The sequence below is a fragment of the Pseudoalteromonas sp. Ps84H-4 genome (genome assembly GCF_024124645.1).
GTDB classification, from domain to species: Bacteria; Pseudomonadota; Gammaproteobacteria; order Enterobacterales; family Alteromonadaceae; genus Pseudoalteromonas; species Pseudoalteromonas lipolytica_C.
The window spans coordinates 1-57,671 of record NZ_JAMXSK010000006.1; the positions used below are offsets into that span (position 1 = coordinate 1).

Consider the following 57,671-nt stretch of genomic DNA (forward strand, 5'->3'; position numbering starts at 1 on the left):
TCGATCAACTGCTTGTAACTCATGGTATCTACTCTTGTTTTTTGGCGATTACAGAGTACCACCAACAGGCAGTTGATCTCTTCTCACCGTTTAACCATGAGTGGTGCACTTATTATCTGAATTCGGGTTTTCTTTTGCCTATTACATGTAATTCTTCATCTATAGAGACAGTAACAGTTGATGTAACTATGGGCTATAACAATGGCTATTATGGGGACTCGATAGATGATTCAGAAAGCCTTTTTGATGATATGCTTGTTTTCATTAATGGTGATTTTGTCGGTGAAATGGTTGATACGGTTAATATCACACTCAATGTTGACCCAACTATAGAAAATAGAATTTCGTTAATTGGCAGGGTGTCTTCATTTGGCGAGGTGACTTTAACTGAAGAGAACTACCAAACTAATTCAGTGTATATTCCCCTTAATGAAAATCATGGTTATGCTGAGTGGGCAAATATGTCTGTCTCCAGTATTACAGAAAATACGATAGATAAAAACTTCTCGAGTTTTGACATTTCGTTCTCACATAATAAATTACCGATAGATATAGATGAAAATCCCTCTTTTATCATTAATTTAGCCAGAGTTGACGGTAGAGAAATAAATCTAGAAAAACAATCATCTGTTGATATATCACATTATTTCCATGTTGAGGATGGCATACTTACACCTAAGTCTTTCGAGGAGTTTAAATCATTTTTTAGTTCAAGGGCTATATTTGGCGAACTCACTTTAATGGTTTCTGCTAGAGGTAAAAAAGTGGACGTTGATTATTTTGGAGAAGTTAATTTCTATTTGGATACTTATAGGTTAGATGGAAAACTGACCGCTCCAACTTCAAATAGTAATGTTGCAGTTGGTAATGTTGAAATCACCTTCTCTTATTTTTTAAATAGAAAAAAGCTGTTTAAAAAAGTAGTTACCGATGAATATGGCTTTTTTAGTATAAAATTACCCCACGCTAATTTGTCATTTTTAGCTAAGAATTTTTATGAAAATACAGAGTATATTTTAAAAGGAGAAATCTCCGCTGAGCAGTCACGCAGTAACATTAATTTTAACCTTATGACCGCGGGCGATAAAAATGTCAAGGCTTCAAATTACCCGAAGGGTAAGATAGTTATTAAAAAACTTTCTATATATGAACCAAGCTATTACCATTTGCTTAATAGTAATCGAAGAAGTCATTTTATAGATGCTTGTAGAATGAAGAATCATGATCATGGATATATTTTTAAGTGTGTGGATATCATCCAGCCTTAACTCTATGCTAACGGCCGCCAAACTCAGAGATTAAGTGAGCTTGTTATCAGCTTATATGCATTCTTCATAGAGTAACAATTTTTGGAATATTAATTGTGATACCTAATTCTAAAATACTAATAAAAAATGTTTCGGAGATTGAAACTTATGATGTTATTGCATCGGAATAGAGCCTAAATATAGCCCTTTACGAACAAGTTCTAAAAGATTATTGGCATGAGGTTATAGCAGATGCGCAAAGCGCAGGTACTGATATTTGGGATGGGCAGTATTATCGATTAGAAAATATCGATGAAATACAACAAGGTTCATTGCAATTAAAGCTGAGCACTATCTCATATTCTACAATTCGCTCTTTAATGAAATTAAGCAAACAGCAGAGCCTAGCGAGTTGTTACTTTCCATACCATATAAATACAGGATCGTTAATTTCGACAAGTGATGACTTTTTTGTGTTTGGTAAAAAATCAACAAAGTCAGACACTTATTTTCTTGGCCTTATTGGCGGTGGCCTTCAAAGGGATGAGTTAGAAGTAATGCAGGCCGATGATATTAAAAAGAACATACTAAAAGAAGCATTTGAAGAAGCGAATATATCCAGTTCAATGATTGATTGGGTAGACCTTAATTCATTTCTTCTAACTAATACGATGAGTGTCGTTATAGTTTTTAATATCAAACTAAATGTAGATAAAGGCCAGTTGTTAAAATCATTCGAAGGCCGAGTTGAGAATGAGCTTTCGGGCTTACAATTTTTTGATCAACAAAGTGTGAATGAATTTAGCCACAAAGAAAATATCCTTTCTTATTTGAGCTTAATACCGAAGCTTGTGAGTAATTTTTAGCTAGATAATATTATTTATGAATAGTAATAATGCCAGTCAATTGACTGGCATTATTGTTTTTGCTTACCACGTATAAGTAGCGCTAAGAGTATATTGCTCGCCGCGACCGGGGGTACCCGGTACTTCTTCGAATGATTCATCCCAAATATTGTCAGCTGCAAAGGTAACAAACACATTATCAAGCTGGGCAGGTGTGAATTTTATCGTTAACTGTGTAAAGAAGGCTTCATCATCAGAGCTACGTAGGCGGTTACTGTGTTGTTTACGCCATTCGTTATCGATACGTAGCTCAAGCACATCCATCGGTTGCCATACTGCGCCCAGTGTTACACGGTGATCAGGGTAGTTCAGCGCATAAAAGCTCGCATCAATATCTGCCGTACCATAGTCTTCTGACTTCTCTAAATAGGTGTAGCTGGCAATCAACTCAGTGCTTTCAAACGATTTATTCGCTAAAAACTCAACACCGAAGGTGTCTATATCAACCGGGTTTGCAAAACGAGCTGAGGTTGCATCAAAGCGATATGTCCAATCGGTAAGGTTTTTATCTTTGCGGTAGAAAATAGCTGAATCTAAACGCCACGAAGACTGTTCAATCAGTAAACCTAGTTCAAGGTTATCGGTGGTTTCGCGCTCAAGGCTGTAGTTACTTCTGAATAATCCGCCCGTTTCACTGCCGCCAATTGCTGTATAACCAGGAACTTGTGTTGCTTCGGCGTATGATGCATACCAGGTATGTTCACTGCCATTTTGATGAGCTACTTTCAGACTTGCATCGGCAATAAATGAGGTAGCTGAGCTATCACGGTTTGTATCATCAAATGCAGCACCAATACGAATAGTAAGCTCTTTGTTAGCTGCAAGGGCCGCCTTGTACTCAGGTAAGATACTGAGCTTAGTGTAATTGCGTGACGTAAAGTTGTTTTCAAGAGACGTTGATTCAATTTCATCAGCAATAAATTGGCCAGCATAATTAATAGCATAGCGGTTATTTAAGCGGTGACGCCCAGAGAGTGCCAATGACTTAACCGTGGTTTCGTGAAACGCTTCAAAAATAGCTGGGTTTTCACGAGATAATACATAATGGTCGTTATGTTTGCGATAATAACCAGTCACTTCAAGGCTATTGCCCTTACCATAAATTTGCTTGTGATTGAGCATGAAAAGCTTGGTTTCAAGATCTTCGGTTTCGTTAAAATTAAATGGTGTGTAAAGGTTTGGCCAACCAAAAAACTTCTCTTGGCGTCCAAACATAAAATCGGTTTGCGAGGTAGAGCTTGCAAGTTGAATACGCGCTGAGGCACGTTCAAAGTCGTGGTCGCCATTCTCAATTGAGCCATCGCTTTTTGAGTGTGAGTATTCACCCTCAAAACCTAATCGCCAATCTGGTTTACTATCCAGCTTTTGGCTATGGGCAGCATGAATGCTTTGTAAATTAAAGCCATTCGTACCTGTGCCAAGTGAAACGCTGCCAGTGCTTGTGATAGGGCGCCAGCCAAATGAAACTGTGCCAACCGAGCTATTCATACCATAAAGGGCATTATCAGCACCTGTAAGTACTGAAGGGCCTGTTAGCATCTGTGGGGCAATTGGAATTTCAGCAAAGTAGTGGCCAGATTGAGGGTCAAATAACGTACTGCTACCAACACGAAAGCCGGTATTTTCAAAGATACCACCACGAATGGTTACATCAGCTTGTGCTTCAGCCATATTGCGCGATTGCAAATCGACACGTGGGTCATATTCTAAATTTGATACCGGCGCATCAAAAGTACCTACAGGTTCTTTATTTGCGGTTGCTGAAACTTCAACGGTGATTTGTTCAATGTTGTTGGTGTCTTCTGCTAGCACTGAGCAAGTGACGAATAAAGCGGGAAGTGTAAGCTGTACTGCGCGTACCATCTAAAACTCTCTTGATTTTGTTTAATCTGGGGTAGTGGGCTAGTTAGGCGCACTGAAAATTGCGGGTATTGTATCTGAATCACTGAGTTATACCACTCCAACCAGATTTCAGCAGGCAATAAAAAACCGCGCTAATTATTGCGCGGTCTTTTTACTAAAACGGTGTTTAGTTTTGATTAATAGATTGCGGTGGGAAGTTACTTAGAATGTTAGCAACGGTTTCATTGATAACTTCAGTGCGCTTTTCAGGTGATTGATTCTTTTGCAAACGACCTTCTTTAGCGCCACGCCAAACTAACTGGTTAGAAGCGCGGTCAACTACGTCTAAAATTAATGTACCCACTTCGTATTCGCGAGTCGTTGTTTGCGTGTTATAACCCATGCCCCAGTAATTCCAGCGTGCACCGTAACCTACGTTGAAGGTATCTACATCAATTTTTGTATCAACTGACGCATGATAGTTAATCAGTACATCTGCTTGTGCCATATCAACAAGCTTCATACCGCTTTTTTCAAGTTCAGCATTAACGGCTTCACGCACACGTTTTTCCATTAAAGGACTAATTTGGTAGTTCGCTACGTTTTTAGTTAAGCTCGCATTAGGTACCCAAGAGAAGGTTTTATAATTACTAAAATCTGCTGATTTGTCGTAATCCCAGTCAGGCGTTTTAGCACAGGCCGCTAAAAATAATACAGCCGTCGCGATTAATAAGTTCTTCATATTGTTTGCTCCTTGGCAAATTTCCACTACTTGATTGATAACATAACATAAAAATAATTCAACGGAATGATTATTTAAAAACTATGGCACATTTACAAAAAAGTACTGTAATAGTTTGTAATAAATACCCAAACAACCTCAAGATGCGAGTTTCAGTTGGAATTAAAAGCGATTTAGGCAAGGCATTGATTGCAAGTAATAGTGGTTCTATTGTTAAAATCAATAACGCAGTATAAATCGTTTTTAAACCAACCCTTTGGGCGCTTCACAGGCACTTACTCTCATCGTTGTTACTTCTTAAAAGGGATTGCCATTGTTGCAAAGTAACGCCTTGATATTAAGCACCTGTGAAACGCTGAATTCTGCATCTTGAGGTGGCTTGGGTATAATTATCCTTGACTGAATCAATGATTAATTTTCGGATTGAATGCTGTGTTTGAGCTCTATCTAACTCATTCGTCCAGAAAGTATTGCGAATTATTTATAGTTATTTTGACTTATAAAGCACGATGTAGGAGAAAAAGGTGAACTTTTCAAACGACAATAAAAAACCGTGCTAGGCGCACGGTTTTTCAACTAAAACAGAATTTAGATGTTATCAGTTTTTTGTGGTGGGAAGCTACTAAGAATATCTGCAACTGTATCTACGATTGCATCAGTGCGCTCTTGTGGTGACTGTTTCTTTTTTAAACGACCTTCTTTAGCTCCACGCCAAACAAGTTGATTTGATGATTTGTCAACAACATCTAAAATCAATGTGCCAACATCATATTCATTCGTAACAGTATACGTGTTGTGGCCAACACCCCAATAGTTATACCCCATGTTCATTGTTTGAACATTAATTTTGGTATCAACTGAGGCATGGTAGTTTAAAAGTACATCAGCTTGTGCCATATCAACTAACTTCATGCCATTTTTTTCAAGCTGAGCATTTACGGCCTCACGCACACGTTTTTCCGTTAAAGGGCTAATTTGATAGTTTATTACGTTTTCAGTTAGGCTCGCATTAGGTACCCATGAGAAGGTTTTATAATTACTAAAATCTGCTGATTTGTCGTAATCCAAACTAGGTGTCTTAGCACAGGCCGCTAAAAGTAAAACTGTTGATGCGATTAATAAGTTTTTCATCTTTATTGCTCCTTGGCAAAATTTCCATCATTTAAATTAATAACATAAAACAGTAATAATTCAACTAAATGATTTACGGTAAATTTACAAAAGAGTCAGTAATAGTTTGTAATAAATACCCAAACCACCTCAAAGTGCGAGTTTCAGTTGGGATTAAAAGCGATTTAGGCAAGGCATTGATTGCAAGTAATAGTAAAATCAATAACGCAGTTATAAATCGCTTTTAAAGCAACCCTTTGGGCGCTTCTCAGGCACTTACTCTCATCGTTGTTACTTCTTAAAAGGGACTGCCATTGTTGCAAAGTAACGCCTTGATATTAAGCACCTGTGAAACGCTGAATGCTGCATCTTAAGGTGGCTTGGGTATAACCATCCTTGACTACAGCAATGATTAATTTTTGCAATTAAGCACTGTGTTCAACTTCTATCCAGTCTTTTTCATCAACCCAGTTTTGCGCACCATCTTTCACTGTACGAATTGGGACGATGTAATCACAGCTGACTTGTGGTTTAACTGAGGCAAAAATCGGCACAAAGCCAAAGCTAAGAGCGGTTTCGATAATTGCTTTTTGGTTTTGTGGGTCGATATCAGCTGCTTCATCGATATAAATCGGAATACGATACAGGTTTTGCTCTTGATCACTTAATAAATAACGAATAAACAGCATGCCACAAAGTAGCTTAATGGTGATACGAGTACCGTTAGAGCCGGCTGAGTCTATTTTTTCGAAGTGTTCAGTTTCGCCAGCACGATTTACTACTTCAAAACGAATATCAAATAAGTCGGTCAGTGTTAAACCTGCTTTTTCTGAGGCAAGTTTAATTAAATGATCTTTCGCTTCGTTTACCGCAGACTCGCTATAAGGCTCTTGACTTAATAGGTCTAGAGTATCGCCTTGCTCAAACTGGTTTGAGGTACTGATAATGGTATCAATGCTATCAACTAACATCTTGCGCGGAATAACATTAATTTTGAATGCTTGAAGGTTAGAGATCCGATGCTGACTGATGCCTTTATTAAAGCTGTTCATTTCGCGGCGTAGGCGGTCTAAGTCTTCACGCAATCCTTTAATGGTGGCGGCTACTTCGGTTAACGCAACTCGGCCTTGACGCTCAACAGCATCGCGCTCGTTATCAATGTTATGAAACGCGCTAATAAGCTTTTCGTATTTAGTAAACTCATCGTTTTCGTTATCAAACTTAGTAATACCCGCATTATAAATATGCATGTAGGTGTTACGTACGTTGATATCAAAGTTGCGTAGTTCTTGGCAGTCTTTGTTAAAGTGATGAATAAGATCACTTAAATTATCAAAATCAATACTGATTTCAATCATGTATGGCGTCACTTTGCCTGAATAAAAATCAAGCGTGTGATCAATACGTTCTGATTTAACTTGGCGTAAACGGTCAGCTTGACGCGCAAGCAGATCTTTTTTCGATTTAATAATTGAGCGACGGTCGCTGATTGAACCACTGTTCTTTTGAATGTCTTGCAGGTAGTCGTCAACTTGTTCGCGCTCTGCATTTAATTGCTCTTTTAGTAGAGTTTGTGCATCGACAGATTGCTGCATCACTTCAAATTGTTCAAAGCGTTTTAATGCTTCTTCAGAGGCCATTAGCTCATCATATAGGGCATCTTTTTCTTTTTGCTTTTCGGCGACATTCGCAGCGACTTCACGCTGCTGTTTAAACTCTTTCAGTGAGTTTTCAAGAGCAGCGAGTTGCGCGGTTAATTGCTCTTTATTTTCGCCCGTTTGCATCTGCACAGGACTTAGCTTTTTAAGTTTAATCGTCGCGCCAGGAAGAGTCAGTACACCGCCTTTAACATTGGCCGATAACTGCTCTAAAAACTCACCAAAGGCATCTTCGTCTGTGATCTCAACATCACCATTGCTGGTGGTGGCAAACGATAAGATATCTGGGTTTAGAATACGCGAAATCTCTTCAACTTCTTTCAAAGATAAATCTTCACGCATACGAGTGAATAAATTGAACTCGAGATTCTTTAACTGCAGTTTTAAGCTCTTAATTTGCTTTTGTGTTTCGCTAATGCGGTAATCAAGGGTGTGTAAGCTTTGACCTTGGGCACTGCTTAATGAATGCGATAGCGATTCATAATCTTGCTTAAGTTGCGTAAGGCTTACTTTTAAAGTGGCTTTATTCACCAATTCAAACTCAGATTTAAGCGCTCGATAGTCTAAAAACCATTGTTCAATTTGTGTTTGCTTACGTTCAATATCACGTGATTGCTGAATATACAGCTGCTGCTTTTGTTCGAACTCATGCTTTTCGTGTTCGATATCTTCAAGGGCAATATTTAGCTCAGATAGTTGCTCTTGTTGATAGGTTTCAAAGTCAATCAGTGCTTGGTCAATTTTTGGCGCATAGGCAGCAAGCTTACCTTTTAAAACTGTTTGGTTTTCAAGCATAGACTCAAGAGCTGCGATAGGCTCTTGCATTGACTCAAGGGCTTTTAATTCACGTTTAGCGCGATTCACTTTATCGAATGAACGTCGCCACACTTCATAAAAGTCGACCCGTGAGTTTGACATATGACGCTCAAATACGCGTAACATAAAGCGTTTAACATCGCTGGCACCTAACTTATGCAAGTTAAGGATACGGCGGAAAATTTCTTTGTAAATTGCTGAATCTTGCACGTTATTGAGGGGGATCATCTTTAAGTTGATATCGCCATCAAATGGGGTTGCGCCGCCAGTGAGTAGGGCGTTTAGCTCCTGCGCTTTTAATTCAATTGGATTGAAGCCTTGCTCTTTTAAGTGATTAAAAAGCTTGGTGAATTTTACAATGGTTTTGCCTTGAGTGTAGTGTTCAAGGTTCAACTTACCTTGGTAGCAAAAAAACTGATGCGCGTAACCAGCAATTTTACCAAGGCCGGCAACACCAATCACCACAGGGCCATTAGGTAGGTCAGCTTCGAGTAAAATATAGGATTGGTCTGACGAAAAGTAGAATTTTCGGGTTTCGTCTAAATCGTGGCCATCCCATTCTGTTAAACGTAAATCATTGATCAGTGGAAATTGCAGGGCATTAATTACCGAGCTTTTACCGGTATTATTAGGTGCACAGATTGAACTACTTTTATCCAGCGGGATCACGCATTTTGCATAGCCAGCGGTATTTAAAAGCGCAAGTTTGCTGAGTCCGTATAGGCTTTGGCTTTGCATTATTCGTCATCTCCTAGGTAGGTTTCTTCGTTTACTTCCATTAATGCATCGATATAACGATAAATAGGTGCTTGCAGCATAAAGCCATTTTCTACTTCGCGAGCAAGACCTAAACGTACCATACGAAGGTAAACGTCTTTGCGTAAATCTGAGCCTGAAAAGATTTCTAATTGATCAAACAGGTGCTTGTTGATTTGCACTAAGGTTTGCATTAGTTCAAGGTCGTTTACTTCGTCAAACAAGGCCCGCATTGGATCTTTACCAGTATTGGCATAGTGCTCAATCAAGATGTAGATAGTCAGTGCGATGGCACGCGAAATTTTACCCATATTTGGGGTGCTTTCGTCGCTGCCAAAATAGTAAAAGCCACGGCTATCATGTTGTAAGTCATGGCCAAGGGTGTTAAATAACGCGCGATAAGCATCAATGTGTTGATCAAGCTCTTGCCACATCAGCGTGTCTTGTTCGCTAATGTGGTAGCCTGATGTGAGCTTTTTATTAATAGCTTGCAGATGCGTTAAATCATCTAAATTAATATCTGTCATGGTTATTGCTCTGTTGCTTTTTTATCGTCAGCAATCGATGAGTTAAATGGGTAAAGAGAGAAGTGTTGCTGGGCAATTTTTATTTTTACTTTCTCTTGGCTTTGGCTAATCTCAAGGTCGCCATCGCTAATTAGTTTTTGATACAAGAACAGCATTTCGTCAGCCTCAAGATCTGGGTAGCTTTCATCTAAAAAACTAAGGAGTGGCTGAGCTTTTTTGCTGGCTTTTTTAAAGCGTCTTCTAAATTGGGTTTTAACATCGTTGTAATCAGGAATATGCGGACTTTGATACGCAGGTACATCATCCTGTTCAGGAAGCTGATATTCATCGTGCTCAAAGTCAACTAAGCCTGCCATATAGGCCACGATATGACGTTGCTGACCAAGTGAAAAACGTTGCGCGTCTGAAACAAAGTTAGGCTGTACTGCACTTAACATGTTATCGACGCCATTTTTACGCACTAAACCAAGCACTTTAGCTGCTTGGCGAGTAATTAGGTTATTGCGGCGTAATTCTTCACGCAGCGGCATCAGCATATCGGCGCTTTTACGTAAGCTTTCACGACCAATTAAATGCATTTCTAAAATACGGGTACGTAATTGTTCAAGCATGCGCTTGTCTTGATATGACTTACCTAGGCGGTCAATTTGCTCTATTTGCGTGCTAATTTGCAATTCGATGGTATGAAAGCAAGCATGAAAGTCACCACGAATATCCACCATTTCCAGCATAGGCTCGATGTATTCATCGAACGCTTCAATGACTGCTTGATAGCGCTTTTGCAAAGATTGCACTGCGTTGTTAGCTTTGGCTTGTTCAACAATATTTAAAATTGCGTTTTCATTATGGGCAAACAATTTCATTATTTTGCGAACCCGATCATCCATAATGCGGCTAAAGCGGCGTAGCTCGTCGTAATCTTCAATTTCACCCGCTTTAGCAAGGCGGTTACCAAGGCGAGCAAGGTCATCAACGAGCACACTAATTTCTTGGGCAAGACCTAGGTGCTCTTCTTGTAGCAAGAAAGTTGCAAAATCGGCGATCGCGCGGTTGATTTCTAACTGCGATGACTTAGCCAGTGGAATAATGATGTCTTGATTCAATAAACGATTTGTTTCTTTATAAATGCGTTCATTTGACCAAGTAGGTTGTTTTTGTTTTATCGCATTTTGTACGTCTTTCAAGCTGAAATCAGCCATTTTAAAACGTTTAAATAATAGTTCTAACACCCCCCAATGCTCTGTAAGGGTATTTAATAACTTTTTAGCTGGGATCATAAGGCTCCAGTAAATTCAGACTTTGGTGTTAGCGATTAGTAGTAAATTATGTAATTGAGAATAGTTTTATGCTGTCGATGCTGCTAGAATCCGCGCCGAAACACTCGTCTTACAATTTTTACATTATTATAAAGGTTGTTCAAACACCATGGTAACCCCACTTATCCTAACCCTGATAGCGGTGGCATTTTTGCTTATCGTTATAGAGGATATTATCCATGTAAACAAGGCCAAAACGACGCTTTTTTTTGGCACTTTATGCTGGATTATCTTATTTATCTCTCCGATTCATGGGCAAAGCCCAGAAACCATGCAACATCAACTGGATCACAATATATTAGAAATCGCGACTTTGTGGCTATTTTTAATGGCTGCGATGACCTTTGTAGCGTATTTAAACTCTAAAGGCTTTATCCAGAATATTGTGCATAAAATTATGCCAAATCAAATCAGTGAACGAAAGCTGATGTTTTTGATTGGTGGTTTTGCGTTTTTATTTTCATCGATATCAGACAACATAACGGCAACTTTAATCTCGCTTGCGGTAGTGATGTCACTGAAGTTAGATCCTAAAAAATTAATAAAATACGCAACCTTAATTGTATTCAGTGTTAACTCGGGTGGGGTGTCGCTGATCACCGGTGATGTTACAACACTGATGATTTTCTTAGACGATAAAGTCACCATTGCTAACTTGTTATTATTAATTGTACCTGCACTTGCAAGTGTTGCATTGTTAGCGGCAATGTTATCGGTGGGTATGTCGGGTAATGTGGTATTTGAAAAGCAAACAGCTCGTCGTATTGAAAAAACCGATATTACCATTGCGGTTATCTTCTTCTCGACCATCATAGCCACGTTAACTTTAAGCGTACTTTATAGTGTGCCACCGCTATTAACCTTTTTATTTGGTTTATCACTGATGTTTTTGGTTGCGCAATTTTTAATGCGCAAAAAAGATGTGAACAAAAAAATCATCGATTATATTCGTGAAATTGAGTACGACACCTTATTGTTCTTCGTGGGTGTGTTATTGCTGGTTGGCGCATTAAAAGAAGTTGGCATGCTTGCTAAATTTACTCACCTTTATGAATTGATGGCGCCTGAATATGCCAATTACTTAATGGGGCTATTATCGGCGGCGGTAGATAACGTACCTTTAACTGCAGCACTCTTAAAAGCAGATATTGTGATGAGTCCACAGCAATGGCTATCATTTACTTACGCAACAGGGGTAGGTGGCTCAATGCTTATTATCGGCTCTGCGGCAGGTATTATTGCCATGAGTAAGGTCAAAGCACTGACCTTTATGAGCTATCTTAAAATGTCGGTTTATTTATTAATTGCTTATACCGTTGGTTATTACGGTTCGCACTTAGCGGGCAGTTTAATTTCATAAAACAACTTGACAGCTAGACGTCTAAACGTTAACTTTCGAAGCCTGCTTTTAACAGCAGGCTTTGTTATTTTAACCAGGTGTTAACTTAACATTCAGAAGAGGTGCGATACTTAGGTAGTTAATGTGAGGTGACGAACGCCGATGACCATTAATGAGGGAAGTACTCGCCGAGAAAATTATCCGGACGTCACGGTTATTTTTCGGTTTATGGGGCTGAATCCTCAAAACTGTCACCAAACTAGGTGGAGAGCTTCTGGCATGGACTACTCTTTATTTTCAAAGCACCCCCTTGCCGAGTTCTTCTTGATTTACTGTGGATAGTTTTCCACAAAAGGAGACGACATGAATACCCAATTAGCCGCCAATACAAAATCAGATTACGTTGTTGCAAAATTTGGCGGTACCAGTGTAGCTAACTTTGATGCTATGAGCCGCTGCGCAGAAATCGTTTGTGCTGATAACCAAGTACGTATTGTTGCTGTGAGTGCCAGTGCTGGCGTGACCAATCATTTAGTTGCATTGTGTAAACGTGATTTGAGCGCGGTTGAGCGTGATGAGCACATTACCGGCGTAGTCGCCATTCAAGAAGCAATTTTGGCAGAGTTGTCGCTCGATGCTGATTTAGCACATGGCTTTAATGAAACGCTTAAGGCTTTTCAAACTTTGGCATCAGAAGGGGTTAAGTCAGTAGCTGAGCAAGATGAGCTACTGAGCTTTGGTGAGCGTTTATCATCGTATTTGTTCACTCAAGTATTACGTGGTCAAGGTCTTGATGCGGTGCGTTTTGATGTACGTAAAGTGCTAAAAACAGATAGCCAATTTGCTAAAGCAACACCTAATGTTGCAGCAACCGCTGCGGCTGCTAAAGAGCATTTAGTGCTGCTACTTGATGAGCAAGTTGTTGTAACTCAAGGCTTTATTGGTAGCAATGAACATAATCAAACAACGACTTTAGGGCGTGGTGGTTCAGATTACAGTGCTGCATTACTCGCTGAAGCAATTAACGCAAAAAGCGTGCATATTTGGACCGATGTTGTGGGTATTTTCAGTACTGATCCGCGTTTATGCGCCAAAGCAAGCCCAATTGCTCGCTTAAGCTTTGATGAAGCGGCAGAAATGGCCACGTTTGGAGCAAAAGTGCTGCATCCTGCAACTATCTTACCAGCGAGCCGTAGCCATATTAGTGTGTTTGTTGGTTCAAGCCGTGAGCCGCAATTAGGCGGTACATGGATTGAAAAAGAAAAGTCTCAGCAACCGGGTATTCGTGCAGTAACGCAGCGTAAAAACCAAATTCTATTAACCGTTAAAAGCCCAGAAATGCTTCTTGCGAGTGGTTTCTTAGCGCGTGTATTCACCATTTTAAGTGAGTTTAATATTTCGGTTGATTTGGTTACTACCTCAGAGATCAGTGTTGCAATTACTTTAGATAATGCGCCAAATGCATCACGTCCTGAGCTTGATCAAGCCTGTTTAGATAAGCTTTCTGAGTTTTGTCATGTGTCGGTTGAGAACAACTTGACGCTGGTGGCTTTAATTGGTTCTGAGATTCAATTACGTCAGCAAGAAATGAACTTAATGCAGGTATTGAGTGATTTTAATATTCGTTTAATTTGCCACGGTGCAAGTAAACATAACCTGTGCTTCTTAGTTGAGCAAAGTGAGTCAGATGAAGTCGTGCAGGCTATTCACAGCCGACTATTAGAAAGCCAAGTCGCGGCGTAGGTCGTTAAAATTAATAAAAGAGCACTGCCAGTCAGTGCTTTTTTGTGCCACAACACTTATATCAAACCCTTCAATAGAGTTACTACTCGCGCTGAAATTATGTTTGCTCAATTCTTCGAATACATTAGGAGCAAGTAGTTTCGCAATCGGCTGAGCACTTGCTTTGGCAAGCGCCTCTTTTAATGTCCAAATTCTAAAAAAGCACTGTGCTTGTTCATCGGGAGCATCAAAACGGCTAATTAAGTCAACTTCATCTTGATGATAAAAGTGCTTTGCGAGTTTGAGAAAAGGGCGAGGTTTACTGCTTTGTTCAATATCAAAACCAAATAGCTGCTGTTCTGGGTTAAGAGCAGCGCCAATTAAACCATTTGAATGTGATAAACAGGCCCACACAGGTTCTCTGCGTTTTGTATATAATTTGAGCTTACTGTCTTTGTCATCAAACTGGCTCGATATTTCATTAAGGGCTAAATCGTCATTAGGGTAAGCGTGTTGATACAAATACTTTAACGTTAGGCGAGTCGCTAAGTACTCTTGCTTGGCGCTAGGAACTTTGCGTTTTTCAAGTACGCTCAATTCAAACCCACTGAGTAATTTATCAACGGGTAAACTTGCAACATCAATACGTGCTGCATCCATCAGCATAATTTTTTTGGCCGTTGTTTGGCTTTGCTGCTCGATGATAAGAGTATTCGAAAAGTAGTGGCTGCTCATGGTTTGACGCTTACACGAAGGCTCGTATTTAGTTTTGTTTATTTTTACAGCAGATGCACATTTATAGGCACGAACAAACGTAAATAGTTTACGCAGTTGACTGTAATTATGGTTTAATGAGGAAAAATAATAACAGATTTGTAGATGTATGGCACAAGTTCGTGACGGCTTTCAAAGTCGATTAGGTTTCGTTTTAGCAGCTTCTGGTGCGGCGGTAGGTTTAGGTAATATTTGGGGCTTTCCAACACAAGCGGCAAACCATGGCGGCGGTGCATTCTTACTTGTTTATTTTATTGTTATTTTCTTATTAGCGCTTCCGGCTCTTTATACTGAGCTATATTTAGGTCATCAAGCACAAGCTAATCCGGTAAAAGCATTATCAAATGCATGGCAAGACACAGCACCTAAAGTGGGGGCCGCAGCTGGCTATATTGGCCTCTTTGGTGCGATTGTAATGCTAAGCTTTTATTCGATTGTCGCAGGCTGGATGCTCGCTTATGCGCTTGAGCCAATCGCAAACTTCTTTGGTTTTACTGAGTTAAGTAACTTTTTACACAGCGACTCCATGGCACGCAACTTTGTGTTTACACCGCTGATGCTTATTCTCACTGCGAGTATTATTTTAAAAGGCGTTAAATCAGGTATCGAAACTTGGTCACGCCGCTTAATGCCATTATTGCTAGTGTTATTAGTGGCTTTAATTGCTTATATCGCTACACTTGATGGTGCGATGGATGGTTTTGCAGCCTACTTAGTACCAGATTTTAGTCAAATTCTTGATGCAAACTTAATTATTGCGGCAATGGGGCAAGCGTTCTTTTCATTGTCGTTAGGTGTAGGATGTATGATGGTTTATGGCTCTTATTTAAAACCAGATGCGAACCTACCTAGATTAACTGGCACTGTGGCACTGCTTGATACCGGTGTGGCCTTTTTAGCGGGTTTATTGATTATTCCGGCTATTTTTGTTGCTCAACATAACGGTGTAGAGGTATTTAGCGGCGGTAAATTGGTTGGTGAAGGGCAGTTAATATTTGCGATTTTACCTGAGCTGTTTAGCACTATGGGCCAAGTGGGTTTACTCGTTGGCTTATTATTCTTTGTATTAATGTCGATTGCCTCAGTGACATCAACTATTTCATCGACTGAAATTCCAGTGGCATTTTTAGTTGAGAATCACAGTATTGAGCGAAAAAAAGCGACCTTATTTGTGACGCTAATCGTCTTTATCGCTTCATCACTAATCATCTTAAACTTTGACTGGTTATTTGGCTTAGTGATTATGGTGCTTACACAGTACCAATTACCTTTAATGGGACTGTTCTACTTCATTACTGTTGGCTGGTTATGGCAGCGTGGTAATAAATTGCATCAAGTATCGAGTGGCCCCCATTATTGGTTTGCCCAGTACATTCGCTTTGTCTGTCCGTTATTAATGACGGCGGTATTTGTGAACGTGGCGTTGTTGAAATAGAAACTTGAGTTACAAGTCTCTAGTTTCAAGGGAAAAGACAAAAGTAAAAGGCGTGGGATTTAAACCTCACGCCTTTTTTAATTTAAGGTTTACCATTAAATAACCTCGTTAGTTAATGGTAAACCTTGGCTTATTTCATTGGCGCTTTGCAATGTAGTGCAGGCTATTTCGCTAAGTGCTTCTTGGGTGAAGAAGCCTTGGTGGCCTGTGACTAACACATTCGGAAAGCTAATAAGGCGTGAAAAAATATCGTCTTGCATGATTTCTTCACGGTGATCTTTAAAGAATAACTCTGACTCTTGCTCATACACATCAAGCCCTAAGTGTCCGAGCTTTTTAGACTTAAGCGCTTGAATACAGGCTTGAGTATCGAGAAGTGCACCACGAGAGGTGTTAATCAGCATGACACCGTCTTTCATCTTCTTAAATGCGCTAGCATCAATTAAATGATGGGTATGCTCGTTGAGCGGGCAGTGCAATGAGATGACATCACTTTGGGTAAGCAATGTGTCTAAATCACATAGGGTGTAAGGGCCTTCACCAGCCATTGGGTCACAAACGAGTACTTTCGCCCCAAAGCCATTTAAGATATTTACCAGTGCTAGGCCGATTTTGCCACAGCCTATAATCCCGATGGTTTTTTTGAATAAGTTAAAGCCTAGCAAGCCGTTTAAATCAAAGTTACCTTCACGTACTCGGTTAAAGGCTTTATGGGTTTTTCGATTGAGCGTTAGCATAAGGGCAATACAATGCTCTGCCACGGCTTCTGGACTATAAGCGGGCACACGGCAAACCTTGATGTTATGCTCTTTGGCAGCATCAAGATCAACATTATTAAAGCCTGCACAGCGTAATAAGATTGCCTTTATGCCTAGGGCAGCCATATCGGCAATGACGTGTTTGTCGACTGTATCGTTAACAAACACGCACACAGCATCAAAGCCTTGGCAAAGGGGGGTGGTATTGCTGTTTAAGGATTGCTCAAAATAACTGAGCGAAACAGACTCAGCGTATTCAGTTAGATTCCTTTCAAAAAACGGTTGCTCATACTTTTGCGCACTGAATAAGGCCAGTTTCATCATTTAAATTACTCTCTATCACCATTTTGAGGGTTTCGGGTTTGGTGCGCGGGGCATATCGCGCAACGAGTTGACCCTCTGAGTTTATAAGAAATTTGGTGAAATTCCATTTAATTGCGCGGTTTTGTGCTATTCCACGGGTATGACATTTTAAATAATTAAATAAAGGATGGGCCTCTGGGCCGTTCACTAACACTTTGTTAAAAATGGGAAAGCTAACATCAAAGTGTTGCTGATAAAAGGCTTGTAGCTCATTGCCATCAAGCGGTTCATTGTGGCCAAATTGATTACAGGCAAAACCGAGTACGGTAAATCCTTGCTGTTTATAGTCTTGATAAAGCTTTTCAAGGCTTGCCATTTGCACTGAAAAATTACATTTGCTGGCAATATTGACAATAAGCGCTGTTTTTCCTTGTAGCGATTCAAGGCTGAAGTTTTCACCAGATGCAAGCTGGGCATTGAAACGATATATACTATCCATGTTTTACCTGTGTGTTTTTAAACGGTTTAAATGAACTTTTTTTCATTCGCTTTTTAGTTATTCGGTTGAGATAATGAAATTGTTACTAATTTATCACTCAAATAGGTCAGTTTTATGTCAATGAAAGTCGCCTTCATCGGATTAGGTGTAATGGGTTACCCAATGGCGGGTCACCTTGCCAACGCAGGTCACACCGTGACAGTTTATAATCGCACAACGGCTAAAGCGCAAAAGTGGGTTTCAGAGTATCAAGGTGAATACGCTGAAACGCCAAGTGAAGCAGCAAAAGGGGCTGATATCGTTTTCATGTGTGTAGGCAATGATGATGATTTACGTTCAGTTGTTTATGGTGAACATGGTGAACATGGTGAACATGGTGTACTGGCAAGCATGCATGAGGGCAGCTATTTAGTTGACCACACTACAACATCAGCTGAAGTGGCACGTGAAGTGGGTGCTCAAGCGAAACTACAAGGTATCGCATTTTTAGATGCGCCGGTTTCTGGCGGTCAAGCTGGGGCAGAAAATGGTGTATTAACCGTGATGGTTGGTGGCGACGAAGCTGATTTTAATGTTGTTCAACCTGTAATGGCTGCGTTTAGCCGTTTTAGCCAATTATTAGGTGAAGTAGGCTCTGGTCAACTTTGTAAAATGGTAAATCAAATTTGTATTGCTGGTGTGGTGCAGGGCTTAGCTGAGGGGTTACACTTTGCAAAACAAGCGGGCCTTGATGGTGAAAAAGTGATTGAAACCATCTCGAAAGGTGCAGCTGGCTCATGGCAGATGGAAAACCGCTACAAGACAATGTGGGCTGGTGAATACGAATTTGGTTTTGCTGTTGATTGGATGCGTAAAGATTTAGGCATCGCTTTGGATGAGGCAAAGGCAAACGGCGCAACTTTGCCGATGACGGCAACAGTTGATCAATATTACGCCGATGTACAAGCTTTAGGTGGCGGCCGCTACGACACCTCAAGTTTATTAGCGCGTATTGAAGCGCTACATAAAAAGTAATATCAATAAAAAACGCGACAATTATTGTCGCGTTTTTTATTACATGCTTTGTGCATAATTGTATAACGCTTTTAAAATATGCAGATTTTTTTCGTTATCATCATTTTCATGAGCCAGATTCTCAAGGGTGATCATGAAATCTTGGCCACTGATTGAAGGGTTATCTTCGCCATGCATTAGCTTGTTTTGGCAATACTGGCGCCATTTTGCTAGCTCGTCTTGGCTAAGTGTGTGTGGCCAGTTTCGAGCTCGGTATCTGAATAACAAAGTAGCAAACTTTTTATCATCAAAATCAAGCTGCATTGAGGCTAATTGCTCAGGGCTTGCATCTCGTATTATGGCAAATTTAGCTTTATCAGCATGACTGGTAAAACCATCATAAAGTTGATAGTCAGGGTTGTTAGTTTCGCCGTAATCACGCTGTTCGTTAAATACTTCGGTTACTTTATAGCGAAGTTCTGTGTTGGCTTTTAAAATAGTGAGATTTTGTAAGCACTTTTCGCGGTCAATACCTAATCGCGCCGCGTTCTCTGGTAACAAGGTTTTTGCTGGCGCAAGAATAGGGCACTTATTTAAATGCACTAGTTTAAGGCCTACTGGTGCTTCGTCTTCGCCAAGATCGCTGTGTTTTGTATAAAGGCGCGTGCGTAGCTCTTCAACAGATAAATCTAATAAGACTTGCGGATCTTCAGTTAAATTAAAGCAAATAATGGCGTTTTTATTAACTGGATGAAAGCTCATTGGTGCAATCCAGCTGGTGCAGCCTTGATTTGCTGGAATTCGTGATGAAGTGTGCACTAGTGGTGTCATGTTAAACACATCAACTAAATCTGCCAGTGCTTTTTTAGAACGTAAGCTAAAGAAAAACTGATACAACTTTGGTTGTTTTTCTTTAATTAATTTAGCCAGTGCTATAGTTGCCGTTACATCACTTAAAGCATCGTGAGCGGCAGCATGTTCAATGCCATTGGCAACGGTTAAGTGTTCGAGTTTAAAGCTTGGTGTACCGTCTTCTTTAAGCGGCCACTCAATGCCTTCTGGGCGCAGTGCATAACAGGCGCGCACTAAATCAATAATATCCCAGCGGCTATTATTGTTTTTGTATTCACGTTCGTATGGGTCATAAAAGTTACGGTATAAGCTGTAACGTGTGACTTCATCATCAAAACGGATGCTGTTATAGCCCGCAACACAGGTGTTAGGTTGGCTAAATTCAGCATGGATTTTTGCCATAAACTCAGCTTCAACTAAGCCTTTTTGCATCGCAATTTGCGGGGTAATACCTGTTATTAAACATGCTTCGGGGTGGGGTAAGTAATCAGCCGCCGGCTTGCAATACTCAATTAACGGTTCACCAATAATATTTAAATCAAGATCGGTACGAATGCCAGCAAACTGACTTGGACGATCTTTTTGCGGACTTGCGCCAAATGTTTCGTAGTCGTGCCAGTAAATTGTTGGTTGTTGTTGTTCTGGATAAGCCATGCATTAAACCTTGCTAAGCGTCGAGCCGTTTTGAGTTATTTTCTGAATTGTCAGAATTATGGCATAGAGCCTAGCTAGTTTATAGAGTAAAACGTAATGTGGCTGTTTAGTGTAACTTTTATAAACACGAGCTGTATAAAAAATGGCCTTGCGGTTAATTTTTATGCTTATATAGTGAGGTGTCGTTAGTTTTTGAGCTGTTTTGTATTCTGTGGCTCGGTATTTGCTAACGAAAACTATCTTTAACAATGAAGGAACAAAAAAATGACTTTATCAGCTTTATTACTATCTACTTTAGCATTCGACGCAACTCCAGCTTCAAATTATTCTGTTGAAAAACTTGGCAATTCTGGAGGTATAATCATTCTTAACCCAAAGAAGAAACAAGAAAACTTAAAGAACTCGGGTGGAATTATTATTCTTAATCCAAAAAAGAAAGAAAATTAATAGATAAAACCAGCATATAGCTGGTTTTTTTGTACCTAACACTCTAATATGAAAGAAAAAAGAGTTTCGTCTGTGGACTTCCTGCAAGAGCTTTATAATAAATGGTTAGTAATTAAGCCATATACGGATACATTTTCATTTCAAGCTGTAATAGCAACAAGTTATTTGATTGCTCTGTTAAACTCTTTGAGAAAGGCCTTAAAAGAGAGGGAGTACTTTAGTAACTTTATTACTATAACAAGTGTTTGTGTAAATTATTTATTAACAGCGCTGATGATGGAATATGCTTTAGAGTATGTAAAAAATCATAATTCAGCAGCAGGAGCGCAAAATGTATATGTTGGCTTTGTAATCGCAAATTCAATTATGTTGTTAGCAATGTATAGAATTCACATAGTTTTTAGTTATAGATTTAATGAATTATTCTTTAAGGTTTCAAAGCTTTTCCTCATTTTAACGTTTTCCCATTTAATAATTTGGATTAAATTTGTTGTATTAGATTTGCAGCAAGAATTTGCCCATATACATTATCTTTACAGTTTTATTGTGTTGTATATCAGCCTTGTACTTTCATTTATCATGCTTTTTCCTGATGTTTTGCGCACTAAGTTTGGGTGTATAGTAACATTTAGTTTACCGAGGGATCGTCATGCTTGAACTAATTTACATAGCCATTGTTGTATTAGCAGTTTTGCTAGCTGTAAGCACGTGGCTAATAGCACGCAAAAATATTTTTGAAGAACAAATCAGAAGCAAATCTGTTGAGGTGGTGTGGTGTACGCTACAGGCAGAGCAAGAAACGGATATCAACAAAGCCATAAAACTGTTTAATAGAGCGGAGGCTCTGAAAAACGAAATATGTAGCCTGATGGATAACAGTACAAGCCCTCAAAAGTTTCAGTGGGTAGAAGCAACTGATCTTAAAAACCAGCAATTAAAAGAGCTATCTTTAGGTGAGTTGCAGAAGTATTACGATGAACAAAATAATATTTCTGAGATCTACAACAAGCTCTATAAAGGAAAAAATTAAAAGCCAGATTATTTTATCTGGCTTTGTAGTTTTAGTTCATTTTTTATCTGTTTAACTTGAATATCAGCTAGCTGTTTGAGTGCATCTTGAGTTTGGTTTTCACCCTTGATTAACCCCGCTATTGACATTTTTTTGATACTTTTTAAAAGCCCATTATTAATTGCCTGTAACAATGGGCCTTCTAGTTTAATTAAATTATCTTTCTTACCACTTAGTAGATAATCAAAACTAACCTGAGCGTGTTTACTCGCTTTATCAATCACTTCATATGGGACAATAGCGCTTTGAATGCATTCTTTGCTATAGCCTTGATTGAGAGCTAAAGCTTGCTCAAGCTCAGTGTTATTGGTTACTTGGTATACTTCGCATAAGCGTTGAAAAATTGCACTTATATGTTGCTGCTCAGAATTTAACTCTTGATCGAACATGGCATATCCTTGCACATTATTTTCTACCAATAGTAAACGACTTTTTCTGAAACCGCATTCATAAAGTGCACGTTTATCAAATATTTAATGCCATATGGTGATACAAGCCAATACCAACTAATACATTAAATGGGAAAGTTATGCCCAAGGAGCAGAGCATAGCCAACCCAATGTCAGCCTCTGGGATGGCTGCTTTGATGGCTGCTGGTGCGGCAATATATGATGCACTTGCTACTAAGCTTGCCAAAATAACAACTGAACCAAGTTCCAGCTGTAAAAGGGTTCCGACACCGACTCCAATCGCGCCAAGAATACTAGGAGTAATAAGAGCAAAAAGTGCTAAGCGCCAGTGATGCCATGGGATAGGGCGTAGTGTTTGAGCTGCCATTAAGCCCATTTCAAGTAAAAACAAGGCCAGTACGACTTTGAAACTGTTGGTTAATAAACTGGTTACTTGACTACCTTGTTGAGTCCCATACATCATGCCGATTATTACGCCACCGACTAACAATATGACGCTTTTGTTTGTTAATGTTTCATGCCACAGTGCTTTAAGTGATAAATGTTTACTTGAGCCATTACCAAGGCTGCGAAATAGCAGCAGACCGACAATAATTGCTGGCAGTTCTAACATGACTAGATACAGTGTTACTTCAGCGCCAACATCTAAAGCATTTGACTCAGCATAAGCCAAAGCAACAGCAAATGTACCGGCACTTACTGAACCATAGTGTGCTGCAATACTTGAACTATTTGCTACTGATAAACCAAGCAATTTATTTAATATAGGATAAACAAGAAGAGGAATACCTGCACCGAGAAGCATCACCGCGCCCATTTCAGGCAGTAATTTCCAATGCAAGCTGCCGTGCAGCACCATGCCACCTTTTAAACCAATTGTTAGCATAAGCAGTAGGCTCAGCGTTTCGTAAGTTGCTTGTGGAATTTTAAGATCTGAGCGCAATAACCCTGCAGCTAGACCCAAAATAAAAAACATTACAACAATATCAGGCACTTTATTCTCCTTTGAATTTAAAATGTCGTCATTTTAAACAAAAAGAAGCATAGTAAATAATTAAATAAATGCTAGTATCTTATAGGTTTTTATCTATGGGTGGTGGTTATGGATCTAAGACATATTTCTTTTCGGCTATTAGAAGTGTTTATGCAAGTTGTTAAAACTCGTTCGATCAGTGAAACAGCAAGGCAGTTACATTTAACACAGCCGACGGTTTCTCAACAAATTAAGCGCTTACAAGAAAGTATTAGTGAACCTTTAATTATTGTTAATCAGCAAAAAATTCATATTACTGAAGCGGGTTTCGCGCTTTATCAAACGTGCCTACAAGTATTTGGACAATTTGATGATTATCAAGATTATTTAGTTGAGCTTAGAGGAGGAGAGCGAGGGCGTTGCAAAATAGCCATTGTAAACACTGCACAATATATTTTACCTAAGTTACTGGGCCCATACAGTAATTTACATCCTCACGTAGAATTACCGCTGGAAATTGGTAATAGGGCAGAAGTACTTGCTCGATTTGAAAGAGGAGAAGATGACATTTATGTATTTAGTCACCCGCCGTCACTAGAACATGCAAAGGCTGGGCGATTTTTGCAAAATCCACTTGTCTTTATTGCTCCTATGCACCATCCACTTGCTCAGCAACAGCAAGTGACTTTAAAAGAGTTAATGAAGGAGCGTTTTTTATTACGTGAGCCTGGTTCTGCAACTAGAATGCTATTTGAGAGTGAGCTGCAAAGTCGTGGCTTAGTATTGAGTAATACAGTGCAAATGGCTAGTAACGAAGCGATTAGAGTCGCTGTAGGCTCTGGCATGGGGCTTGGTGTGGTATCGCGCCATGTATTGCCAACAAACGATAGCTCTTTTTGCATCCTTGATGTAGTTGATGTTCAGCTTGCTAGTCACTGGTACTTCGTGGTGCGCACTGATCGTCATCTTTCTCATGCTGCTCGTAGCTTCTTAAAGTTCGCAGAGCTTAACCTTGAGCAATGTTTAGACAAAAACTGGGTCAATAATGAATTAAGTACATTGAATACAAGCTTAGCGTAAAGTATTTTTAAAAAGCCATAGTAACGACTTGATTTCTACCGTTTACTTTTGCTTTGTAAAGTCCTTTATCTGCTTGGGCAAGTAACTCGTTTATATTATTGCTTCCTGACTGATGGGTGATTATGCCCACGCTGATGGTTAATTTTATGCGTTGATCATTGAAAGTAAAATAGTCGTTATTGATGGCTAAGCGAATTCGCTCTGATAAGTTTTCACCCTGTAATTGGTTAGTGCTTGGAAGTATAACTGCAAATTCTTCTCCACCAATTCGAGCTACTAAGTCGTGTTCTCTAAGTTGTGATTTTATTTTATTTGCGACCCACTTTAATGCCTCATCCCCAGTTTCGTGGCCATACTTGTCGTTTACTCTTTTGAAAAAATCTATATCAATCATGACTGCGCATAATTCACTGAGGCTATTGTTTGCTTGTTCCAAATAGTTATTGCTAATAGTTATAAAAGCTCGTCTATTGAGTAATCCAGTTAATGAATCTCGATTAGCAAGATCACTGAGTACTTGTTCTGATTCTAAAAACATGAGTAATGGCCAGATCATTGCTGTAAGTGTAGTGATGATGATATGGCTAATTAGAATAATGGCAAACACTTGTGATATGTCTGCCTTTATGTAGTTAAAGTGCTCCATCACTAAAAGACCAAATTGAACAAACATGATGGCGCTGTGAATGAAAAAGCATAGCTGCAAGAGCACCAAGTGGATAATTCGCTCAACATTTAGTCTACGTAAAGCATTTGCTGCGTAGAGAAAACTAAAGGCAAGAATTGCAGTCGTGACGAATTGATCAAAACCAAGTTGAAACATGGGAAATAATAGCATTGCAGTAGCTAGTAGAAGATATAAGCAACGTTTTAAGTAGTATTTTTCTCTATTGTTATAGGCATGAATACCTAAGACTGCAGCTAGTGGAGCGGCTATTATAAGTAAATTGGCTATAAAGTGTGTCAAAATTGGAAGGTCAATAAACACTCGTGAGGTGGCTGTAATTTGGGCTAATACAAAAATCAGGCACGAACTTCCCCAATACAAATAGCTTTGTTGCTGTCTCAAAAAATACAGAGACAATAAGAAGGCACCAATAACCACATTCAGTAATACCGAAATGCTGATTATGGTGGGTAAGTCCACCATGAATATCCCTAATTCCACTTTACGACATAATTAATTATTATGTACCACGCTGATTAAATCAACTAATGATTTTTACTTAAAGCCTTAAACTCTCTAATGCTGGTTTAAGTTCTGGATAATGAAAACGATAATTATGTTTTAAAAGTTTATCAGGGATCACGAATTGTCCATGAAGTAATAAATCAGACATTTCGCCCATCATTAGCTTTAAAACCCAAGCAGGCATTCTTAGCATTGCTGGTCTTGAAATAACGGAACCCAAGGTTTGACTAAACTCATTATTATCAACAGGGTTAGGCGCTGTTGCATTGATAGGGCCACAGATGTCTTGATGAGACAGTACAAATAAAATGAGCTGGATCATATCATCTATATGTATCCAAGACATGCCTTGCTTACCATGACCTATAGGGCCGCCAAGACCAAATTTGAATGCGGGTAACATTTTATCGAGCGCACCGCCATGTTTTGATAACACCACACCAGTTCTGAGTAGACACACGCGCGTTTTTTCCGATTCAGCTTTGGTTGCTGCGTGCTCCCAATCTCGGCATAGTACGTGGCTAAACTCGGGGTAAATGTCATTAAAGCTTTCATCTATTTTGCAGTCGCCTTGTCGACCATAAAAGCCAATCGCACTGCCAGAAATAAAAGTGTGCGGTGGTGAATTGCAGCGGTTGATTTTTTTTGTGATTTGTTGTGTCAGCTTAATACGACTATCTAATAATTCTCGTTTTTGTGAATCACTCCAGCGCTTATTAACAATAGGCTCACCTGCTAGATTAATGATTGCGTCTATCTGTTCAAAATCGACCTCGTCTAATGACTTAACAGCCACAACTTGGTGAGTAAGCAAGACGGCCGCTTGGATAGGGTTACGAGTAAGAACAGTCACTTTATGATGGTTTAAAAGAAATGGGCACAAATGCTTGCCTATAAGACCTGTTCCACCCGTTAATAATATATGCATTGTGACACCTTAGAAGACAGTTGGTCTATTTTTTATACATAGTGATGATGATATTTGCAAACTATACGTAAAAAGTAGCTGAATCGATTAGTTTTTCATTCAAGCTTGACCATGAATACAATATGAGGCGTTGTGGCTTAATTTTGCGTTATACATTGCTTTATCTGCTAGGTTGATTAACGTTTTCCAATCGTCACTATGATCAGGAGCGAGAGCAACACCAATACTTAAATCGATGTCAAAAGTATGTTGTTCTATTTCAAAACAGACTTCAAAACTCTTTAATAAATGATTAAGCATAGGTTCTATATATTCAATCTTTGAGATGTTTTCTACGATGATGATAAATTCATCTCCACCATAACGGTAGATGGCGTCATCGGCTCGAAAAGTAGAGCTGATACGTTTTGCTGTTTCAATTAACACCTTGTCACCAATACTATGACCATAATTATCGTTTAATTGTTTGAATTTATTTATATCAATAAAAATTAGTGCCAGTTTGTTGTCTACTGAACAAGTATTAATGGCCTGGCGTAAATGGGGTTCTAGGTCTGAGCGGTTAAGAGCACCTGTTAAATGGTCGTGTTTTGCTTGAAAATTTAATCTTTTAGTTCGTTTATGGATGATATTGCTCATACGTTGAAATCGTTTAAGGAGGTGACCTATTTCATCATGCCTGTAAACAATACTTACGTTAGGTTTATCTCCTTTTTCTAATTGTTCAGTAATATGCAGTAATTGCTTTAACGGAATGAAGAGTTTTTTATTAATAAAAACTGCTGAAAAAACGCATAATAAAATAAGCAGTGGAATTTGAATTGAAATTAGATACGTTAACAACAAACTGTGTTGTTGAAAATCTGACATCTCTATATCTAACTTTTCACGTTGTATATTTTGAAATTCAGAAATTAATTTGCGAATTTGCTCCATGTACTCTTTCCCTTCGTTGCTTTGTACAACCTCCATTGCTGCTTGGATTGCAGAGGGACTGTTTTGCATCACTAAATTAATAGTTAAATCTAACTCGTCAAACTTTTTATTTATTAAAACATCAAGTTGAGATAGTTTTTCTTGCTGCTCTCGCTGATGTATTGTAATTTTAGTCAGGGTTAAAAAGTGTGTTTTTGCTTTTTTTATACCGTCGTAGTAGGGCGTTAAATAAGATGTATTTTGTGTAAGAAGATAACCACGCTGGCCTGTTTCGGCATGAACTATTTGGGTGTAAAGTTTTTCTGATTCGTCAATTATTTCGTGTGTATGATCAACTGCCTCGTGCTTTTGCCTGCCTTCTTTATCTAAAAGCATAACTAAAACAGTGTTAGTGGTAACCAATAAAAGCAATAGTATTAGTAAAGCTAAAAACTGGGTTCTAAGCGACATAGAAAAACCAACGACAAGAAAGTTATATTTTTTAAGTATAAAGTATTGTTTAAGATGCGGGCTTTTACCAATTTATAATAAAAACAAAGGCTACTAATAATGTTTTTGGGTTGCTAAATGTTATTATCTTAGTTCTATATTCTAAGTTTTAAAGTGTGTAATAGCTATTTTACTGGTATGCTAAAAACTTAAAAATCGCAGCTTAAAAATGACAAGGAGTGACTGTGAACTTTCTGCGCCAATTTCACGATATTGTATCGAATCAGCAAACTAATTTTGATGATAAAGTGGCGCAATTGCTGCATTTTGGCTTAGCGATATTCAATCTTGATTTTGCAATTGTGAGTCGTGTTGAAGAACAAGTATATACAGTTATTCACGTGGTTTCTCCAAACGATGCGATCCCTGTTGGGTCTCAGTTTGATGTAGCAGGAACCTATTGTTCACATACATTAGCTGCAGATAAAGCATTATCATTTAACCATGCATCACAGAGCTACATAGCTGAACACCCTTGCTACAAGAACTTCCAATTAGAATCTTATATTGGTGCGCCTATCCACATTGGTAAAAGCGTGTTTGGTACGGTTAACTTTTCAGCGGCACAATCTACAGCACCATTCACAGAAGAGGCGCATGATTATGTTGAACTTTTTGCTCAATGGTTGGGCAATGAGTTTGCTCGTAATTTATCATCAGAAAAATTAATTAAAAAGAACTCTATGCTTGCACAAGTTGAAGAGGTGGCAAAAATTGGCTCTTGGGAGCTAGATTTAATCACCAATCATCTTTACTGGAGTAAGCAAACTAAAGTTATTCATGAAGTCCCTGAAGATTTCAAGCCCGATCTCGAGAATGCTATTCAATTTTACAAACAAGGCGAAAGCCGCCAAGCCATTGAAAAAGTTGTCAAAGAAGCTATTGAGCAAGGTAAAGATTGGAATATTGAAATTGAATTGATAACAGCTAAAGGCAACCCTATATGGGTATCAACAGTCGGAAAAGCTGAATTTAAAGAGGGGGCGTGTGTTCGGATAATTGGTACTTTTCAAGATGTTACTAAGTCGGTACTGCTACGTGAAGAGCTTAAAAAACAAAAAGCTGATGCAGAACGTACACTTGAAGATAGAAGCATTTTGCTTGCCAAAATAAGCCATGAACTTCGTACTCCGCTCAATGGTATTACAGGCATGTTAACGACTTTGTTGTATGAAAAATCAGAGCAAAAGCGTGAAGAGAAACTCAAAATAGCGTTGCGTAGTGCAGATATTTTGCTGAATATTATTAATGAAGTGTTGGATTTTTCAAAAATTAATCACGGCGAACTTAAGCTTGAACCTAGTCACTTCTTATTGAAAACCATTTTTGTTGATATTGTTTCTTTGTATTCTCCTTTGTATCAACAAAGTAACCTTAGCTTTGATGCGACGATTGATATCAGTGATGAGTGTTGGACATTCAGTGACAATACTCGCATTACACAAATAGTCTCGAACTTGTTGAGTAATGCACTTAAGTTTACTGAGCAAGGTGAGGTAACGTTAACTGCCAGTGCTAAAGAGCTCAATGATAAAGTGCTTCTGTCTTTTAAAGTCACTGATTCAGGGATTGGAATGACTGAAAACTTTATGAAGTCGCTATTTTCACCCTTTACACAAGAGATAAGTAAAGATCGAAAAAAAGGCGGTACAGGGCTTGGCCTAGCAATAGTTAAAGAGCTAATTGATTATATGGGTGGCACAGTTGAGGTGAAGAGCGAACATAGAAAAGGCAGTTGTTTTGAAATTAAACTTCCTCTAGAAAAAGGTCAACCTCAAAGCCATCAACAACAAGATGTAAGTAATATTGATTTTACAACTCTTCCTCTCGCTATTTTGGTCGTTGATGATAATCAGATTAACCGGTTAGTCTTGAAAGCCCATTTAGAAAAATTAGGCTTAACTGCAGACTTTGCATGTGATGGCGTCGATGCGATCAATAAATGCAAACAAAATAACTACAATTTGATATTTATGGATTGCGTAATGCCTGAACTTGACGGTTTAGAAGCAACACGTTATCTGAGAGCTAATGGTATTTGTCCTGAAAATAAAACGTTTATAATTGCATTAACTGCGAATACTTCTGCAGATGATAAAGCCGCCTGTAAAAAAGCGGGGATGGATTTGTTTGTATCAAAGCCTGTTAAAAATACGGCAATTGAACAATCCATTATTGCAGCAAAAGGACATTTAGCGCTTTAAACATAAGGTTTAAAGCAATTTTATACTTATATCCCTAACCCTAACAATACATTGCGATTGCCTAAGTTTAGGCTATCTTCAAATTTAACCTATACTTAATGTATATAAAAATTTGGGGTAATGTAATGAATCATGCTCAAAATCGTCGGCGCTTTTTGAAAACTCTTAGCGTAGGTGCTGCGGTATCAACGTTGGCGTTTAAAGCCCCCTATGTTTTTGCTAAAAAGCAAATCACTTTGCGCGTTATGGGGACACATGTCACATTACAAGAAGAGCTCAGACAACGCGCAATGCGTGAGTTAGGCATTAATGTTGAGTTTACCCCAATGGGCAGTGCTGCTGTACTACAAAAAGCAGCTGCAAACCCAAATTCATTCGATCTCTATGAGCAATGGTCTGATTCAATCAACATACTATGGCAAGCTGGTGCAATACAGCCATTAGATATTGATAGGTTAAACTATTGGCAAGAAATTAACCCTTTGACTAAAACAGGCAAGATTACACCTGAAGCAAGCATAGGAGCCGGAGATTCACCTAACAAGTTACTTTATGTTCAAGCCGATGGCTCCTTGGGAACTACACCTACAAAGCAAATTAGTTTTATGCCTTATGTCCATAATGTTGATTCATTTGGCTACAACACTAATTTTATAGAACAAGGTATTCCTTATGAAACAGAGTCATGGGCTTGGTTACTTGATGAAAAAAACAAAGGTAAAGTGGCTTTAGTGAATGCTCCCACTATTGGAATCTTTGATGCAGCTTTAGCAGCTCAAGGCAAAGGACTGATGCGTTTCAACGATATTGGCAATATGAGTATTTCTGAAATAGATCAGCTATTTGCAATTCTACTCGAGAAAAAAAGGCAAGGTCATTTCGCTGGCTTTTGGACGTCTGTTCCGCAGTCTGTAGATTTCATGAAAATGAAACGGGTCAATATTCAAAGTATGTTTTCTCCAGGTGTAAGTGCATGTAAAGGACAGGGGATACCTGTTGTCTATGCTTCTCCCAAAGAAGGGTACCGTGCATGGCATGGGGTTATGTGCTTATCTTCAAATACACAAGGGCATGTAAAAGATGCGGCATATGAGTATATGAATTGGTGGTTATCTGGCTATCCTGGAGCATTTATTGCGCGCCAAGGTTATTATATTTCTAACCCCGAGCGCAGTCAGCCGCTTATGTCAAAGCCGGAATGGGATTATTGGTATGAAGGAAAAGCTGCATCAATAGACCTGCAAGGTACAGATGGAAAAGTGTCAGTTAAAGCGGGCCAAATGCGAGATGGTGGCAGTTATATAAAGCGTTTTTCGAATATTGCCGTTTGGAATACAGTAATGCCTAATTATGATTACAGCTTAGATAAGTGGTATGAGCTATTAAACTCATAGGGAATTAAATTGATTAATATCATTTCTAAGTCACTGGCAGCTAAAGTATTACTTGCATTAATGCTGGTGATATTAGTCATGGGAATAAGCTTTGTTGTGATGAACAAGCGCCTCAAAACAATTGAAGTGTCTTTCAATGATATTAGCCGTATAAGCAATTATGCAGTAAGCATCTTAAGCATAAACAAAGATATTGTTGAAATGCAAAGAGATATCTCTGTCTATGGCTCGTCTGGAAGTGAAGCTGTTTTTAGTAAAATCATAGAGAATTTCGACAGTGTAAAAAGCCGTTTAAATGAAGTTAACTTGAAATCAGATGAGAGTGATAGCCAAGTATATTTAGACTCTATGTCTGAGTTAATCGACAGATATAGTGATAATTTAGGTGTGCTCACGAAGCGATATGAAATTAGATCAGAGCTCATCGAAGTTGAACTTCCGAGCATTTATTTTGAGGCCGTTACTCATCTTGAAAACCTAAAGAAGCTAGCTGTTTCAAACGAACAAATGTTGATCATCGCCGAAAGCCTCAATATGTGGCATGTGCTACATCGTGATGCCTATCAATTTTTAACTAAAAAAGACTATACAAAACGAACTGCCGTTAATAATGCTTTGCAAGTGTTATCTGGGCTTAATAATGATCTAGCTATGACACAACAAGATGATGTTCAGAGTGAAATTATAAGAACAGCGACATTAGCGAGCACTTATCAGAACGCTTTTTCAAAAGCTATTCAGGCTAATCGCAACTACTTTAGTTTGGTAAATGTTGTAATGGCGGGGGATGCAATCGAGTTTAGTACACTAGCAAATAAGCTAAGAGAGAATTCTTTAGCCCATTTGAATCAGATCAAAAAAGACGCGGAAATCACAGTTTCTAAAACCGAAAAAATATTAAAAGCACTGGCGGCTGTCGTGTTTATTTATGTGTTAGCGCTTGCCGCTTTTTTTCATCTACAAATATCTCAAGCCATCAAGAGGCTCACTGTCAGTTTTCAACGCTTTTTAGAAGGGGATTTATCGGCACCAATACATGATTTAAACCGTAAAGATGAAATTGGAGTTCTTGCAAGCGCAGCAGATAGCTTTCGTATTTTAAGTCGTGATCTTTCTGAAGCAAAAAAAGTTGCAGAGCACACGACAAAAGTAAAATCAGAGTTTCTCGCCAATATGAGTCATGAAATAAGAACTCCTATGAATGGTATTTTAGGAATGGCTCGACAATTGAGTAGAACAACACTCACTACAGAACAGGCAAAGATGCTTGCTATTATTCAGTCTTCTGGTTCGAGTTTATTAGTGATTATTAATGATATTTTGGATTTAAGTAAAATAGAGGCTTCTAAAATTGAGCTAGAATCTCAACCAATTAAGTTAAGCAGTATGTTAGATGAACTCCAGCATCTATTTTTAGAACAAGCACATAGCAAGAATATTCAATTTAATATTGAAACAAGCCCTGATGGCAAAGAGGCCATCTTCTTAGGAGATGAAACGCGTTTGAAACAAGTACTAATTAATTTACTTGGTAACGCAATTAAATTTACAGAGCGGGGTAATGTGACGTTGAGTGTTGAAATTGCTCAACGTAATGATGAATTTAGCTTAACGTTTAACGTAATAGATACTGGGATTGGTATAGTCAAAGAGCACATGAGTAATTTATTTGAAGCCTTTTCACAAGCTGATGCCTCAATTACACGTCGCTTTGGTGGTACAGGGTTAGGTTTGGCTATTTCGAGTAAGTTACTCAATTTGATGGGCACAACTTTACATGTTGAAAGTGAAGCTGGTGTTGGTTCACGTTTTTATTTTCAGATGGTAGCAAAACAGAGCTTTAAGCATGCTGATATAAAAGAGGTAACGCTGATGAAATTTCCAGATGAGTCTTTTGATTTCTCAAGACTAAATGTTCTGATTGTTGAAGACAATGAAATCAATCAGGTCGTTATCGAAGCGATGCTAAATGAATTTAATATTAGCTCAATAAAAATAGCAAATGATGGCGAACAAGCCATATTACAATGTGAGAAACAGTTATTTGATATTATTTTCAAGGACATGCAAATGCCTGTTTTAGATGGCCCTCAGGCAACAATAAAAATACGCGAGAAAGAAGCCTTTAAATCAACACCTATCATTGCATTGACTGCTAATGTATTAAGTGCAGATAAGCAGCGCTGTTTTGATGCTGGGATGAATGATTTCATTGCTAAACCAATAAAGTATGAATCTCTAAAAGAGGTATTGTTAAAGTGGTGCACACCAGCAGATGACAGCCAAGAGGAGCATTATACCTGCTCAAAGTGAGCCTATGTGTATACAGTAAAATACGAATGTATTGTTTTCGATTTGTTTGTGCTTTTATATAAATTAAGTTGCAGAGTACAACGACAATAATCCCAAGCTAATCATTTCAACTCGTATAAAAAGTCCGTATAATCCACGCCGAACTTTTTACTATGAAACATGGCTTAGCAAAGCCTGTATGAGCAGAGCAAATGAATCAAACTGATACTAGAAAAGAAACTCTTGAATTTAATAAACTTCAAAAGCGTCTAAGAAGGCATGTTGGTAACGCGATTACTGATTACAACATGATTGAAGACGGTGATGTTGTTATGGCGTGTATCAGTGGTGGTAAAGATTCTTTTGCGATGCTAGATATTTTGCTTAATTTACAAAAAGCAGCGCCAATTAAATTTGAAGTGATTGCGGTAAACCTTGATCAGAAGCAGCCAGGCTTTCCTGAGCACATTTTGCCTGATTACTTTGAAACGCTAAATATCCCGTATTACATCGTTGATAAAGATACCTACTCACTAGTAAAGGAAAAAGTACCAGAAGGTAAGACGACGTGTGGTCTGTGTTCACGACTTCGTCGCGGCACACTTTATTCATTCGCAGAAAAAATTGGCGCGACAAAACTAGCACTTGGTCATCACATGGATGACATTGTTGAGACAATGTTCTTAAATATGTTTCATGGTTCACGATTAAAAGCGATGCCACCAAAATTACGCTCTGATGATGAACGTAACGTAGTCATTCGTCCGTTGTCATATTGCCGTGAGAAAGATTTAATTAAATACGCCGAGCATAAAGATTTCCCGATTATTCCTTGTAACTTGTGTGGCTCGCAAGAAAACCTTCAGCGTCAATCAATTAAAGCCATGCTGACAGAGTGGGATAAGAAAACTCCGGGTCGTGTTGAAAGTATTTTTAAGTCTTTACAGAATGTTAGCCCAAGTCAGCTTGCAGACAGAAACTTATTTGATTTTGAAAACTTACCACTTGATAGAGAAGGCAATCGTGAAAGCTATGACTTTAGCGAGGCGGTGGTCTCATCGACAAACATTGATGAATCATTATTTATCGATGTAACAAATATATAAAAACCCTCAAACTGTATATAAAAAAAGCCCCGAACTGGGGCTTTTTTAATGCATTTTAAAAATGTTATTTAGCAAGAGGGCTGACGTAGCCGTCTGGTTTTAACGCTAATACATCACAATCAAGACTATCAATGACATGCTCTGCAGTGTTACCGACAAGCGCCGCGCTTAACCCCGTGCGACCGACAGTACCAATCACTACTAATTCGCTGTTTAACCGTGCAGCAACATCAGGAATGACATCTTCTGGTAAGCCTTCTTCAATGTGGCAATGAGCTTTATCAATATTAAACCCTTCAGCTAACGAAAGCGTTGATTCAAAGTGATGTTTCTTAACTGATTCGTTATAAACACCCGGGTTAAACTCAGGAATTTCAATAGCAATGTTAACCGGAGTTGCAGGGTATGCATTCACAAGGTTAAGAGTGGCATTCGCTAAATCACAAATGAAGCGAGCATCATTAATAATACGTTTGTTAAGTTCAAGGTGTTGCTCGTTTTCACTTACCGCGTTCACTGCTGCAAGAATATTACCTTGTGCTGGCCACTCTTTTTCTTTAACAAGTAAAACTGGAGCAGGGCACTTGCGAATTAGGTGCCAGTCAGTTGGTGTGAAGATAACTGATTTAAGCGTATCGTGTTGATGGGTACCTTTTACGACTAAATCATAGCCGTCATTAATAACAGTATTAATGATTGCCTCGTAAGGACGGTTATGCCAAACAACACAGCTATCAATGGTAAGCTCAGGATAAAGTGCAATTTGCTCGTCTAGCCATGCTTGGCGATCTTTGATTACCGCCTCACGCATCGCTTCACGCTCATCAGCAGAAAGCATCGTGGTCATTTCGTAAGAGAAGTCGTAGATACTGAGGAAAGCGGTGATGGTCGCGCCAGATTTTTTGGCTAGATCAATTGAGCGACTTAAACTGTGTTGCTGCTCTTTGGTTGGGTCTATAACTGCTAAAATTCGTTTAATTGCGTCCATGTGCTGCTCCTTAACTGTTCCGCAAAAAGTAGTACTTTGAGTGTAACCTAAATTTAGAACAGTTAAAGGGGCAAACAATAGAAAGTTGCTTTAAATCAAACTCTACTTACATTTAATCGCTGCTGTTGTTGCAAGTGCTTGCTGGTCCAAAATGGTGATAAATTTACCTTCAACCTTAATAAAACCAGCTTTTTGGAAGCGGCTTAAAAGGCGACTAATTGTTTCAACAGTAAGGCCTAAATAGTTACCGATCTCGCCACGTGTCATGGTTAAACGGAATTCTTTACGCGAAAAACCGCGCTCACCGAAACGCTCTGCAAGATTATAGATAAAACTCGCTAGGCGCTCTTCAGCTGACTTTTTATTGAGTAACAATAACATTTCTTGGTCATAGTTAATTTCATTACTCATTAAACGCATAATTTGTTGGCGTAGCTTTGGTAATTTACCTGCTAAATCATCGAGGGTATCGAATGGAATTTCACATACCATTGAGGTTTCAAGTGCTTGCGAGAAGCTTTGATGAGCCATTTTGTTAATTGCATCGAAACCGACTAAATCACCAGCTAAATGAAAACCAGTAATTTGCTCATCGCCTTGCTCAGATAACGTGTAAGATTTAAACGAACCTGAGCGTACCGCATATATCGCATTTAAGCTTTCACCAGACTCAAATAAAAAGTCACCTTTGTGCAGTGGTTTTTTGCGCTCGATGATTTCATCGAGACGATCCATTTCTTGACCGTTTAATGAAAATGGCAAACATAGCTGGCTAATACTGCAATTATTACAGCTAATTGTGCATAAGCCTTTTGACTTGTTTTGTGAGAAGTCCATACATCAAATCCATTCAAATAAGTTAACAACGCGTAAGATTAATGAACTAGCTTATCGGTTGCTATAATTAATAAGTATATACCGTACCATATTATTACGCTGCCTAGAATAACCCTAGTCCAAACATGGTTGAAAATAGCGTGTATTTTTTGACTGACTAGACCTACGCTTATCATCGCAGGAAAGGTTCCTAACGCGAAAAATAACATTACTCCAGCCCCATGTAGTGCTGATGGACTGGTGAGAGCCCAAGTCAGTGCTGAATAAACTAATCCGCAGGGCAACCAACCCCATAAAGCGCCATAGAGTAGGGCTTTAGGTGTTGTATCGACCGGTAATAAATAACGATTGAGCTTAGCTAAATGCTGCCATACTAGGGTTTTTCCTAGTTTTTCTAACCACTGTAGGGTCGCCGCTAAGCGCATAATATAAACCCCAACGAGGAGCATAAAAATACCACTTAAAAACGATAATGCTATAGAAATAGTGGTATTTTGCGCTGCAAAACGGCTGCTAATTCCAGCGACTAAGGCACCAGCAATCATGTAACTAAGCGCACGTCCCAGATTATAAGCAACAGAAAAACTGACTGCGCGGTTTTTGTTAGCAGCAAGTTGTAAACTACTGGCAATGCCACCACACATAGCTAGACAGTGACCACTGCCTAGCAAACCCATTACAAATGCACTAATAAACAGCGGATCAATCATTACTTTTGTTGTGCTGCTCTTTATCGTCTTCGAACAGGATACTGTGGCCCTGTTTGTTTAAATCAGAAAATTGTTCGCTCTTTACAGCCCAAAAGAACACCCCAATAGCAATTAGCACAAATAATATGGCAATCGGGATAAGCATGTAGATGATACTCATAGTTTTAATAACCTTAATGAGTTGGTAATAACCAAAATGGAGCTTGCAGACATACCGATGACGGCCATCCAAGGAGCAACAAGCCCAAGGGCTGCCAGTGGTAAAATCGAACCATTGTAAATAAGTGATAGTGCCAAGTTTTGCTTAACAATACGGCGCGTCTTTTTCGACACTGTGAGCAAATGCTCGATGGCGGTTAGATCACTATTGAGTAATACCACATCAGCACTGTTTTTGGAAATATCAGCGCCTGTTTCCATTGCAATAGATAAATGGGCACTGGCAAATACTGGGCTATCATTGACTCCATCACCCACCATGGCAACGATGGCGCCTTTGTTTGCGAGTGCTTCAACATGAGTTTGTTTGTCGCGAGGGCTACATGCTGCATGCACGGTATCTAAATTTAACTGTTTTGCGATTCGCTCACCACTGTTTGATGCATCACCCGTTAACATGTGACACTTTATTTGTTGAGAGTGCAGCTCTGTGATTAGTTTTTCTGCGTTGTTACGTAAGCTATCGGCGAGATAAAAGCGCGCAACTACTTGTTTATCGACATACAAGGTTGCTTGTGCATCTGCTTTTTCGGTATCAAACCAGCCGCTTTTACCTATCGCTAGGTGCTGTTTATTAAGCTCTGCTGTAATACCTTTACCCGGTTCGATTGTGACATTTTCGATAGGGTTAACCGTGTCGTTGTAAGTTGCAAACGCATTAGCAATTGGGTGTTCTGAGAAGCTTTCAAGTTGCGCTGCTAATCGTAATGCATCAGCTTCACTATAATGGCTGCTGACCATTTCAACACGCTCAATAGTGAAACGACCCTGCGTTAAAGTACCTGTTTTATCGAAGGCGATATCTGTTAATTGTGGTAGCGTTTCTAAAACATGGGCTTGTTTAATTAAAATGCCACGCTTTGTAAGGCTGGCTACGGCACAGGTTAGGGCAGTTGGAATCGCTAAACTAAGGGCGCAAGGGCAGGTTGCAACAAGCACCGAAATAGTAACCCAAAAAGCATGCTCAGGGTCTATTTGATACCAGCCAATCGCTGTAATGGAGGCAAACAGTAATAAACACGCAACAAACCACTGCGCGACTTTATCTGTAATCTCAACTAATCGAGGGCGTTTGGTTAATGCTGTGTGTTGTAACTTAATAATTTGATTAAGCAGCGTATTTTGGCCGATTTTGTTGATCTCAATACTGATCACGCCATCGTGGTTAATAGTACCAGCGTAAACCTGATGGCTGATAAATTTATTAACTGGCTGATGCTCGCCTGTCATCATGGCTTCATCAACAGTTGTTTTACCTTTGATCACAACACCATCAGCAGGAATGGTTTCGCCTGCTTTAATTAAAACAACATCGCCTAATTTAAGCTTTTTAGCCGCAATAATTGATTCTTGATTATCGCTATTGATAATTCGTGCAGTTAAAGGCAAAAGTTTTTGTAAGTTAGCAGTAAATTCACTGGCTTTTAAACGGGCTCTAAATTCTAAATATTTACCCAGTAATAATAAGAAGGTAAACATACAGATAGATTCAAAATAAACTTCGCCAACCGACATTAATGTGGCATAGCAGCTCGCACCATAAGCACCAAAAATCGCTAAAGATACGGGTAAGTCCATATTGAGCTGTTTGGCTTTTAAACCATTAATTGCATTGGTTAAGAACGGCAGGGCGCTGTATAAAATAACCGGCGAAGCAAGAACTAAGCTTATCCAGCGGAAATACTGTTCAAAGTTTTCTTCCATGCCCGAGAACATGCCAAAATACATGGCAAAAGCGAACATCATTACTTGCATAGTCATCAGACCTGCAACACCTAATCGGCGGATATAGGCTTTAGCGGCTTGTTGTTTTTGACTCGCTTCAAGATCAGCCTGAAACGGGTAAGCTTTATAGCCGATTTCGTGTAATGAGGTGATAATTTGGCTAAGTGGAGTAACCGATTTATCCCATTGGATCATCGCACGATTAGTCGATGTATTTACATCCACACGCTTAATTGCTTTTAAATTGAGTAATTGTTTCTCGATTAACCAAGCACAGGCAGCACAGGTGATACCTTCGACGGTAAGAAGCACTTCTGATAAGTCATTTGTGGCTGAAATAAACTCATCTTGTATATCTTCGTTATCGTAACTCTTAATTAACTCAAGCTGCTCTGGAACAAGTTGTTCTACTTTACCAGAGCGCACAGTTCTAAACTTATAGTAATCGGTCATGCCTTGGGCGACGATATTCTCAGCAACCGTTTGGCAACCAATACAACACATAGGTTGTGCCTTACCGTCTATTTCGACAGTCGCATTAAAGCCTTTTGGCACACTTTCAAGACAATGAAAGCAATTATCGGACATTTGAGTTTACTACTTATATTCAGGGCTAATCGAAATTGTTTTATCAGTAGGAAGAGTAATGTCTTCTTTTAACTTCCAACTATTATCGATAGGTTCAATAAACACTGTGTATGCACCGTCAACGTGAGTGTCGAGTAGGGCTGTAAAGTCACCATGAGCGTTTTTCATTAAACTAACATTGAAGTCGTTGGCTTTAATGGTGCGATGATAAAATGACATTTTTAAAGAGTGAACTTGGCTTGCATCACCTTTAGTAAACTTAAAGCTAACTTTATCATCAGTTACGTCTAAATCACCATGTAGATATAGTGCTTTGGCTTTATTGAATTTACTGAGTTCAAGGTTAATTGCCTTGCCTTTTTTATAGTAGTCATCAACAACCATATCAGGGCCATTGCCAATAGCCATATAAATTAGACCAAAACAGCCGATAATTGCAGCAAGCGGGAAGGAGATTAAAAACCATGGCCAAAAGTTTTTATACCAAGGAGTCGGTTTCATAGTACTTATACCTTAAAAAATGTTGTACGCATTTTATCGGATCTAAAAGCAAAAGACTAAAAAAAAGCCTCCAGATGGAGGCTTTTTTGATCTTAATTAATCTATTGAATTAAAAGATTAATTGTTTATACATTTTATTAACGACGTGGTTATTTATCTTGCGATAAGCTGTAAACGTACGCTGTTAATAGGTGTACTTTATCTTCACCTAGAATGTCCTTCCATGCTGGCATTACACCTGCACGGCCATTTCTAAGTGTTTCTTCAACAGCACGTTTAGAGCCACCATACAACCAGATGTTATCAGTTAGGTTAGGTGCACCAAATGGTAAGTTATGTGCAACTGAACCTTTACCGTCAGCACCGTGACACGCTGCACACATTGCGAACTTCGCAGCACCTGCTTCGGCATCTTTTTGGTTTACAGTACGGCCAGATAAGCTTAGTACGTGAGCAGTCATTTCTTTAATACCTTGCTCACCAAGTGCATCACCCCAAGGTGGCATCGCAGCAACACGACCATAAAGAAGTGTTTCTTTGATTTTGTCTGGCGTACCACCATATAACCAATCTTTATCAGTTAGGTTAGGGAAGCCTAAACCACCACGTGCATCTGAACCATGACACTGAGCACAGTTTTGAGAGAATAAACGTTGACCAATCTCAAGCGCTTTTTCGTCTTTTACAAGTGCTTCAATATCTTGTTTCGCGTACGACTCAAAGATTGGGCCAAAACGCTCATCTGCTGCAATAAACTCTTGGTCTAATTGAACGTTCTCACCATTAGCTAATGCTTGTTCAGTTGCTTCTTTAGACTCAGCTAGAGAAGTAATACCTTGGTTAGAACTTGTCCATTTACCTAAACCTTCCCAATTACCTAAACCTGGGTAAGCTGCAAGGTAATAAACAGACCATACAAATGTCGCGAAGAACATGTAAGTCCACCATTTTGGTAGTGGGTTGTTTAGTTCTTCAATGCCATCAAATTCGTGACCACAGCTTTCGCCTTCTTTAACACCTGTGTAGTTTTTCAAGTTCCACAGAAGTAGGCCGAAGATGATAGCAAGACACGCAAGGGTTAATACAATAACCCATATACTCCAAAAGCTAGTCATTTCTCAGACTCCTTTTCCTCGTTAGAGATTGTGTTGTTGTGTTTTTTTTCATCTTCAAATATGGCATTAGCAGCATTATCAAATCGACTTTTGCTACGCTTGCTGTATGCCCATACAACAATCACAATAAACAGTACTAAAATTACCAGAGTTAAAATGCCTCTGTATGTTCCGTAATCCATAATAATTACTTCAAGTGTGTGCCAAGCTGTTGTAAGTAAGCGATAAGAGCTTGCATTTCAGTCGCGCCTTTACCATCGTTCATGGCTTCAATTTTCGCAATGTCAGCTTTTAACTCTTCGTCGCTACCATAACCTTTACCGTCGTAACGGTCGCTTGATTTATCAATTCCGAAGCTATCACGGAATATTTGAAGCTTTTTAAGAGTATGGGTTGTATCGACTCTGTTTTCATCTAACCAAGGAAACGCTGGCATGTTTGACTCAGGAACCACAGCACGTGGGTCCATTAAGTGAGCATGGTGCCAATCGTCTGAGTAACGCTCACCAACACGAGCTAGGTCAGGACCAGTACGCTTAGAACCCCATTGGAATGGGTGATCCCATACTGACTCACCAGCTACAGAGTAGTGACCATAACGCTCAACCTCGTCACGGAAAGGACGAATCATTTGTGAGTGACAGTTGTAACAACCTTCACGTACATAGATATCGCGGCCTTCCATTTCTAACGCTGTAAGAGGGCGTAAGCCATCAACAGGTTTAGTCGTATCGTCTTGGAACATAAGTGGTGTAATCTCTACCAATGCACCAAAGCTGATAGCAAAAACAGTCAAGATAGCCATAAGGCCAACGTTCTTTTCGACTATTTCGTGTTTGTTTTGTGAATTATTATTGCTCATCGTGCTACTCCATTATGCTAATTGTGCGTCAGCGTCTAATTGAAGCGAATCTTTCTTCGCAGCAATAGTACGATAAACGTTGTAAGCCATAATTAGCATACCTGTTACGATGAAAACACCGCCTAGGAAACGCATGATATAGAACGGATACGAAGCTTCTAATGACTGTACAAAGCTGTACATTAACGTACCGTCTGAGTTCACTGCACGCCACATTAGACCTTGCATTACACCTGAGATCCACATTGCTACGATGTATAGAACAACACCCACAGTGTGTAACCAGAAATGCGTGTTAACTAGTTTAACACTGTACATACGGCCTTGTGAGAATAGTGCAGGGATTAGGTGATAGATAGCACCGATAGAAATCATTGCAACCCAACCTAGTGCACCTGAGTGTACGTGACCTACAGTCCAGTCAGTGTAGTGTGAAAGCGCATTAACAGACTTAATAGCCATCATTGGGCCTTCGAACGTAGACATACCGTAGAAAGATAGAGAAACAACTAAGAAACGAAGTACTGGGTCAGTACGTAGTTTATGCCATGCACCTGATAACGTCATGATACCGTTGATCATACCACCCCAAGATGGAACGAATAGGATAACTGACATAACCATACCTAAGCTTTGCGTCCAGTCTGGAAGCGCAGTGTAGTGTAGGTGGTGAGGACCTGCCCAGATATATAAAGAAACAAGTGCCCAGAAGTGAACTACCGATAAACGGTAAGAGTAAACAGGGCGACCTGCTTGTTTTGGTACGAAGTAGTACATCATACCTAAGAAACCAGCAGTTAATAAGAAACCAACAGCGTTGTGACCGTACCACCACTGAACCATTGCATCTACAGCACCTGCGTAGATAGAGTATGATTTAGTAAGTGAAACTGGAATTGCCATGCTGTTTACAATGTGTAAAACGGCAACAGTAATAATGAAACCAGCGTAGAACCAGTTCGCAACATAGATGTGCGATACTTTACGCTTGATTAGCGTACCGAAGAATACAACTGCGTATGTAACCCAAACAACGGCGATAAGAATATCGATTGGCCATTCAAGTTCTGCGTATTCTTTTGAGCTTGTGATACCTAAAGGTAAGGTGATCGCTGCAAGTACGATAACAAGTTGCCAACCCCAGAAGGTGAAGGCTGCTAGTTTATCTGAGAAAAGGCGCGTTTGACACGTACGTTGTACGACGTAATAAGACGTCGCAAAAAGAGCACTTGTACCAAATGCGAAAATTACTGCGTTCGTATGTAACGGACGTAGTCGAGAGTAAGTTAACCATGGTGTATCAAAGTTAAGTGCTGGCCAAGCTAATTGGGCAGCAATCAGAACCCCAACACTCATGCCAACGATGCCCCAAATCACTGTCATAATAGCGAATTGGCGTACAACTTTATAATTGTACTCAGTTTGTGATGCTACTGTTTGGCTCATTTTCTGGCTTCCGCTGCAATTAATGCGTTTTAGAAATGAATTACCCACTTGATAAAAGTGGGGCCTACTATTACTTCACAAGTGTGTTACCTAAAGCTAGCTAAAAGGTGTTAGCTTCAGAAAACAAACTCGAGAAACCCTTATTTTTGCGATGGAAATGATAAAATTTTTGACCTAAAAAAGATAGGTCAATTGCATAAAATTATGACATCAATCAATTTTTGATGTTTTGTTGGTTATTTTTTGTCAGTGATTGTATTTTTATTAGCTTATTCCATCGAGCATAGTTGTCTTTTATCTATGACCTGACTAGTATCCGCTTTTATTTTATACAGGCAAAGAAAGTGAGAATTAGTTTACTCCCAGTTTTCCTGATCAGTATTTTTACTGCTGCGTGTGATTACCAAAGTATAGAAGAGGGTAGCGCAAGTACAAGCTGTGAAAATAATAGCCGATGTCAATTTACTAATAATGTAGAAGTTTGGTTAAGTAATTCTAAAGTTAGCCCAGAAACCCCTTTTACAATTAACTTGAAGTTGCCAGATGATGCCAAAAATCCCTCAGCTAAACTTGAAGGTGTATCTATGTATATGGGGTTCATCCCAGTTCAGTTTACTAACACTGAACAAATATGGACTGCTAATACAATGGTAGGGGCGTGTTCAGAACCCGTCATGACATGGAAGATGACCGTGACCTATCAAGATGCTAGTAACAAAACACACACGCTTTTTTATTATTTCGATTCTATCCAACCTTAATATCGCAACATTTATATGTGTATCACCAAGTAACTGTTTATTTGACTAAGTGATACACACCATCAAATTAGTTTTCCTACAAATCGACGCCATTTAACTAACTTATTCCAAGAAAACCACAAAGTTTTGGAACAAATCTAAAAAAACGTCCTCCAATACAGCGATTAACCGACTAACTTTGTCTAATTAGTTAATTTTAGTGAATAACTATGGTTAGCAGTCTTACCAAGCTTTTACGGTTTTTATAACGATGTGTGATCAAGTTGTAAAAATTTCATTTGTAGCCTCAATACGGCCCTAGTTACACTTGATTACAAAGTTCGTGCAATTGATTTCAATCGTATTTTTTTTGGTTGTAAAGTATTGTAGAAATCTGATTTTATAGTGTTTTTTTCTGTTAACATTGATACATCGTGAAACCTTATTACCCCAATTGGAAACTAGAAATTTAGGCTGTTTTTTTATTGTTCTATCATTCAGTTTTCGTTCAGTTAACTGAGCCTAAGTTGCCTGCCGCTGACTCGTGATTCGAATAATAACGAGCGCTACCTAACTAAGGTAAATTTCCAACAAGTAGGGTTTTCACATGAAAAAATCAATTCTTGGTTTAGCTGTTGTATCAGCAATCCCAATGTTCTCAAGCATGCAAGTATTAGCTGCTGAAGATGCGGCAGATTCAATCGAAAAGATTCAAGTTACAGGTTCTCGCATTAAGCGTACCGATATGGAGACGTCTAGTCCTGTAACATTAATTGGTGCAGATGACATCAAAGCAATGGGTGCATCAAGCATCGATGGCGTTTTACAAAAAATGACTGCAGCAAGCGGTGCAATGACCAACCCTGCTGTTAACAACGGTTCAGGTGGTAACGCACGTGTTGACCTACGTGGTCTTGGTGCACAACGTACTCTAGTACTAGTAAATGGTCGTCGTATGATCAACTCTGGTACTGGTGCTGCATCTACTGTTGACTTAAATACAATCCCAGTATCAATGATTAAGCAAGTTGAAGTACTAAAAGACGGCGCATCTGCTGTATACGGTACTGACGCGGTAGCGGGTGTTGTTAACATCATCTTAAAAGACGACTTCGAAGGTCTAGACATGAACCTTAACGGTGCTATCACTGGTGAAGGCGATGCAGACGAAACGTCTTTCGATATCACAATGGGTTCAAGCTTTGACCGTGGTAACGTTGTAATCGGTTTACAATACACTGACCGTGGTGATGCTTCTCAAGCAGATCGTGATTTCTCTGATTGTCCTATCGAAGAAGATTACGACAACGGTAGCTTCTACTGTGGTGGTTCTTCTTATACACCTTTCGGCCACGTTTGGGCTGAAAATGCAGACCTTCAAGGTCAAGCAGATGGTGGTTGGCATGATTTCACTGCTGCTGGTGATGCATACAACTACTCAGCAACAAGCTACCTATACACGCCAATGCGTCGTTTAAACCTTACAGGTATCGGCCACTTTGACGTAACTGATGAAACGCGTCTAGTGTCTGAATTCACTTACTCTAAGCGTTGGTCAACTCAACAAATGGCTCCACAGCCAGTATGGTTTGACTTCAAATACGATGCAGAAACTATGGGTGATTCACTTCTTTCTCATGGTGTTGCTGACGGAGAAGACATCTCTTACGGTCGTCGTATGACAGACGTAGGTCCTCGTGGTTATGAGCAAGTAGTTGACACAGTACGCGCAGTAATCGGTCTAGACGGTTCATTCGACAACGGTTGGGGCTGGGATACTTCAGTAGTATTCGGTCGTAACGATTCAGTTGACCGTGCAACAAACCTTCTAAACATGGGTTCAATCCAAGATGCAATCGGTGAAGGTGAGTTTAACCCACTAAACCAAGCTGACTGGTCTGCTGGCAACCTTGCACAGTACAACTACACTGAAAACAACTCAGGTGGTAGCCAATTATTAGTTCTTTCAGCTGGCCTTAATGGTGAAGTAATGGAACTTCCTGCTGGTTACGTTGGTTTCGCAGCGGGTATCGAACGTCGTGAAGAAAAAGCATGGTACGTTCCAGATTCACTAACTTCACAAGGTCTTGCAAATGACCCACGTGTTGAACCAACAGGTGGTCGTTTCGACGTTAACGAAGCATACGTAGAATTTGCTGTTCCACTTCTAGCTGATGCACCATTTGCACAAATGGTTGACTTAAGCGCAGCTGTACGTGCATTTGATTACAGCACATTTGGTTCAGATGAGACTTGGAAACTAGGTTTAACTTGGCGTGTAAACGACGAACTAATGCTACGTGCTGTTCGTTCAACTGCATTCCGTGCTCCTACAGTATCTGAGCTTTACCAAGGTAAATCACCTTCATTCGAACAAGTTAACTTCCCTGGCGCTCAAGACCAAGCTGAAGTAACTGTGGGTGGTAATGACCAATTAACGCCAGAGCTTGCTGATACAGTAACAGCTGGTTTCGTATACGCTCCAGAGTGGTTAGATGGTTTCTCAATGACTGTTGACTACTATGAAATCGAAATCGAAAACTCAATTTCAAGCGTAAACAACCAATACATCGTTGAGAACTGTCTTGACGCTGCTACAGGTTCATACAAAAACCAAGATACTGCACTTTGTCAGTCTTCTGCAATCAACTTCAACCAAAGCACTGGTCGTATTAGCTTCAACAACCAATTACAAAACATTGGTAACGAATCGACTAAAGGTTACGACGTAAACTTCAAGTATGCATTTGAAGCTGCAGGTCTTAACTGGCGCACAGGTCTTGATGTAACTATCCTTGATGAGTACATCGTTGATTCAGGCACAAGCACAATCGATTACACAGGTCTTGTAACTTCTGGTATCGGTAGCTACGCGAAAGTTAAGTCTAACTTCACTCTTAACGCGTCTGGCGACAACTGGGATGCACAATACCAAGCACGTATGATCGACGGCCTAGACAGCTATGCATGTCTTGCTGACGACAGCGAGTGTCTAGTACCAAGCGTTGGTACTGTTGTATACCACGACATCAGTGGTTCATACATCATGAACGACACAGTGTCATTCTCTGCAGGTGTTAACAACTTATTCGATAAGCAAGCACCTTACTACTCAGGTAACAATGACTCAAACACTGACCCGTACACATACGATGTACTAGGTCGTCGTTTCTTCGCTGGTGTGAACGTTAAGTTCTAATCTAGTTTGAAATGATTATTAAAGCCCCGTTTTACGGGGCTTTTTTATTGTCTGAAAGCTTATCAACGCGTAAACTGTAGAGGTACTTTTAACAAACGAGGTGATATTGCTTAAACAAGACGAAAACCTATCTTTTATTATTGAGCCTGAACTCACTCCCCGTGCAGAGCAGCGGTTAGATCTGTATTTCTCAATCCCTAATGAGATGAGTGTTAATCCACAAACACTTAGTGAAGAGTCATTTTTTAATAACCATTTCAAATCACATTTAGCTTATAACGCCAACAATATTCATTTACCCTTGGTGAGAAGTCGCTTTGTTAGTAAAAACAAAGGTGAGCAGCAAGATTATCGACAAAATTTAAACTTATATTGCTACCAAGTTCGTTTAGCGCTGAATGCTGATATTAAAGACACCTTAAAATACCAAGAAGCTGAAGAGTTTTATCCTGCAGCCATTGAATTATGTGAGCAAACCAAAGGGCTGCTTAAAAAGCTGAGACGCTACACACCAGATGATGAAAAACTACTGCCATTTTATAAAAATGCCGATAACTATTTAAGTTGGCATGTTGAACAGTCATTTTTAAAGTTGCTAGACGAAGGACCACGCAGTAGCGATTTTGCAAAAGAGCGCAGCGAGCTTTTAGAGTTTTGTAAAACTGAAAATAGTTACCGTGACGAGCAGGAATATAACTCGCAATCAACCCTTGAAGATGCCAATCGAATCACTAATAAAATGCGCCTGTTACAACGTTTGATTGAACATGGTGTGGTTTTAACTCGTCATACCCGACATTTGAATAGCTACTTAAAGCGCATTGTAAAGGGATCTGTAACGGCTGTTATCATGGCCTTTGTAATGTTAGTTGTGTTAAACGCCCGTTCAACCTTTACTGAGGTAACTGCAACCTTAATTTTGATTTTAGGTGTAATTTATGGGTTGCGAGAGATATTCAAAGAGGATATTACCCGCGTTATATGGCGTGCAATAGTAAGAGGGCGGCCAAAATGGCGTTTTCAATTTAGAAATAGTATCACTAAAGACCGCATTGCTAGTCAGTATATTTGGCTAGAATACGAAGCTTTTAAGCGTATCCCTAAAGAGGTTAGACAAATATTCTCTAAGCGTCGCCATCAGAACAAGCAGGCTTCTCAATGGTTACATTTTGCTAGTGAAACACACGTTAATGCTAAAGAGTTTTTACCGGGTTACGATACCCTACAACAAACGATGCAATTTAGTTTAGCGCCATTCGCACGTTATTTAAAACGCGGTGAAGGTAAACTTTATCATCTTGAAAGCAATAAAATATCTAAGCAAGCAGTTGAGCGTAGGTATCAACTAAATATGGTATTGGTTTTTACACAAAACGATGAAAAAACACTGATGCAGCGCTACAAAATCACCTTAAATCGCAGCAAAATTGTTAATATTGAAAGGATATATTCGACGTCAGTTAAATAAAGAGAAACGAGGGTGGTACATTACCACCCTGGTAGGTTTATTTAGCGTCTAGACCTGTTTTGCTGTACAGCGACACTTTATCTGAAACTAATGTAATTTCGATATTTTTGTCTTTGCTGCCCCAAATACAATTAGTATGAAGTGTTTTTTCTTCGCACTTATCCGCTGAGCCTAAAATCGCTTCAACTTCAGCTTTATCCATACCGATTTTAATTTTTTCATAGTTTTCTAAGTTAACTTTTGAACAGCCAGCTAAAGTAAGCGCTACCGTTGCAGCAGCAATTGCCATATATTTTTTCATAATAGTTTCCATTAATGGTTATAACGTCTTATTTGTACAATCATCCCCATGCGAGGGTGATCGAAATAATGAATTTCATTACTTATTACACGCTTAAATTGTGAAAAACGTGCTTTTTCATAGTCGCCACTCTCTAAACGCTGACTAATATCAAAATCAGCATGAATAAACAGGTAATGGCGAACGTATATTTTCATCAAACCTTCTAATTCCCACTTCGGTATCGTTTGTAACTGTTCGGGAATATATTGCTGTACCGGGCTAACTAGATTAATAAAGTCATTATCAGTAGTTGCTTGGCTATCGAGCGCTTGTGAAAAGTGATCACCTGAAAACAATCTAATACTGGGGGCTTTACTTTCGCTCATTTCAGGAAAACGCCAACCTGTGTGAAGTATCGGCGTGAGACCTTTACGATCTAGTTGCTTTTTTTGTTCGATAAACTGTAGCTGCTCGGGCGCGAGTAGATAAATTTCATCCGTGTCGTCGCGAGCTTCGACTACGGGTGTTACGGGTAATTCGTCATAACTAGATAAATAATCAACACTTTCATCGCACACGTTAGAGTGGGGATTCGAGGTAATAATAGCATCTGCAAATGTCGTAGACTGAAATCGACTGTCGCCATTTAAGCACTCTTGTCTAGCTTGCGCTGTATAAGCTGGAGAAAGCAGATCTTTTTCGCGCTTAGCAGTAATCTCATCATGCTTTAAAGAAAAATCTTCTTGTAAATAAGGTGCTGGGCGTTGTTTATAGATAAGTACTTCAATTTCAAACCATCTCGTTGCAAACGATGAGCTTGTAAATAAGCAACACAGCAACAAAAAACTATTTCTTAACAACATTAATGGCTAACCTTTTTCTCGAAATCTGCAATCATTGCAGTGACCATTTTCAAGCGTTCGCGAGGGTTTGCCTCACTAATCGCAAAGCGCAATTTATTCGCGCCATCCATTTTATACACCTGTGGTGCACTTTGTATCAAACCTATAATGAAGCTAGGGTTAACCTTTGTATGCTGGCTAAACTCAAAATAACCGCCTTTCGGATTTGCTTCAATTTTCTTAATGCCAATATTGCTTGCTTGCAGTTTTAATTGCTGCAAACTAAATAAGTTTTTAGTGGCATCAGGTAGCAGACCAAAGCGGTCTATTAGCTCTACCTGTAATTCGTCCATATCGTTGAGGTTAGCACAGCTTGCAATGCGTTTATAGATTCCTAAACGAGCATTTACATCATGAATATAATCTTCAGGTAATAAGGCTGGTAGTTTTAAATCAACCTCAGTCTGTTGACCTAGTAAATTCTCAAGAGTTGGCTCTTTACCTTCTTTTAATGCGTTAACGGCTTGCTCAAGCATTTCCATATACAAACTAAAACCAATGGTTTGCATTTGCCCTGATTGGTCGTCACCAAGTAATTCACCCGCTCCACGAATCTCTAAATCATGGGTAGCAAGTGCAAAGCCAGCGCCTAGATCTTCAAGCGATTCTATCGCTTCTAAACGTTTTACAGCGTCTTTGGTTAACGACTTAGGATTACCTGTTAGAAGGTATGCATACGCTTGGTGATGGCTTCGGCCAACACGCCCTCGTAACTGATGTAGTTGGGCCAGCCCTAGCTTATCTGCTCTATCCATAATAATGGTGTTGGCAGTGGGTACATCGATACCGGTTTCGATAATGGTGGTACACACAATGACATTATATTTTTGGTGATAAAAATCACTCATAATTTGCTCAAGCTCGCGCTCTCGCATTTGACCATGTGCCGTTGTAACACTGGCTTCGGGTACCCATTCACTGATTTCTTCAGCAACACGGTCGATAGTTTCAACATTATTATGTAAGAAATACACCTGACCACCGCGTTTAATTTCACGCAGGATTGCTTCGCGAATTAGTTCTGCATCCCTTTGTCTAACAAAGGTTTTAACTGCTAAACGTTTTGCAGGTGGTGTGGCAATAATTGACAGGTCACGCATACCACTCATTGCCATGTTTAAGGTACGTGGGATAGGGGTTGCTGTAAGTGTTAAAATATCAACATCGGCACGTAATGCTTTGATTTTTTCTTTTTGACGCACACCAAAGCGGTGCTCTTCATCAACAATTAATAAGCCCAAATCTTTAAATTTGATATCTTGCTGAATAAGCTTGTGTGTACCAATAACGATATCTAATTTACCCTCAGCCATTTTATCTAGGGTATCTTTTTGCTCTTTTGTAGAATTAAAGCGTGATAAAACACCAACTTCAATTGGTAAATCGGCAAAACGGTCTTTAAAGTTTTCATAATGTTGCTGAGCAAGCAGTGTCGTTGGTACCAGCACCGCAACTTGCTTGTTATCGTTAACGGCCACAAAGGCTGCGCGCATTGCCACTTCAGTTTTACCAAAGCCAACGTCACCACACACCAAACGGTCCATCGCTTGTTTACTTTGCATATCACCAAGAACAGACTCAATGGCGTTGCGTTGATCGTCAGTTTCTTCAAATGGGAAGCTATCGCTAAACTGACGATATGCACTGCCATCAAGCTTAAATTGGTTACCCGGTTTTGCTTGGCGCTTTGCGTAAATATCTAATAGCTCAGCAGCCACATCACGAACTTTTTCGGCAGCACGTTTTTTAGCTTTTTCCCACGCATCGGAGCCTAATTTATGGAGCGGGGCAGAGGCTTCTTCGCCACCAGAATAGCGGCTCAGCATATGTAACGCTGAAACAGGTACGTAAAGCTTCGCTTCGTTGGCGTAAATGATGGTAACAAACTCGGTGATAACACCGGCAGCATCGATGGTTTCAAGCCCCTGATAGCGGCCTACACCGTGGTCAAGGTGTACGATTGGCTGGCCTTCACGTAGCTCAGCAAGGTTACGAATAAGCGCATCTTGGCTGGCTTCGTATTTGTGTTTACGGCGTCGACGCTGCGATACCTTAATACCTAATAATTCTTGCTCTGTGATAATGGTTAAACGCGGTTTACCGTCTAACACCACACTTTGTTCAAGTGGCGAAACGATGAGGCCAACATCGCTTGTACTATTGGTAAAATCGCTAAAAGTTTCAAACTCTTTGAGCTTTAAACCACTTGGTTTTAATAATGTCAGTAATGATTCGCGGCGGCCATCCGATTCAACCGAGAGCAGCACGCGGCCTTTTTGTTTTCTCTCGCTAGCAACATAGTTTATTAAACCTTGATACGGTTCATGTAACTTATGATCTATACGTACATTTGGCAGCTCTTTACTGGCAAGGTTTGTATGGCCTGCTTTGGTGCCTAATTTGGCTTGCGATAAACGAATACGTGCGTATTTACCAAATTCACCAAACAGCTCATTAACACTTTGATAGAGCTTAATTGGCTCAAGTAGTGGTCTAAGTGGATCAACACGGCGATTTTCGTAGCGAACATTTACATCGTGCCAAAATTGGTCAGCAGCATGTTCAATATCGCCAAAATGCATAAACGTCGTATTGCTTGGTAAGTAATCGAAGATAGTCGCCAGTCCATCAAAAAACAGTGGCATGTAATATTCGATACCGGCAGGCCAAGTTCCTTTGGTAACCTGCATATAAATTGAGTCTTGCTCAGAACTTGCGCCAAATTGTTCACGATAATTGATACGAAAACGCTCGATGTCTGAGTCGTTAGTTGGAAACTCGTGAGCTGGCAGTAACTCAATTTTGTCGACTTTTTCATCAGAGCGTTGGCTTTCAACATCAAATAAACGAATGCTGTCGAGCTCATCATCAAAAAAGTCTAAACGGAATGGGTGAGGGCTACCCATAGGGTATAAGTCAACGATAGAACCACGGATAGCGTATTCACCATGCTCCATCACTTGTTGTACATGTAAATAGCCCGCTTGTTCTAAGTTTTCACGCAGTGTATGGGTATCTAAGGTATCGCCCACTTTAAAGTTAAGGGTTGAACCGTAAATAAACGAAGCAGGGGCTGTACGTAGCATCAAGGTTGATACTGGCACGATTAATACGCTTTGTTGTTCTTTTTTTAATGTATTTAAGGTGGCTAGGCGTGCAGAAATAATATCTTGATGCGGCGAAAAATGATCATAAGGTAGAGTTTCCCAGTCAGGGAAGACCATGACTGGGTTTTCAGGCAATAGAAATTCGAGCTCAGTTTCAAGGCGTAGGGCGCTTGGCGTATCTGGGGTGACAATCACAACCAGCTCGTTGTGTTGTTTTACACCTTCTGCGATGGCGATGCTCAGTCCGCTACCGGTAAGTTGTCCCCATTGAATTTTATCTTTTTCAGATTTTACCCAAGGCAATGCTGCCCATTGCGCAAACGCCATTTACTACTCCTTTAAACTGTTTTTACTGCTTAGTCTCGATAAATCTTGGTTAAGTCCTGATAGTGATCGATACGACGATCACGAAGGTAAGGCCAAATTCGACGAATGTTTTCACTACGCGCTTGGTCTAATTCAACAACCAATAATTGCTCATCACTGTTGTTAGCTTCGGCTAAGATTTCACCTTGAGGGCCCGCGATAAACGAGTTGCCCCAGAACTGAATACCTTCGCTTTGACCGCTTGGATCACTTTCGTGACCAACACGGTTACAGCTGATCACCGGTACACCGTTGGCAACTGCATGAGCGCGTTGTGAAATAACCCACGCGTCTTTTTGACGTGTTTGTTCGTCTTTTTCATCACGCGGATCCCAGCCAATGGCTGTTGGGTAAATTAAAATTTCAGCACCGGCCATTGCCATTAAGCGTGCAGCCTCAGGGAACCATTGATCCCAACACACCAACACGCCTAATTTGCCAACAGAGGTTTGAATAGGCTGAAAACCTAAATCACCCGGTGTGAAGTAAAATTTCTCGTAAAAACCTGGGTCATCAGGAATATGCATTTTACGGTATTTGCCGGCAATACTGCCGTCAGTTTCTAGAACCACAGCGGTGTTGTGATAAAGACCTGTGGCACGCTTTTCGAATAATGATGACACGATCACCACATTTAATTCTTTAGCGAGTGCGCCTAAGGTGTCTGTGCTTGGGCCCGGAATTGTTTCTGCTAAATCAAAAACGTCTACATCTTCGGTTTGGCAAAAATACAAACTACGGTGCAGCTCTTGAAGAACAATAAGCTTAGCGCCTTGGCTTGCTGCATCACGAATACCAGCAATAGATTTTGCCATATTGTCTTGAGCATTATCGGTGTTTGATTGCTGAACAAGAGCAACCTTTAAATGCGTTGGTTTAGTCATTGTTTGTTCCTGCTAAAAAGCCGCGCGGTAATTGCATTGTAATACAGTGTAAGCTGCCAAATTGGTGAATAATTGGCACACAATTAATACCCACCACAGTGTGATCTGGGTATGCTTTGGCAACCTGACCAAGCGCAAGTTGGTCGTTTTCATCACCATAAATTGGTACTAAAACGGTTTTATTGATAATTAAATAATTAGCGTATGTGGCAGGGAGTCTGTCACCATCTTCATTGAACACTGCTTTTGGCCAAGGTAAGGCAATCAGCGTGTAGTTTTCACCTTCTGCTGTTTTAAATGATTGCAGTTGCTTTTCCATTGCATCAAGGGCAGCAAAATGCTCATCATTTTTATCATCACACTGTACATATACAAGGGTGTTGTTTGGTGCAAAACGTACCAGTGTATCAATATGGCTGTCGGTATCATCACCCGCAAGATAACCGTGATCAACCCAAAGGAAAGACGTAGCGCCAAGTTGCTCAACTAGCGTTTTTTCTATATCTGCTTTTGTAAGTGCTGGGTTACGATTTGGGTTTAACAAGCACTCGCTTGTAGTCAGTAGTACGCCGTGCTCGTTGATTTCGACGCCGCCGCCTTCAAGAACCAGTTCACTTTGCTGATAACCATTTTTAGGGTTTGCAACTTGCTTTACAAGCACTTGGTTAATTTGGTTATCAAGTTCACTTGCAAACTTATTGCCCCAACCATTAAAAATAAAATCCATTACTTTTAATTCTGTTGCGTCATCAATATTCGCACAGGTTAATGGGCCATGGTCGCGTGCCCAAGTATCGTTACAGGGTGTCACCACAAAGTGAATGCGCTTAGCATCAACATTTGCGGTTTCAAGTAATCCGGCAATATGTGCTTTAAGGGCATTATCATGGGCCACAATCACAACATCTTGTTGCTGGCTTATTGCTTGGCAAAGTGCCACATACACAGGCTCTACAGCCGTTAAATTTGCAGCCCAATCAGTATCTTGGTGTGGCCAAGTAAGCATAACAGCATCTTGCTCAGCCCATTCAGGTAAAAGTCTAAATTTCATGAAGGTAATAAACAAACTAAGGTGGGGCTAGTTTAGCATTTTAGCCATAGATGTCAGCTTTTTGTGCGCGATAAAGCGTGATTTTTAACTGTCTTGCGAATTGTTTTCTTGTTGACGTTTTTTTAGTTGGCGAGTTTGGGCATGTAAGGCCGCTCTTACGACTAAATCTTGGTCAGCATCACGAATCGCCGTAAACAATAAGGTATATTGGTATTTATCATCATCACATTTTTCAATGGCGACTAATTCGGTATAGCAATAAATGGCAGATGCTTCGTGTTGTAAGAATAATTTAGTGCGAAATGTCTGTCCAAGTTCATATACTTCTGATGAGGTTAATTTTACCCCGCCACCGCCATAGCTATCGCAATAGTTAGCGTCATCTTCTGGCTGTTCAGAGGCTAAAATATGGCTCATAATTAAATCAATTTTACGTGATTGTGCTTGTAAAAATAGTGCTAGTTCTTGTGCAACATCACCTAGGTTTCTAAGCGGGCGTAAGGTTGCTTGTTCAAGCTCATTTACTTCGTTAGCAAGTTTAAATAAAGCGGGGATATCAGCTTCGAGTTCAGCATTGGTTTTTGGCACAGCTTCAGGTTCAACGGCGTATAAATTGACGCGATTGCTCTCGTTGATTTGAAAAAATTGTTCAAATTCGGCTAATTTTTGATTATTCATGCTGCACTCCACACATCTTTCCTTAATACTAGCGCTCGAAGCAGTAAATTGCTAGTAATCAAATAATCAAAAAAAAGGGCAAACTCATTGTTTGCCCTTCATTTTTTACAGGTTACCCTCTTGGGTTTTGACATGTTCTTGCTGGTGATGTTTTGCTATCTCATCAGCAAGCTCTTGTCTTGAGCGTTTTTCAGTTAACTTACGCGCCGTTAACCAATAAAAGAACAGTGGCACAAAGAATACCGCAAGGAATGTTGCAGCCATCATACCGCCCATAACACCCGTACCAACACTATGACGAGCTCCCGCACCTGCACCAGAGCTCAGTACTAACGGCACAACACCTAAAATGAAGGCTAGAGAGGTCATAATAATTGGTCTAAAACGTAAACGTGCAGCTTCAAGTGCAGCAGTACTTGCGCTCCAACCTTGTTGATGTTTCATCAAGGCGTATTCAACGATAAGAATCGCGTTTTTGCTGGCAAGACCAAGTAGTGTGACAAGACCAATTTGGAAATACACATCGTTTGTCATACCGACAACCCATACTGCTATAAGCGCACCAAATGTACCAAATGGCAGGGCAAGCATGACAGACAGCGGTAGTGACCAACGCTCATAAAGAGCTGCTAGAATCAAAAATACCATGATCACAGCAAGGCCTAAGGCAATTCCTGTGGTACCTGAACTACGTTTTTCTTGGAATGCAGAGCCTGTCCATTCGTAGGTCATATTAGGTGGTAGTACTGCTTGTGCAATACGTTCTACCTCAGCAATGGCTTGCCCCGAGCTGTAACCCGGTGCTGCATTACCCATTAGTTTAACTGCTGGTAAGTTGTTATAACGGTTAAGGTTTTCAGGGCCACGGCTATACTCAATAGTGGTAAAGGCTGAAAGTGGCACCATAGTACCTTGGTTGTTTTTAACATAGATACGACCAATGTCATCAGGCTTCATTCTAAATTCAGCGTCTGCAGACATCAGTACTTGCCATGCGCGACCAAATTTATTGAAGTCGTTAACGTAATAAGTACCTAAGTTACCCGCAAGGGCAGTGAACGCGTCATCAATTTCGACACCCATAGCACGCGCTTGCTCACGGTCCACATCAACACGTAGCTGTGGTGCATCAGGGCGCCAAAGTGTTTGCAAGCCACTGATGATAGGGCTTTTTTGTGCTTCAGCTGTCATCAACTGCATTGCATGTTGTAGTTTATCTGGGTCACTGTCACCT

General features: G+C 39.8%; 49 protein-coding genes and 1 riboswitch (1 of these 50 running past the window's edge). Of the genes, 17 read left to right on the plus strand and 32 right to left on the minus strand.

The features are described from left to right. The coding region (locus NH454_RS07425) for a hypothetical protein (RefSeq protein ID WP_253038656.1) at window positions 1–1,268 on the plus strand (1,268 nt) is incomplete at its 5' end. A 359-nt stretch (window positions 1,269–1,627) separates the two neighbouring features. Then, window positions 1,628–2,113 carry a hypothetical protein gene (locus NH454_RS07430; RefSeq protein WP_235382337.1) on the plus strand — a complete coding sequence of 162 codons (486 nt, stop codon included), beginning with the start codon at window positions 1,628–1,630 and terminating at the stop codon, window positions 2,111–2,113. A 63-nt stretch (window positions 2,114–2,176) separates the two neighbouring features. Here NH454_RS07430 and NH454_RS07435 read toward each other — a convergent pair whose 3' ends face one another. The 6 genes from NH454_RS07435 to NH454_RS07460 form a co-directional block, all read right to left on the minus strand. Continuing rightward, window positions 2,177–4,015 (minus strand): TonB-dependent receptor, encoded by a 1,839-nt coding sequence (locus NH454_RS07435; protein WP_235382338.1) that lies wholly within the window; start codon window positions 4,013–4,015, stop codon window positions 2,177–2,179. A gap of 166 nt (window positions 4,016–4,181) precedes the next feature. Beyond that, window positions 4,182–4,736 (minus strand): DUF4136 domain-containing protein, encoded by a 555-nt coding sequence (locus tag NH454_RS07440; RefSeq protein ID WP_135924267.1) that lies wholly within the window; start codon window positions 4,734–4,736, stop codon window positions 4,182–4,184. Between the two features lie 588 nt (window positions 4,737–5,324). After that, window positions 5,325–5,867 carry a DUF4136 domain-containing protein gene (locus NH454_RS07445; RefSeq protein ID WP_253038657.1) on the minus strand — a complete coding sequence of 181 codons (543 nt, stop codon included), beginning with the start codon at window positions 5,865–5,867 and terminating at the stop codon, window positions 5,325–5,327. A 404-nt stretch (window positions 5,868–6,271) separates the two neighbouring features. Further along, window positions 6,272–9,058, minus strand: coding sequence for an ATPase (locus NH454_RS07450; RefSeq protein ID WP_138558566.1), 2,787 nt, complete (start codon window positions 9,056–9,058; stop codon window positions 6,272–6,274). Continuing rightward, entirely contained in the window at window positions 9,058–9,603 is a 546-nt protein-coding gene (locus NH454_RS07455) for a hypothetical protein (protein ID WP_235382340.1), read from the minus strand. Before NH454_RS07455 ends, NH454_RS07450 begins: the two co-directional genes overlap by 1 nt. Window positions 9,604–9,605: 2 nt before the next feature. After that, a complete protein-coding gene (locus tag NH454_RS07460; protein WP_253038658.1) occupies window positions 9,606–10,880 on the minus strand; it encodes a hypothetical protein in 1,275 nt (424 codons plus the stop codon). A 148-nt stretch (window positions 10,881–11,028) separates the two neighbouring features. On the opposite strand from NH454_RS07460, the gene nhaD reads away from it, so the two are divergent. Both nhaD and lysC read left to right on the plus strand, forming a co-directional pair. Continuing rightward, window positions 11,029–12,279, plus strand: a complete 1,251-nt coding sequence (nhaD, locus tag NH454_RS07465; protein WP_235382342.1) for a sodium:proton antiporter NhaD — start codon at window positions 11,029–11,031, stop codon at window positions 12,277–12,279. Window positions 12,280–12,367: 88 nt separating this feature from the next. Further along, window positions 12,368–12,540: riboswitch (Lysine riboswitch) on the plus strand. Window positions 12,541–12,621: 81 nt separating this feature from the next. Beyond that, the gene (gene lysC, locus NH454_RS07470; protein WP_253038659.1) at window positions 12,622–14,001 is read left to right on the plus strand and encodes a lysine-sensitive aspartokinase 3; all 1,380 of its coding nucleotides are present in this window, start codon (window positions 12,622–12,624) and stop codon (window positions 13,999–14,001) included. Here the strand turns inward: lysC and NH454_RS07475 are convergent. Beyond that, window positions 13,978–14,715: a 4'-phosphopantetheinyl transferase superfamily protein gene (locus tag NH454_RS07475; protein ID WP_235382343.1), complete on the minus strand. Its 738-nt coding sequence runs from the start codon at window positions 14,713–14,715 to the stop codon at window positions 13,978–13,980. The two genes, lysC and NH454_RS07475, sit on opposite strands and share 24 nt — an antisense overlap. A 148-nt stretch (window positions 14,716–14,863) precedes the next feature. On the opposite strand from NH454_RS07475, the gene NH454_RS07480 reads away from it, so the two are divergent. After that, window positions 14,864–16,189 carry a sodium-dependent transporter gene (locus NH454_RS07480; protein WP_253038660.1) on the plus strand — a complete coding sequence of 442 codons (1,326 nt, stop codon included), beginning with the start codon at window positions 14,864–14,866 and terminating at the stop codon, window positions 16,187–16,189. Window positions 16,190–16,284: 95 nt separating this feature from the next. Here NH454_RS07480 and NH454_RS07485 read toward each other — a convergent pair whose 3' ends face one another. Both NH454_RS07485 and NH454_RS07490 read right to left on the minus strand, forming a co-directional pair. Continuing rightward, window positions 16,285–17,268 (minus strand): 2-hydroxyacid dehydrogenase, encoded by a 984-nt coding sequence (locus NH454_RS07485; protein WP_253038691.1) that lies wholly within the window; start codon window positions 17,266–17,268, stop codon window positions 16,285–16,287. Next, window positions 17,234–17,749 carry a redoxin domain-containing protein gene (locus NH454_RS07490; protein WP_062564542.1) on the minus strand — a complete coding sequence of 172 codons (516 nt, stop codon included), beginning with the start codon at window positions 17,747–17,749 and terminating at the stop codon, window positions 17,234–17,236. Before NH454_RS07490 ends, NH454_RS07485 begins: the two co-directional genes overlap by 35 nt. A 114-nt stretch (window positions 17,750–17,863) precedes the next feature. Here NH454_RS07490 and NH454_RS07495 point away from each other — a divergent pair, with 114 nt between their 5' ends. Further along, window positions 17,864–18,763, plus strand: coding sequence for an NAD(P)-dependent oxidoreductase (locus NH454_RS07495; RefSeq protein ID WP_253038661.1), 900 nt, complete (start codon window positions 17,864–17,866; stop codon window positions 18,761–18,763). Between the two features lie 39 nt (window positions 18,764–18,802). On the opposite strand, the gene sbcB is transcribed toward NH454_RS07495, so the two are convergent. Beyond that, window positions 18,803–20,248, minus strand: a complete 1,446-nt coding sequence (gene sbcB / locus NH454_RS07500) for an exodeoxyribonuclease I (protein WP_253038662.1) — start codon at window positions 20,246–20,248, stop codon at window positions 18,803–18,805. Between the two features lie 264 nt (window positions 20,249–20,512). Here sbcB and NH454_RS07505 point away from each other — a divergent pair, with 264 nt between their 5' ends. The 3 genes from NH454_RS07505 (at window position 20,513) to NH454_RS07515 (ending at window position 21,725) form a co-directional block, all read left to right on the plus strand. Continuing rightward, window positions 20,513–20,695 carry a hypothetical protein gene (locus tag NH454_RS07505; protein WP_199526607.1) on the plus strand — a complete coding sequence of 61 codons (183 nt, stop codon included), beginning with the start codon at window positions 20,513–20,515 and terminating at the stop codon, window positions 20,693–20,695. A 72-nt stretch (window positions 20,696–20,767) separates the two neighbouring features. Further along, window positions 20,768–21,352, plus strand: a complete 585-nt coding sequence (locus tag NH454_RS07510; RefSeq protein ID WP_199526606.1) for a hypothetical protein — start codon at window positions 20,768–20,770, stop codon at window positions 21,350–21,352. Next, entirely contained in the window at window positions 21,345–21,725 is a 381-nt protein-coding gene (locus NH454_RS07515) for a hypothetical protein (RefSeq protein ID WP_235382348.1), read from the plus strand. Before NH454_RS07510 ends, NH454_RS07515 begins: the two co-directional genes overlap by 8 nt. Before the next feature lie 8 nt (window positions 21,726–21,733). Here NH454_RS07515 and NH454_RS07520 read toward each other — a convergent pair whose 3' ends face one another. Together NH454_RS07520 and NH454_RS07525 are read right to left on the minus strand one after the other, a co-directional pair. Further along, the gene (locus NH454_RS07520) at window positions 21,734–22,153 is read right to left on the minus strand and encodes a hypothetical protein (protein WP_135924280.1); all 420 of its coding nucleotides are present in this window, start codon (window positions 22,151–22,153) and stop codon (window positions 21,734–21,736) included. A 76-nt stretch (window positions 22,154–22,229) separates the two neighbouring features. Next, complete coding sequence (locus NH454_RS07525) at window positions 22,230–23,168, minus strand: sodium-dependent bicarbonate transport family permease (RefSeq protein ID WP_135924281.1); 939 nt, start codon at window positions 23,166–23,168, stop codon at window positions 22,230–22,232. Window positions 23,169–23,276: 108 nt separating this feature from the next. On the opposite strand from NH454_RS07525, the gene NH454_RS07530 reads away from it, so the two are divergent. Then, window positions 23,277–24,227 carry a LysR family transcriptional regulator gene (locus tag NH454_RS07530; RefSeq protein ID WP_135924282.1) on the plus strand — a complete coding sequence of 317 codons (951 nt, stop codon included), beginning with the start codon at window positions 23,277–23,279 and terminating at the stop codon, window positions 24,225–24,227. A gap of 7 nt (window positions 24,228–24,234) precedes the next feature. Here NH454_RS07530 and NH454_RS22430 read toward each other — a convergent pair whose 3' ends face one another. The 3 genes from NH454_RS22430 to NH454_RS07545 form a co-directional block, all read right to left on the minus strand. After that, window positions 24,235–25,395 (minus strand): GGDEF domain-containing protein, encoded by a 1,161-nt coding sequence (locus NH454_RS22430; protein WP_199526605.1) that lies wholly within the window; start codon window positions 25,393–25,395, stop codon window positions 24,235–24,237. Between the two features lie 58 nt (window positions 25,396–25,453). Continuing rightward, the gene (locus NH454_RS07540) at window positions 25,454–26,347 is read right to left on the minus strand and encodes a TIGR01777 family oxidoreductase (RefSeq protein ID WP_235382349.1); all 894 of its coding nucleotides are present in this window, start codon (window positions 26,345–26,347) and stop codon (window positions 25,454–25,456) included. Between the two features lie 99 nt (window positions 26,348–26,446). After that, window positions 26,447–27,733 (minus strand): diguanylate cyclase, encoded by a 1,287-nt coding sequence (locus NH454_RS07545; RefSeq protein ID WP_135924285.1) that lies wholly within the window; start codon window positions 27,731–27,733, stop codon window positions 26,447–26,449. Window positions 27,734–27,957: 224 nt separating this feature from the next. On the opposite strand from NH454_RS07545, the gene NH454_RS07550 reads away from it, so the two are divergent. The 4 genes from NH454_RS07550 to ttcA all read left to right on the plus strand — a co-directional run bounded on the left by NH454_RS07550 (window position 27,958) and on the right by ttcA (window position 34,768). Next, window positions 27,958–29,976: an ATP-binding protein gene (locus NH454_RS07550; RefSeq protein ID WP_253038664.1), complete on the plus strand. Its 2,019-nt coding sequence runs from the start codon at window positions 27,958–27,960 to the stop codon at window positions 29,974–29,976. A gap of 125 nt (window positions 29,977–30,101) precedes the next feature. Next, a complete protein-coding gene (locus tag NH454_RS07555) occupies window positions 30,102–31,370 on the plus strand; it encodes an extracellular solute-binding protein (protein ID WP_235382351.1) in 1,269 nt (422 codons plus the stop codon). Window positions 31,371–31,379: 9 nt separating this feature from the next. Beyond that, window positions 31,380–33,683, plus strand: a complete 2,304-nt coding sequence (locus NH454_RS07560; protein ID WP_253038666.1) for an ATP-binding protein — start codon at window positions 31,380–31,382, stop codon at window positions 33,681–33,683. A 191-nt stretch (window positions 33,684–33,874) separates the two neighbouring features. Then, a complete protein-coding gene (ttcA, locus tag NH454_RS07565; protein ID WP_235382353.1) occupies window positions 33,875–34,768 on the plus strand; it encodes a tRNA 2-thiocytidine(32) synthetase TtcA in 894 nt (297 codons plus the stop codon). Window positions 34,769–34,832: 64 nt separating this feature from the next. Here the strand turns inward: ttcA and uspE are convergent, their stop codons facing one another. The 10 genes from uspE to ccoN form a co-directional block, all read right to left on the minus strand. Beyond that, window positions 34,833–35,756, minus strand: coding sequence for a universal stress protein UspE (gene uspE / locus NH454_RS07570; RefSeq protein ID WP_135924289.1), 924 nt, complete (start codon window positions 35,754–35,756; stop codon window positions 34,833–34,835). A gap of 102 nt (window positions 35,757–35,858) precedes the next feature. Continuing rightward, window positions 35,859–36,593, minus strand: a complete 735-nt coding sequence (locus tag NH454_RS07575) for an FNR family transcription factor (protein ID WP_135924290.1) — start codon at window positions 36,591–36,593, stop codon at window positions 35,859–35,861. A 38-nt stretch (window positions 36,594–36,631) separates the two neighbouring features. Beyond that, entirely contained in the window at window positions 36,632–37,303 is a 672-nt protein-coding gene (locus NH454_RS07580) for a sulfite exporter TauE/SafE family protein (protein ID WP_235382354.1), read from the minus strand. Next, window positions 37,296–37,463, minus strand: coding sequence for a cbb3-type cytochrome oxidase assembly protein CcoS (gene ccoS, locus NH454_RS07585; RefSeq protein ID WP_054553052.1), 168 nt, complete (start codon window positions 37,461–37,463; stop codon window positions 37,296–37,298). The genes NH454_RS07580 and ccoS overlap by 8 nt, the downstream gene beginning before the upstream one ends. Further along, window positions 37,460–39,835, minus strand: a complete 2,376-nt coding sequence (locus NH454_RS07590) for a heavy metal translocating P-type ATPase (protein ID WP_138558551.1) — start codon at window positions 39,833–39,835, stop codon at window positions 37,460–37,462. Before NH454_RS07590 ends, ccoS begins: the two co-directional genes overlap by 4 nt. A gap of 9 nt (window positions 39,836–39,844) precedes the next feature. Further along, window positions 39,845–40,336, minus strand: coding sequence for a FixH family protein (locus tag NH454_RS07595; protein WP_138558550.1), 492 nt, complete (start codon window positions 40,334–40,336; stop codon window positions 39,845–39,847). A gap of 149 nt (window positions 40,337–40,485) precedes the next feature. After that, window positions 40,486–41,451 carry a cytochrome-c oxidase, cbb3-type subunit III gene (gene ccoP / locus NH454_RS07600; protein ID WP_135924294.1) on the minus strand — a complete coding sequence of 322 codons (966 nt, stop codon included), beginning with the start codon at window positions 41,449–41,451 and terminating at the stop codon, window positions 40,486–40,488. Beyond that, window positions 41,448–41,633, minus strand: coding sequence for a cbb3-type cytochrome c oxidase subunit 3 (locus NH454_RS07605; RefSeq protein ID WP_054561331.1), 186 nt, complete (start codon window positions 41,631–41,633; stop codon window positions 41,448–41,450). Before NH454_RS07605 ends, ccoP begins: the two co-directional genes overlap by 4 nt. Window positions 41,634–41,638: 5 nt before the next feature. Further along, complete coding sequence (ccoO, locus tag NH454_RS07610; protein WP_135924295.1) at window positions 41,639–42,313, minus strand: cytochrome-c oxidase, cbb3-type subunit II; 675 nt, start codon at window positions 42,311–42,313, stop codon at window positions 41,639–41,641. A 12-nt stretch (window positions 42,314–42,325) separates the two neighbouring features. After that, window positions 42,326–43,759 carry a cytochrome-c oxidase, cbb3-type subunit I gene (gene ccoN / locus NH454_RS07615; RefSeq protein WP_036967883.1) on the minus strand — a complete coding sequence of 478 codons (1,434 nt, stop codon included), beginning with the start codon at window positions 43,757–43,759 and terminating at the stop codon, window positions 42,326–42,328. Between the two features lie 344 nt (window positions 43,760–44,103). Here ccoN and NH454_RS07620 point away from each other — a divergent pair, with 344 nt between their 5' ends. The 3 genes from NH454_RS07620 (at window position 44,104) to NH454_RS07630 (ending at window position 49,166) form a co-directional block, all read left to right on the plus strand. Then, window positions 44,104–44,520: a hypothetical protein gene (locus tag NH454_RS07620; RefSeq protein ID WP_235382355.1), complete on the plus strand. Its 417-nt coding sequence runs from the start codon at window positions 44,104–44,106 to the stop codon at window positions 44,518–44,520. 586 nt (window positions 44,521–45,106) lie between these two features. Beyond that, complete coding sequence (locus tag NH454_RS07625) at window positions 45,107–47,698, plus strand: TonB-dependent receptor (RefSeq protein ID WP_135924297.1); 2,592 nt, start codon at window positions 45,107–45,109, stop codon at window positions 47,696–47,698. A gap of 106 nt (window positions 47,699–47,804) precedes the next feature. Next, complete coding sequence (locus NH454_RS07630) at window positions 47,805–49,166, plus strand: hypothetical protein (protein WP_235382356.1); 1,362 nt, start codon at window positions 47,805–47,807, stop codon at window positions 49,164–49,166. A 37-nt stretch (window positions 49,167–49,203) separates the two neighbouring features. On the opposite strand, the gene NH454_RS07635 is transcribed toward NH454_RS07630, so the two are convergent. The 7 genes from NH454_RS07635 to NH454_RS07665 all read right to left on the minus strand — a co-directional run. Continuing rightward, window positions 49,204–49,467, minus strand: coding sequence for an outer membrane protein assembly factor BamE (locus NH454_RS07635; RefSeq protein ID WP_135924299.1), 264 nt, complete (start codon window positions 49,465–49,467; stop codon window positions 49,204–49,206). 11 nt (window positions 49,468–49,478) lie between these two features. Beyond that, window positions 49,479–50,312, minus strand: a complete 834-nt coding sequence (locus NH454_RS07640; protein ID WP_235382357.1) for a CsiV family protein — start codon at window positions 50,310–50,312, stop codon at window positions 49,479–49,481. Next, a complete protein-coding gene (gene mfd / locus NH454_RS07645) occupies window positions 50,312–53,785 on the minus strand; it encodes a transcription-repair coupling factor (RefSeq protein ID WP_253038668.1) in 3,474 nt (1,157 codons plus the stop codon). Before mfd ends, NH454_RS07640 begins: the two co-directional genes overlap by 1 nt. Window positions 53,786–53,814: 29 nt before the next feature. Continuing rightward, window positions 53,815–54,708, minus strand: coding sequence for a carbon-nitrogen hydrolase (locus NH454_RS07650; protein ID WP_235382359.1), 894 nt, complete (start codon window positions 54,706–54,708; stop codon window positions 53,815–53,817). Continuing rightward, a complete protein-coding gene (locus NH454_RS07655; protein WP_235382360.1) occupies window positions 54,701–55,759 on the minus strand; it encodes an agmatine deiminase family protein in 1,059 nt (352 codons plus the stop codon). The genes NH454_RS07650 and NH454_RS07655 overlap by 8 nt, the downstream gene beginning before the upstream one ends. An 84-nt stretch (window positions 55,760–55,843) precedes the next feature. Beyond that, entirely contained in the window at window positions 55,844–56,437 is a 594-nt protein-coding gene (locus NH454_RS07660; protein WP_135924304.1) for a PilZ domain-containing protein, read from the minus strand. 105 nt (window positions 56,438–56,542) lie between these two features. Next, on the minus strand, window positions 56,543–57,671 hold the final stretch of the coding sequence (locus tag NH454_RS07665; protein WP_235382361.1) for a multidrug efflux RND transporter permease subunit. 2,045 nt of this gene lie beyond the right edge of the window; 1,129 of the gene's 3,174 nt are visible here — the last part of the coding sequence; its start codon lies beyond the right edge, outside the window; the stop codon is at window positions 56,543–56,545.

Excerpts from the sequence above, each read along its gene's own strand:
- NH454_RS07505 (WP_199526607.1), top strand. The coding sequence starts at position 20,513 with ATGACTTTATCAGCTTTATTACTATCTACTTTAGCATTCGACGCAACT.
- NH454_RS07520 (WP_135924280.1), bottom strand. The coding sequence starts at position 22,153 with ATGTTCGATCAAGAGTTAAATTCTGAGCAGCAACATATAAGTGCAATT.
- NH454_RS07445 (WP_253038657.1), bottom strand. The coding sequence starts at position 5,867 with ATGAAAAACTTATTAATCGCATCAACAGTTTTACTTTTAGCGGCCTGT.
- ttcA (WP_235382353.1), top strand. The coding sequence starts at position 33,875 with ATGAATCAAACTGATACTAGAAAAGAAACTCTTGAATTTAATAAACTT.
- NH454_RS07490 (WP_062564542.1), bottom strand. The coding sequence starts at position 17,749 with ATGGATAGTATATATCGTTTCAATGCCCAGCTTGCATCTGGTGAAAAC.
- uspE (WP_135924289.1), bottom strand. The coding sequence starts at position 35,756 with ATGGACGCAATTAAACGAATTTTAGCAGTTATAGACCCAACCAAAGAG.
- NH454_RS07495 (WP_253038661.1), top strand. The coding sequence starts at position 17,864 with ATGTCAATGAAAGTCGCCTTCATCGGATTAGGTGTAATGGGTTACCCA.
- NH454_RS07515 (WP_235382348.1), top strand. The coding sequence starts at position 21,345 with ATGCTTGAACTAATTTACATAGCCATTGTTGTATTAGCAGTTTTGCTA.
- ccoO (WP_135924295.1), bottom strand. The coding sequence starts at position 42,313 with ATGAGCAATAATAATTCACAAAACAAACACGAAATAGTCGAAAAGAAC.
- NH454_RS07660 (WP_135924304.1), bottom strand. The coding sequence starts at position 56,437 with ATGAATAATCAAAAATTAGCCGAATTTGAACAATTTTTTCAAATCAAC.
- NH454_RS07440 (WP_135924267.1), bottom strand. The coding sequence starts at position 4,736 with ATGAAGAACTTATTAATCGCGACGGCTGTATTATTTTTAGCGGCCTGT.
- ccoS (WP_054553052.1), bottom strand. The coding sequence starts at position 37,463 with ATGAGTATCATCTACATGCTTATCCCGATTGCCATATTATTTGTGCTA.
- NH454_RS07555 (WP_235382351.1), top strand. The coding sequence starts at position 30,102 with ATGAATCATGCTCAAAATCGTCGGCGCTTTTTGAAAACTCTTAGCGTA.
- nhaD (WP_235382342.1), top strand. The coding sequence starts at position 11,029 with ATGGTAACCCCACTTATCCTAACCCTGATAGCGGTGGCATTTTTGCTT.
- NH454_RS07460 (WP_253038658.1), bottom strand. The coding sequence starts at position 10,880 with ATGATCCCAGCTAAAAAGTTATTAAATACCCTTACAGAGCATTGGGGG.
- NH454_RS07435 (WP_235382338.1), bottom strand. The coding sequence starts at position 4,015 with ATGGTACGCGCAGTACAGCTTACACTTCCCGCTTTATTCGTCACTTGC.
- sbcB (WP_253038662.1), bottom strand. The coding sequence starts at position 20,248 with ATGGCTTATCCAGAACAACAACAACCAACAATTTACTGGCACGACTAC.
- NH454_RS07455 (WP_235382340.1), bottom strand. The coding sequence starts at position 9,603 with ATGACAGATATTAATTTAGATGATTTAACGCATCTGCAAGCTATTAAT.
- NH454_RS07595 (WP_138558550.1), bottom strand. The coding sequence starts at position 40,336 with ATGAAACCGACTCCTTGGTATAAAAACTTTTGGCCATGGTTTTTAATC.
- ccoN (WP_036967883.1), bottom strand. The coding sequence starts at position 43,759 with ATGAGCCAAACAGTAGCATCACAAACTGAGTACAATTATAAAGTTGTA.
- mfd (WP_253038668.1), bottom strand. The coding sequence starts at position 53,785 with ATGGCGTTTGCGCAATGGGCAGCATTGCCTTGGGTAAAATCTGAAAAA.
- NH454_RS07545 (WP_135924285.1), bottom strand. The coding sequence starts at position 27,733 with ATGTCGCTTAGAACCCAGTTTTTAGCTTTACTAATACTATTGCTTTTA.
- NH454_RS07530 (WP_135924282.1), top strand. The coding sequence starts at position 23,277 with ATGGATCTAAGACATATTTCTTTTCGGCTATTAGAAGTGTTTATGCAA.
- NH454_RS07540 (WP_235382349.1), bottom strand. The coding sequence starts at position 26,347 with ATGCATATATTATTAACGGGTGGAACAGGTCTTATAGGCAAGCATTTG.
- NH454_RS07640 (WP_235382357.1), bottom strand. The coding sequence starts at position 50,312 with ATGTTGTTAAGAAATAGTTTTTTGTTGCTGTGTTGCTTATTTACAAGC.
- NH454_RS07650 (WP_235382359.1), bottom strand. The coding sequence starts at position 54,708 with ATGACTAAACCAACGCATTTAAAGGTTGCTCTTGTTCAGCAATCAAAC.
- NH454_RS07590 (WP_138558551.1), bottom strand. The coding sequence starts at position 39,835 with ATGTCCGATAATTGCTTTCATTGTCTTGAAAGTGTGCCAAAAGGCTTT.
- NH454_RS07485 (WP_253038691.1), bottom strand. The coding sequence starts at position 17,268 with ATGAAACTGGCCTTATTCAGTGCGCAAAAGTATGAGCAACCGTTTTTT.
- NH454_RS07475 (WP_235382343.1), bottom strand. The coding sequence starts at position 14,715 with ATGAGCAGCCACTACTTTTCGAATACTCTTATCATCGAGCAGCAAAGC.
- NH454_RS07580 (WP_235382354.1), bottom strand. The coding sequence starts at position 37,303 with ATGATTGATCCGCTGTTTATTAGTGCATTTGTAATGGGTTTGCTAGGC.
- lysC (WP_253038659.1), top strand. The coding sequence starts at position 12,622 with ATGAATACCCAATTAGCCGCCAATACAAAATCAGATTACGTTGTTGCA.
- NH454_RS07635 (WP_135924299.1), bottom strand. The coding sequence starts at position 49,467 with ATGAAAAAATATATGGCAATTGCTGCTGCAACGGTAGCGCTTACTTTA.
- ccoP (WP_135924294.1), bottom strand. The coding sequence starts at position 41,451 with ATGACTAGCTTTTGGAGTATATGGGTTATTGTATTAACCCTTGCGTGT.
- NH454_RS07625 (WP_135924297.1), top strand. The coding sequence starts at position 45,107 with ATGAAAAAATCAATTCTTGGTTTAGCTGTTGTATCAGCAATCCCAATG.
- NH454_RS07430 (WP_235382337.1), top strand. The coding sequence starts at position 1,628 with ATGAAATTAAGCAAACAGCAGAGCCTAGCGAGTTGTTACTTTCCATAC.
- NH454_RS07575 (WP_135924290.1), bottom strand. The coding sequence starts at position 36,593 with ATGGACTTCTCACAAAACAAGTCAAAAGGCTTATGCACAATTAGCTGT.
- NH454_RS07655 (WP_235382360.1), bottom strand. The coding sequence starts at position 55,759 with ATGAAATTTAGACTTTTACCTGAATGGGCTGAGCAAGATGCTGTTATG.
- NH454_RS07450 (WP_138558566.1), bottom strand. The coding sequence starts at position 9,058 with ATGCAAAGCCAAAGCCTATACGGACTCAGCAAACTTGCGCTTTTAAAT.
- NH454_RS07480 (WP_253038660.1), top strand. The coding sequence starts at position 14,864 with ATGGCACAAGTTCGTGACGGCTTTCAAAGTCGATTAGGTTTCGTTTTA.
- NH454_RS07605 (WP_054561331.1), bottom strand. The coding sequence starts at position 41,633 with ATGGATTACGGAACATACAGAGGCATTTTAACTCTGGTAATTTTAGTA.